The organism is Sphaerimonospora mesophila (assembly GCF_001417795.1).
Classification (GTDB): Bacteria; Actinomycetota; Actinomycetes; order Streptosporangiales; family Streptosporangiaceae; genus Sphaerimonospora; species Sphaerimonospora mesophila.
The window spans coordinates 1-57,671 of the sequence record NZ_BCBX01000042.1 but is presented as its reverse complement, the minus strand read 5'-3'; the positions used below and the strand labels follow the sequence as shown (position 1 = coordinate 57,671).

At 70.7% G+C, this 57,671-nt stretch carries 52 protein-coding genes and 1 rRNA gene (1 of these 53 running past the window's edge); 48 read left to right on the top strand and 5 right to left on the bottom strand.

Translation table 11 applies throughout. The features are described 5' to 3' along the window. The 16 genes from AP234_RS23845 to AP234_RS23770 all read left to right on the top strand — a co-directional run. Positions 1–65, top strand: partial view of a glycosyltransferase family 4 protein gene (locus tag AP234_RS23845; protein WP_055481952.1) — the 3' end only. 1,066 nt of this gene lie to the left of the window's left edge; only the last 65 of its 1,131 coding nucleotides appear in the window; the start codon falls outside the window, past its left edge; the stop codon is at positions 63–65. Next, on the top strand, positions 62–604 hold the full coding sequence (locus AP234_RS23840) for a hypothetical protein (protein WP_152990585.1): 543 nt from the start codon (positions 62–64) through the stop codon (positions 602–604). The genes AP234_RS23845 and AP234_RS23840 overlap by 4 nt, the downstream gene beginning before the upstream one ends. A 109-nt stretch (positions 605–713) precedes the next feature. Then, the gene (locus tag AP234_RS23835; RefSeq protein WP_063843073.1) at positions 714–1,715 is read left to right on the top strand and encodes a DUF3048 domain-containing protein; all 1,002 of its coding nucleotides are present in this window, start codon (positions 714–716) and stop codon (positions 1,713–1,715) included. 158 nt (positions 1,716–1,873) lie between these two features. Beyond that, positions 1,874–2,788 carry a pyridoxal 5'-phosphate synthase lyase subunit PdxS gene (gene pdxS / locus AP234_RS23830; RefSeq protein ID WP_083502378.1) on the top strand — a complete coding sequence of 305 codons (915 nt, stop codon included), beginning with the start codon at positions 1,874–1,876 and terminating at the stop codon, positions 2,786–2,788. Further along, positions 2,785–3,393: a pyridoxal 5'-phosphate synthase glutaminase subunit PdxT gene (gene pdxT, locus AP234_RS23825; protein WP_431999052.1), complete on the top strand. Its 609-nt coding sequence runs from the start codon at positions 2,785–2,787 to the stop codon at positions 3,391–3,393. Before pdxS ends, pdxT begins: the two co-directional genes overlap by 4 nt. Positions 3,394–3,397: 4 nt before the next feature. Next, positions 3,398–4,150: a YebC/PmpR family DNA-binding transcriptional regulator gene (locus AP234_RS23820; protein ID WP_055481949.1), complete on the top strand. Its 753-nt coding sequence runs from the start codon at positions 3,398–3,400 to the stop codon at positions 4,148–4,150. Between the two features lie 117 nt (positions 4,151–4,267). Continuing rightward, positions 4,268–6,580 carry a lantibiotic dehydratase gene (locus AP234_RS23815; RefSeq protein WP_055481948.1) on the top strand — a complete coding sequence of 771 codons (2,313 nt, stop codon included), beginning with the start codon at positions 4,268–4,270 and terminating at the stop codon, positions 6,578–6,580. Between the two features lie 60 nt (positions 6,581–6,640). After that, positions 6,641–7,804 carry a GNAT family N-acetyltransferase gene (locus tag AP234_RS23810; RefSeq protein ID WP_055481947.1) on the top strand — a complete coding sequence of 388 codons (1,164 nt, stop codon included), beginning with the start codon at positions 6,641–6,643 and terminating at the stop codon, positions 7,802–7,804. Positions 7,805–7,897: 93 nt separating this feature from the next. After that, a complete protein-coding gene (ruvC, locus tag AP234_RS23805) occupies positions 7,898–8,506 on the top strand; it encodes a crossover junction endodeoxyribonuclease RuvC (protein WP_083502389.1) in 609 nt (202 codons plus the stop codon). Then, complete coding sequence (ruvA, locus tag AP234_RS23800) at positions 8,503–9,129, top strand: Holliday junction branch migration protein RuvA (RefSeq protein ID WP_055481945.1); 627 nt, start codon at positions 8,503–8,505, stop codon at positions 9,127–9,129. Before ruvC ends, ruvA begins: the two co-directional genes overlap by 4 nt. Before the next feature lie 7 nt (positions 9,130–9,136). Beyond that, positions 9,137–10,186 (top strand): Holliday junction branch migration DNA helicase RuvB, encoded by a 1,050-nt coding sequence (gene ruvB, locus AP234_RS23795; protein ID WP_055481944.1) that lies wholly within the window; start codon positions 9,137–9,139, stop codon positions 10,184–10,186. A gap of 292 nt (positions 10,187–10,478) precedes the next feature. Then, positions 10,479–10,835 carry a preprotein translocase subunit YajC gene (yajC, locus tag AP234_RS23790; RefSeq protein WP_200926677.1) on the top strand — a complete coding sequence of 119 codons (357 nt, stop codon included), beginning with the start codon at positions 10,479–10,481 and terminating at the stop codon, positions 10,833–10,835. A 43-nt stretch (positions 10,836–10,878) separates the two neighbouring features. After that, entirely contained in the window at positions 10,879–12,711 is a 1,833-nt protein-coding gene (gene secD, locus AP234_RS23785; RefSeq protein ID WP_431999048.1) for a protein translocase subunit SecD, read from the top strand. Beyond that, a complete protein-coding gene (gene secF, locus AP234_RS23780) occupies positions 12,711–13,772 on the top strand; it encodes a protein translocase subunit SecF (protein WP_055481941.1) in 1,062 nt (353 codons plus the stop codon). The genes secD and secF overlap by 1 nt, the downstream gene beginning before the upstream one ends. A gap of 80 nt (positions 13,773–13,852) precedes the next feature. After that, entirely contained in the window at positions 13,853–14,359 is a 507-nt protein-coding gene (locus AP234_RS23775; protein ID WP_055481940.1) for an adenine phosphoribosyltransferase, read from the top strand. A 55-nt stretch (positions 14,360–14,414) separates the two neighbouring features. Further along, entirely contained in the window at positions 14,415–16,835 is a 2,421-nt protein-coding gene (locus AP234_RS23770; RefSeq protein WP_431999046.1) for a RelA/SpoT family protein, read from the top strand. 276 nt (positions 16,836–17,111) lie between these two features. On the opposite strand, the gene AP234_RS23765 is transcribed toward AP234_RS23770, so the two are convergent. Both AP234_RS23765 and AP234_RS23760 read right to left on the bottom strand, forming a co-directional pair. Next, positions 17,112–18,341, bottom strand: a complete 1,230-nt coding sequence (locus AP234_RS23765; protein ID WP_055482051.1) for a DUF349 domain-containing protein — start codon at positions 18,339–18,341, stop codon at positions 17,112–17,114. A gap of 62 nt (positions 18,342–18,403) precedes the next feature. Then, entirely contained in the window at positions 18,404–19,234 is an 831-nt protein-coding gene (locus tag AP234_RS23760) for a peptidylprolyl isomerase (RefSeq protein WP_083502377.1), read from the bottom strand. 226 nt (positions 19,235–19,460) lie between these two features. Between AP234_RS23760 and AP234_RS23755 the strand changes: the two genes are divergently transcribed. The 3 genes from AP234_RS23755 to aspS are packed head-to-tail and all read left to right on the top strand — an operon-like array spanning position 19,461 to position 23,181. Continuing rightward, on the top strand, positions 19,461–20,153 hold the full coding sequence (locus AP234_RS23755) for an MBL fold metallo-hydrolase (RefSeq protein WP_055481938.1): 693 nt from the start codon (positions 19,461–19,463) through the stop codon (positions 20,151–20,153). After that, positions 20,153–21,409: a histidine--tRNA ligase gene (hisS, locus tag AP234_RS23750; protein ID WP_055481937.1), complete on the top strand. Its 1,257-nt coding sequence runs from the start codon at positions 20,153–20,155 to the stop codon at positions 21,407–21,409. The genes AP234_RS23755 and hisS overlap by 1 nt, the downstream gene beginning before the upstream one ends. After that, positions 21,406–23,181: an aspartate--tRNA ligase gene (aspS, locus tag AP234_RS23745; protein ID WP_055481936.1), complete on the top strand. Its 1,776-nt coding sequence runs from the start codon at positions 21,406–21,408 to the stop codon at positions 23,179–23,181. Before hisS ends, aspS begins: the two co-directional genes overlap by 4 nt. Positions 23,182–23,440: 259 nt before the next feature. Here the strand turns inward: aspS and AP234_RS23740 are convergent, their stop codons facing one another. After that, positions 23,441–24,334, bottom strand: coding sequence for a peptidylprolyl isomerase (locus AP234_RS23740; RefSeq protein ID WP_055481935.1), 894 nt, complete (start codon positions 24,332–24,334; stop codon positions 23,441–23,443). A 316-nt stretch (positions 24,335–24,650) separates the two neighbouring features. On the opposite strand from AP234_RS23740, the gene AP234_RS23735 reads away from it, so the two are divergent. From AP234_RS23735 to AP234_RS23650, 18 genes are all read left to right on the top strand, one after another. Then, a complete protein-coding gene (locus AP234_RS23735) occupies positions 24,651–25,127 on the top strand; it encodes a DUF2231 domain-containing protein (RefSeq protein WP_055481934.1) in 477 nt (158 codons plus the stop codon). Between the two features lie 192 nt (positions 25,128–25,319). After that, a complete protein-coding gene (locus AP234_RS23730; RefSeq protein WP_055481933.1) occupies positions 25,320–26,627 on the top strand; it encodes a replication-associated recombination protein A in 1,308 nt (435 codons plus the stop codon). A 109-nt stretch (positions 26,628–26,736) separates the two neighbouring features. Beyond that, positions 26,737–27,153 carry a DUF948 domain-containing protein gene (locus AP234_RS23725; RefSeq protein ID WP_055481932.1) on the top strand — a complete coding sequence of 139 codons (417 nt, stop codon included), beginning with the start codon at positions 26,737–26,739 and terminating at the stop codon, positions 27,151–27,153. Next, on the top strand, positions 27,150–27,449 hold the full coding sequence (locus AP234_RS23720; protein ID WP_063843067.1) for a hypothetical protein: 300 nt from the start codon (positions 27,150–27,152) through the stop codon (positions 27,447–27,449). The genes AP234_RS23725 and AP234_RS23720 overlap by 4 nt, the downstream gene beginning before the upstream one ends. 1 nt (position 27,450) lies before the next feature. Further along, complete coding sequence (alaS, locus tag AP234_RS23715) at positions 27,451–30,123, top strand: alanine--tRNA ligase (RefSeq protein WP_055481931.1); 2,673 nt, start codon at positions 27,451–27,453, stop codon at positions 30,121–30,123. 13 nt (positions 30,124–30,136) lie between these two features. Then, complete coding sequence (gene ruvX / locus AP234_RS23710) at positions 30,137–30,625, top strand: Holliday junction resolvase RuvX (protein WP_055481930.1); 489 nt, start codon at positions 30,137–30,139, stop codon at positions 30,623–30,625. Continuing rightward, positions 30,622–31,656, top strand: a complete 1,035-nt coding sequence (gene mltG / locus AP234_RS23705; RefSeq protein WP_055481929.1) for an endolytic transglycosylase MltG — start codon at positions 30,622–30,624, stop codon at positions 31,654–31,656. Before ruvX ends, mltG (AP234_RS23705) begins: the two co-directional genes overlap by 4 nt. A 238-nt stretch (positions 31,657–31,894) precedes the next feature. Next, positions 31,895–33,034, top strand: coding sequence for an endolytic transglycosylase MltG (gene mltG / locus AP234_RS23700; RefSeq protein ID WP_235558340.1), 1,140 nt, complete (start codon positions 31,895–31,897; stop codon positions 33,032–33,034). Continuing rightward, entirely contained in the window at positions 33,031–33,909 is an 879-nt protein-coding gene (locus AP234_RS23695; protein ID WP_055481927.1) for a shikimate dehydrogenase, read from the top strand. Before mltG (AP234_RS23700) ends, AP234_RS23695 begins: the two co-directional genes overlap by 4 nt. 213 nt (positions 33,910–34,122) lie before the next feature. Next, positions 34,123–34,782 carry a translation initiation factor IF-3 gene (gene infC / locus AP234_RS23690; protein ID WP_083502376.1) on the top strand — a complete coding sequence of 220 codons (660 nt, stop codon included), beginning with the start codon at positions 34,123–34,125 and terminating at the stop codon, positions 34,780–34,782. Positions 34,783–34,960: 178 nt separating this feature from the next. Beyond that, positions 34,961–35,155, top strand: coding sequence for a 50S ribosomal protein L35 (rpmI, locus tag AP234_RS23685; protein ID WP_055481925.1), 195 nt, complete (start codon positions 34,961–34,963; stop codon positions 35,153–35,155). Between the two features lie 23 nt (positions 35,156–35,178). Next, the gene (gene rplT / locus AP234_RS23680; RefSeq protein WP_055481924.1) at positions 35,179–35,559 is read left to right on the top strand and encodes a 50S ribosomal protein L20; all 381 of its coding nucleotides are present in this window, start codon (positions 35,179–35,181) and stop codon (positions 35,557–35,559) included. Between the two features lie 68 nt (positions 35,560–35,627). Beyond that, a complete protein-coding gene (locus AP234_RS23675; protein WP_055481923.1) occupies positions 35,628–36,464 on the top strand; it encodes a TrmH family RNA methyltransferase in 837 nt (278 codons plus the stop codon). 73 nt (positions 36,465–36,537) lie between these two features. Next, positions 36,538–37,632: an ATP-binding protein gene (locus AP234_RS23670; protein WP_055481922.1), complete on the top strand. Its 1,095-nt coding sequence runs from the start codon at positions 36,538–36,540 to the stop codon at positions 37,630–37,632. Positions 37,633–37,710: 78 nt separating this feature from the next. Beyond that, positions 37,711–38,811: a phenylalanine--tRNA ligase subunit alpha gene (pheS, locus tag AP234_RS23665; RefSeq protein WP_055481921.1), complete on the top strand. Its 1,101-nt coding sequence runs from the start codon at positions 37,711–37,713 to the stop codon at positions 38,809–38,811. Next, positions 38,811–41,387, top strand: a complete 2,577-nt coding sequence (locus AP234_RS23660; protein ID WP_055481920.1) for a phenylalanine--tRNA ligase subunit beta — start codon at positions 38,811–38,813, stop codon at positions 41,385–41,387. The genes pheS and AP234_RS23660 overlap by 1 nt, the downstream gene beginning before the upstream one ends. Before the next feature lie 78 nt (positions 41,388–41,465). Beyond that, on the top strand, positions 41,466–41,951 hold the full coding sequence (locus AP234_RS23655; protein WP_055481919.1) for a GNAT family N-acetyltransferase: 486 nt from the start codon (positions 41,466–41,468) through the stop codon (positions 41,949–41,951). An 88-nt stretch (positions 41,952–42,039) separates the two neighbouring features. Beyond that, positions 42,040–42,618, top strand: coding sequence for a hypothetical protein (locus tag AP234_RS23650; RefSeq protein ID WP_055481918.1), 579 nt, complete (start codon positions 42,040–42,042; stop codon positions 42,616–42,618). Between the two features lie 82 nt (positions 42,619–42,700). Here the strand turns inward: AP234_RS23650 and AP234_RS23645 are convergent, their stop codons facing one another. Both AP234_RS23645 and AP234_RS23640 read right to left on the bottom strand, forming a co-directional pair. After that, on the bottom strand, positions 42,701–43,717 hold the full coding sequence (locus AP234_RS23645) for a polysaccharide deacetylase family protein (protein ID WP_152990583.1): 1,017 nt from the start codon (positions 43,715–43,717) through the stop codon (positions 42,701–42,703). A 354-nt stretch (positions 43,718–44,071) separates the two neighbouring features. Then, on the bottom strand, positions 44,072–45,745 hold the full coding sequence (locus tag AP234_RS23640; protein ID WP_055481916.1) for a class I adenylate-forming enzyme family protein: 1,674 nt from the start codon (positions 45,743–45,745) through the stop codon (positions 44,072–44,074). 190 nt (positions 45,746–45,935) lie between these two features. On the opposite strand from AP234_RS23640, the gene argC reads away from it, so the two are divergent. The 11 genes from argC to AP234_RS23585 all read left to right on the top strand — a co-directional run. Next, positions 45,936–46,958, top strand: a complete 1,023-nt coding sequence (gene argC / locus AP234_RS23635) for an N-acetyl-gamma-glutamyl-phosphate reductase (protein WP_055481915.1) — start codon at positions 45,936–45,938, stop codon at positions 46,956–46,958. A 52-nt stretch (positions 46,959–47,010) separates the two neighbouring features. Further along, positions 47,011–48,165, top strand: a complete 1,155-nt coding sequence (argJ, locus tag AP234_RS23630) for a bifunctional glutamate N-acetyltransferase/amino-acid acetyltransferase ArgJ (RefSeq protein WP_055481914.1) — start codon at positions 47,011–47,013, stop codon at positions 48,163–48,165. Next, positions 48,162–49,115 carry an acetylglutamate kinase gene (gene argB / locus AP234_RS23625; protein WP_055481913.1) on the top strand — a complete coding sequence of 318 codons (954 nt, stop codon included), beginning with the start codon at positions 48,162–48,164 and terminating at the stop codon, positions 49,113–49,115. The genes argJ and argB overlap by 4 nt, the downstream gene beginning before the upstream one ends. 44 nt (positions 49,116–49,159) lie before the next feature. Next, positions 49,160–50,305, top strand: coding sequence for an acetylornithine transaminase (locus AP234_RS23620; protein ID WP_055482050.1), 1,146 nt, complete (start codon positions 49,160–49,162; stop codon positions 50,303–50,305). After that, positions 50,298–51,317: an ornithine carbamoyltransferase gene (argF, locus tag AP234_RS23615; RefSeq protein WP_083502375.1), complete on the top strand. Its 1,020-nt coding sequence runs from the start codon at positions 50,298–50,300 to the stop codon at positions 51,315–51,317. The genes AP234_RS23620 and argF overlap by 8 nt, the downstream gene beginning before the upstream one ends. After that, complete coding sequence (locus AP234_RS23610) at positions 51,314–51,850, top strand: arginine repressor (RefSeq protein WP_055481912.1); 537 nt, start codon at positions 51,314–51,316, stop codon at positions 51,848–51,850. The genes argF and AP234_RS23610 overlap by 4 nt, the downstream gene beginning before the upstream one ends. A 136-nt stretch (positions 51,851–51,986) precedes the next feature. Beyond that, entirely contained in the window at positions 51,987–53,180 is a 1,194-nt protein-coding gene (locus tag AP234_RS23605) for an argininosuccinate synthase (RefSeq protein ID WP_055481911.1), read from the top strand. A gap of 187 nt (positions 53,181–53,367) precedes the next feature. Then, complete coding sequence (gene argH / locus AP234_RS23600) at positions 53,368–54,777, top strand: argininosuccinate lyase (RefSeq protein ID WP_055482048.1); 1,410 nt, start codon at positions 53,368–53,370, stop codon at positions 54,775–54,777. A gap of 63 nt (positions 54,778–54,840) precedes the next feature. Continuing rightward, entirely contained in the window at positions 54,841–55,518 is a 678-nt protein-coding gene (locus AP234_RS23595) for a DNA-3-methyladenine glycosylase (protein ID WP_055481910.1), read from the top strand. A 111-nt stretch (positions 55,519–55,629) separates the two neighbouring features. After that, positions 55,630–56,895 (top strand): tyrosine--tRNA ligase, encoded by a 1,266-nt coding sequence (gene tyrS / locus AP234_RS23590; RefSeq protein ID WP_055481909.1) that lies wholly within the window; start codon positions 55,630–55,632, stop codon positions 56,893–56,895. Between the two features lie 584 nt (positions 56,896–57,479). Then, positions 57,480–57,671: ribosomal RNA gene (locus tag AP234_RS23585) — 16S ribosomal RNA — on the top strand; the annotation flags it as partial.

Sequence of the window (57,671 nt, the reverse complement as noted above, 5' to 3'; positions counted from 1 at the left end):
ACGTCGTGCGCGTGTACGAGACCGTCACGCACTCGGCGGCCGGTGTCGAGGAGGACGTCTCGTGACCACGCTGACCGTGGTGATCGTGCTCGTCGGGCTGGCCGTGCTCATCGGCGTCTACATCTCCTGGCGCGCCGGGCGGCTGGACCGCCTGCACATCCGGCTGGAGACCGCGCAGGCGGCGCTCGACGCCGCCCTGCTCCGCCGCGCCGCCGTCTGTCTCGAACTCGCCGGCTCGCGCATCCTCGACCCGGCGACCTCGCTCGTGCTCGCCGCGGCCGCCCATGAGGCCCGTACGGCGGGGCCGGACGAGCGGGAGCACGCCGAGAGCGACCTGTCGAAGACGCTGCGCGCCATGGTCGACCAGGAGCGGTTCCGCGAGAAGCTGGCCGAGCATCCGATGGGCGCCGCACTGCTGACCGAACTGGACACCGCCGTCGCCAAGGTGGTCTACTCCCGCCGGTTCTACAACGACGCGGTCTCGATCACGCGTACGGCTCAGCGCCGCTGGCTGGCCCGCACGCTGCGGCTCGCCGGGCACACCGACTACCCCGGCTTCTTCGAGATCGACGACGCCCCGCCGGAGTCGCTGTCGGCCGAGTAGATCGACGATGGTCGTTTTTACCCGGCCGATGGGAGAGATGTGACGATTCGCCGGTAAGCTCATGGCCCCTGTCATAATCACACGGTCCGGTGATCGGGAGGAGCTCACGGTGCGGGCAGTGATCCGCTTCACGCTGGCCACGGCGGTAGTGCTCACCGGGGCCGCGTGCTCCTCCGACGACACGGCCGGAAAGCAGGCCCAGGCGGAGGCGCCGCAGCCGGCTCCGTCACCGACGCCGCCCCCGGAGCATCCGTTCACCGGCAGGCCCGTCGAGCAGCGCCGACCGGTGCTGGCCGTGAAGATCGAGAACACCTCCGCGGGCAAACCGCAGATGGGCGTGCGCAGCGCCGACATCGTCTACGTCGAGCAGGTCGAGGGCGGCCTGACCCGGCTCATGGCGATCTTCTCCTCGAAGCTGCCCGCCAAGGTCGGCCCGGTCCGCAGCGCCCGCATCTCCGACCTGCACATCGTCCCGATGTTCGGCAAGCCGGCCTTCGCCTACTCCGGCGTGCAGACCAAGATGATCCCGTTCGTCCAGCAGGCCCCGTTGTTCGACGCCTCCGACAGCAGCATGCCCGGGGCGTACTTCCGGGAACCCGGCCGCTACGCCCCGTACAACCTGTTCGCGACCCCGAAGAAGCTGCTGGCGCAGGCGCCGAAGGCGAGCAAGGCCGCGGACATCGGCTTCACGTTCTCCGACGAGCCGCCCCCCGGGGGCACGCCGCAGAAGAAGGTGTCGGTCAGGTACCCGGCCGCCCAGTTCACCTTCAACTGGTCGGCGCGGCACAAGCGCTGGCTGATCACCCAGGACGGCAAGAAGGACATGGCGGCGGAGGGCGGCCAGCAGGGCGCGCCCACCATCGTCATCCAGTGGGTCAAGACCGAGCGCTCCCAGTTCCACGACTTCACCGGCAGCTACACCCCGCTCGTCCACACGGTGGGCAAGGGCACCGGGGTGGTCCTGCGGGACGGCCAGGCGTACCGTGTGCGCTGGTCGCGGCCCTCGGAGAAGGACGGCACGACCTACACGACGGCCGACGGCAGCCCCATGCCGTTCGCCCGGGGGCAGGTCTGGGTGGTGCTCGCCAGCAAGAAGCCCGTCGCGCCGTGATCCCCGGGTCGTACGGAGCGATCGTGCGAGCGGTTGTACGGAGCGGACCAAAGACCTGATCGGATTCGCCGGGGTGGAGCAGCCGGGCGGGGGGCGAACAGCTGACGGACAAGACCTAACATGGAGGGGAATCCGTAGCCCCATCGTGAGGTAGGACCGTGTCCAGCAGCGCCCCCGAAGTCAACGAGACCACCGCCGTCGGCACCGCGCGCGTAAAGCGCGGGATGGCCGAGATGCTCAAGGGCGGGGTGATCATGGACGTCGTCACCCCGGATCAGGCAAAGATCGCCGAGGACGCCGGAGCCGTCGCCGTCATGGCGCTGGAGCGCGTCCCCGCCGACATCCGCGCCCAGGGCGGGGTCTCCCGGATGAGCGACCCCGACATGATCGAGGGCATCATCGCCGCCGTGTCGATCCCCGTCATGGCCAAGGCCAGGATCGGGCACTTCGTCGAGGCCCAGGTGCTGCAGTCGCTCGGCGTCGACTACATCGACGAGTCCGAGGTGCTCACGCCCGCCGACTACGCGAACCACATCGACAAGTGGCGCTTCACCGTCCCGTTCGTGTGCGGGGCCACCAACCTCGGTGAGGCGCTGCGCCGCATCACCGAGGGCGCCGCGATGATCCGTTCCAAGGGCGAGGCCGGGACCGGTGACGTGTCCAACGCCGTCACCCACATGCGGACCATCCGGGCCGAGATCAAGCGCCTGTCCTCGCTGCCCGAGGACGAGCTGTACGTCGCGGCCAAGGAGCTGCAGGCGCCGTACGACCTGGTCGCCGAGGTCGCGAAGAACGGGAAGCTGCCGGTGGTGCTGTTCACCGCGGGCGGCATCGCCACCCCGGCCGACGCCGCCATGATGATGCAGCTCGGCGCCGAGGGCGTGTTCGTCGGCTCGGGCATCTTCAAGTCGGGCGACCCGGCCAAGCGCGCCGCCGCCATCGTCAAGGCCACGACCTTCCACGACGACCCCGACGTGATCGCCAAGGTGTCGCGCGGCCTGGGCGAGGCCATGGTGGGCATCAACGTGGACGAGATCCCCGTCCCGCACCGCCTCGCCGAGCGTGGCTGGTGACCACGGCGATCGCTGAGATCGCACCCGACGCCCCGAAGATCGGTGTGCTCGCCCTCCAGGGTGACGTCCGCGAGCACATCCGCGCCCTGGCGGCCTGCGGCGCCCGGGCGACCGCCGTGCGCCGCCAGGAGGAGCTCGACGCCGTCGACGCGCTGGTCATCCCCGGCGGGGAGTCCACCACGATGTGGAAGCTCGCCGTCGCGTTCGGGCTGCTCGAACCGCTCCGGCTGCGGATCAAGGAGGGCATGCCCGCGTACGGCTCCTGCGCCGGGATGATCATGCTGGCGGACCGCGTCGAGGGCGGCATCGAGGGCCAGCAGACGCTCGGCGGGATCGACATGGTGGTGCGCCGCAACGCGTTCGGCCGCCAGGTGGACTCCTTCGAGGCCGACCTCGACTTCGCCGGGCGCGGAACGGTCCGCGCGGTGTTCATCCGCGCGCCGTGGGTCGAGTCGGTGGGTGCGGATGTGAAGGTGCTCTGCCGGACGGGGAGTAGGATCGTCGCGGTCCGGCAGGGACCTCTGCTCGCGACGTCCTTCCATCCGGAGTTGACCGGTGACGCGCGAGTACATTCGTACTTTGTCGACATGGTGAGGGAGCTTTAACGCGATGGCCGGCCACTCCAAATGGGCGACGACCAAACACAAGAAGGCGGCACTCGATTCCAAGCGCGGCAAGCTGTTCGCCAAGCTCATCAAGAACGTCGAGGTCGCGGCCAGGACCGGCGGTCCCGATCCGGACGGCAACCCGACGCTGTTCGACGCGATCTTCAAGGCCAGGAAGAACTCGGTCCCGATCGACAACATCGAGCGGGCGCGCAAGCGCGGCGGCGGCCTGGAGGCCGGCGGCGCCGACTGGCAGACCATCATGTACGAGGGGTACGGCCCCGGCGGCGTCGCGATCCTGATCGAGTGTCTGACCGACAACCGCAACCGTGCGGCCTCGGAGGTCCGCGTCGCGCTCACCCGCAACGGCGGCTCCCTGGCCGACCCCGGGTCCGTGTCGTACATGTTCAACCGCAAGGGCGTGGTGATCGTCCCGAAGGGCACGCTGAACGAGGACGACGTGCTCATGGCGGTCCTGGACGCGGGCGCCGAGGAGGTCAACGACCTCGGTGAGAGCTTCGAGGTCGTGTCGGAGGCGGCCGACCTGGTCCCGGTGCGCAAGGCGCTGCAGGAGGCCGGCATCGACTACGAGTCGGCCGAGGCGAGCTTCCTGCCGACGATGAACGTGCCGCTCGACGAGGAGGGCGCCCGCAAGGTCTTCCGCCTCATCGACGCGCTGGAGGACAGCGACGACGTGCAGAACGTCTGGGCCAACTTCGATGTCAGCGACGACATCATGGAGAAGCTCGAGCTCTAGCCGCCCGGCCGTCCGGCCGCCGGAACGGCCGTCGCTCCCGCGCGCCGTACTCGTATCTAGACACTCGGTTTGATCCGAGTATCTTGATTCTCGGGTATCTCGCGGGCGGGAGGCCATATGACCCTGACCGACGGCACACCAGTGGCCGGGGAAGCGGAACTCCTCGCGCTGCCGGGCGGCCCGCTGCGCGTCTGGCCGGTCGCCGTGCTGCGCGGCGCCGGCTTTCCGATCGCCGACCTCGTCGCGCTCGGCGACCCGGAGTACGCCGCGGCGGCCGACCCCGACGAGGCGACCGTCGCCGAGGCCGAGGCACGCCAGCACCGGCGCCTGGCGGCCGTGGCGGCGCGGCCCGACCTGCAGACCGCGATCGCCTGGCAGAATCCCGCGGTGCTGCGCGACTCGATCCGCCCGCTGGCGCTATCGGCGGACGCGCGACGCAACCAGTCGCTGCGCCGCAAGGAACGCGTCCTCGCCCGCTACTGGGCGCGCTACTGCGCCAAGAACGACACCATCGGCTTCTTCGGGCCGGTGTGCTGGGTGCGGCTGCGCCCGGACGGGCCGTTCGCCACCGTCGAGACCGGCCCAGAACTGGTGAACGGGCGCGCCGTCCACCTGGAGCCGTGGGCGGTGGACGAGCTGGCCGCCGTCTTCTCCGCCGACCCGGCGGTGCGGCCCTGGCTGGCCCCCCGACCCAATCCCGCCACGTGCCTGCACGAGCGGCAGGTGCTGCGCACCGACGGGCCGCCGGTGCCGCTCTCGCCGGACGAGTGGCGGGTGCTGCGCCGCTGCGACGGCACCCGCACCGCCCGTGACCTGGCCGCCGAGCTGATCGCCGAGGACCCGGGCGCGTTCCCCCGCGCCGAGGCGGTCTACGGGCTGCTCGACGAGTTCGTGGCCGCCGGGCACATCCGCTGGGACATGGAGCCGCCCCTCGTGATGCGGCCGGAGAAGATGCTGCGCGCGGCCGTGACCGCCATCGGCGACCCGCGGGTGCGGGCCCGGCTCCACACGGCCATGGACGCGCTCGACGCCGGGGTCGCCGGGGTCGCCCGGGCGGAGACCGCCGACGAGCTGGACGGCGCGATGAGGGCCCTCGACGAGACGTTCACCGGGCTGACCGGCCAGGCCCCGAGCCGCAGGCCCGGCGAGACCTACGGCGGCCGCGGGCTCGTCCATCTGGACACGAGCCGGGACGCGCGGATCGACTTCGGTCCGGGGCTCCTCCGGCGGCTCGGGCCGCCGCTGTCCCTGCTCGCCTACAGCCTGCGCGGGTACACCGCCGAGCTCGCCACGCGCTACGGCGAGGTCTTCCTCCGCGCGTACGACATGATCCGGGCCTCCGGGCCCGGGCCGGTGCGGCTGGCGCACCTGCTCGGCCTGTGCGCCCACGAGGTCTACATCCCGGGCCATCGGCTGCTGGAGTCGATCGAGGACTCCTTCGCCAAGCGCTGGGACGATCTGCTGGACGTGGACCGGGACGCCGCCGAGGTGCGGCACACCTCCGCGGGACTGTGGCCGGCGGTGCGGGAGGCGTTCCATTCCGGCCCACCCGGCTGGATCCAGGCGTACCAGCACAGCGCCGACATCCAGCTCGCGGCGCCGGACCCGGCCGCGATCGCCCGGGGCGAGTGCCTGCTCGTCCTCGGCGAGCTGCACGCCGCCTGGAACACCATCGAGGCGGGGGTCTTCGTCGACCGGCATCCCGACCCCGCCCGGCTGTCCCGGCTGCTGGCCGCGAGCCTGCCCGGCGAGCGGGTCGTGCTCGTGCCGGTCAAGCACTACCCCCGGGTGCTCGCCCGGACCATGCCGGCGATCCCCGACGAGCGGCAGTGGTGGCTCGCCATGACCCACTATCCTGGCGGCGACCCGGACCGCCGGGTCAACCTGGCCGAGCTGTGCGTCGAGCGGGCGCCGGACGGCCTGCGCTGCGCGACGCCGGACGGCCGCGCCGAGTTCCGGGTGATCGACGTGGTGGGCATGCTGCTGGCCGCCGACGTCATGGACGCGTTCAAGCTGCTGGGCCGCGACCGCCCGCACGTGCCCCGGATCCTCGTCGACGATCTCGTGGTCGCCCGAGAGTCCTGGTCGGTGCCGCTGGCGGACCTCGCCCTGCCCCCGGCCTCCGCCACCGAGTCGCGGGTCTTCCGGGCCGTACGCGCGCTCGCCGCCCGGCTGGGGCTGCCCCGCTTCGTCTTCGTCAAGCTGCCCGGCGAGCTCAAGCCGTTCTACCTCGACCTCACCAGCTCTGTGCAGGCCGCGACGCTGGTGACCGGGCTGCGCCGGGCCCGGCAGAGCGGGGATCTCACCGCCTGGGTGCGGTTCACCGAGATGCTTCCCGGCCCCGGCCAGGCGTGGCTGCCCGGCCCGGACGGCGCGCGCTACACGAGCGAGCTGCGGCTGCAACTGGTGGACCCCGGCACCCCCTGGTGAGGCGAGGGCGCGGTAATGCGGTGGCGGGCGACGGCTCGGGCGGCATAGCATCTGCCGCTTGTGGAGATTCGTGAGCTGACCCCCGACCACCTGGACGCGGTGCTCGACAACCGCACCCGCGCATTCGGCCCCCTCTCGGCGAGCGATGCCGAAGCCTGGCGTGTGATGGTCACGCCGATGCTGCCGGAGGGGCGCTACCTCGGCGCATTCGACGGGGCGAGGCTCATGGGCACCGCCCGGGTCAACCCCTACACCCAGTGGTGGCACGGACGGCCGGTCTCGATGGGCGGCGTCGCGAGCGTGACCGTGTCCCCGGAGGACCGGGGCCGCGGCGTGGGCGGCCGGCTCATGCACGCGGTCATCGACCGCGCCGCCGAGCTGGGGCACGCCGTCTCGGCGCTGTACCCGGCCACCACGCCGATCTACCGGAGCCTGGGCTGGGAGCACGCCGGCGCGCAGTACATCGCCACCCTGCCGGCCGAGGCGCTGCGCACGCTGCGCGGCGGCGCCGACGTCAAGCTGCGCCGGATGGGCCCCGACGACGCGCCCGAGGTCATCGCGGTGCTGAATCGGGTCTACGCCGCCACGCGGGCCAGCGGCCCGCTGGTCGCCGACGAGCGCACCTGGCGGGGCTGGCTGTCCGAGGAGGACGACTTCTGCTACCTGGCCGACGACGGCTACGTGACCTACCACTGGAGCGGGCGGGACATCCAGGTGGACAACCTCGTGGCCGGATCCGAGGCCACGGCGCGGGCCCTGTGGTCGCTCGTCGGTACCGCGTCCTCGATCGTCACGTCGGTCAGGGCGTGCGTCGAACCGTACGACCCGGTCCTGTGGCTGCTGCGGGAGCGGTCGAAGGACGAGGTCGCCCAGACCCGCTGGATGTTCCGCGTGATCGACCTTCCGGCCGCCGTCGCGGCGCGGGGCTACCCGGCCGGCGCCTCGATCGACGCCGTCGTCGAGGTCGAGGACCCGCAGCGCCCCGCCAACTCCGGGCTCTGGCGGCTGCGGGTCGAGGCAGGATCGGGGTCGGCCGCCCGGCTGCGTAGCGCGGCCCAGCACGCCGCTCCGCGGTTCACGATCGGGGGCCTGTCCGCGCTGTTCGCCGGGGTCCCGACGGCCACGCTCCGCCGCACCGGCCGGCTCTGCGGCGGTTCGCCCGATTCCGACGCCGCGCTCGACACCGCCTTCAACTGCGATCCGTACATGATCGACTACTTCTGATCCGCGCGCCGGGCCGGTGATCGGGGTAGAGTTCGACGCCGAACACGTGTTCGGCGGTGATGCGAGGAGGCGGCGGGCGTGCGGTTGTCTGCGCTGCGGGTGCTCGGTGTGGACCCCGGGCTCACCAGATGCGGCCTCGGCGCCGTCGAGGGTCGCCCCGGCGCGCCGCTGAGTCTCGTGGCCGTGGGCGTGGTGCGCACTCCCCCCGACGACGACATCGGGCCGCGCCTCGTCGCGATCGAGGCCGGGATCGAGCGGTGGCTCGACGAGGTCCGGCCCGACGCCGTGGCGGTGGAGCGGGTGTTCGCCCAGCACAACGTGCGGACCGTGATGGGGACGGCGCAGGCGGCGGCGGTGGCGATCGTCTGCGCGGCCCGGCGGGGCCTGCCGGTCGCCCTGCACACCCCGAGCGAGGTCAAGGCGGCGATCACCGGCAACGGCAACGCCGACAAGAAGCAGGTCGGCGCGATGGTCACCCGGCTGCTGCGGCTCGACGCCATGCCCCGGCCGGCCGACGCCGCCGACGCGCTCGCGCTGGCGATCTGTCACGTCTGGCGGGGCGGGGTGCAGAACCGCCTGACCGAGGCGCTCGCCCAGGCGCGCTCTGGTAGGACTGTGCAACCTGGGACCGGGCAATCTGGAGCCGGGCAACTTGGAGCCGGGCGACCTGGGGCCGGGAGATCGAGGGGAGCACAGCGATGATCGCATCCGTGGCGGGACCGGTGGCGTCGATCGGGCCGGACCACGCGGTGATCGAGGTGGGCGGTGTCGGCGTGCTCGTGCACTGCACCCCGGGGACGCTGGCCGGTCTGCGCGCCGGCGAGCCGGTCCGGCTGTCCACCACGCTGGTCGTACGCGAGGATTCGCTCACCTTGTACGGCTTCGCCACTGACGACGAGCGGAGGGTCTTCGAGCTGCTGCAGACCGCGAGCGGCGTCGGGCCGCGGCTCGCCCTGGCCATGCTCGCGGTGCACACCCCCGACGCGCTACGGGTGGCGGTGGCGAGCGCCGACCTCAAGGCGCTGACCATGGTGCCGGGCATCGGGCAGAAGGGGGCGCAGCGCATCGTGCTCGAACTCAAGGGCAAACTCGGCGCTCCCGACGGGGTGGTGCCCGCCGCCGCCGGCGCCCGCGTCGGGGCCGGCGCCGCCGCCTGGCGGGAGCAGGTCCACTCGGGGCTGGTCGGGCTCGGCTACCCGGCCAGGGACGCAGACGAGGCGCTGGCCGTCGTGGCGCCCGAGGCCGAGGCCGCCACGGCCGCCGGGCGCGCACCCGACGTCGCCGCGCTGCTCAAGTCCGCCCTCCGTGCCCTGAGCGTCAGGTGAGGCGCCGATGAGCATCGAGCGGGATCTCGTGTCGCCGGAGCCCGAGGGCGACGAGCGGATGATCGAGGCGGCGCTGCGGCCCAAGCGCCTCGACGAGTTCATCGGGCAGGGCCGGGTGCGCGAGCAGCTGTCGCTGGTGCTGGAGAGCGCGCTGCGCCGCGACCGGCCGCCGGACCACGTGCTGATGAGCGGGGGGCCCGGGCTCGGGAAGACCACCCTCGCCATGATCATCGCGGCCGAGCTCGGGGCGCCGCTGCGGATGACCTCGGGACCGGCGCTGGAACGCGCCGGCGACCTCGCCGCCATCCTCTCGACGCTGTCGGAGGGCGAGGTGCTGTTCGTCGACGAGATCCACCGCATGGCCCGGCCGGCCGAGGAGATGCTCTATCTCGCGATGGAGGACTTCCGGGTCGACATCGTCGTCGGCAAGGGCCCGGGGGCGACCTCGATCCCGCTGGACATCGCGCCGTTCACGCTGGTCGGGGCGACGACCCGGGCCGGTCTGCTGCCCGCGCCGCTGCGCGACCGGTTCGGCTTCACCGCGCACATGGACTTCTACGAGGTGGCCGAGCTCGAACGGGTGCTGCACCGCTCCGCCCGGCTGCTGTCCGTCGAGCTGCCCCCGGAAAGCGCGCACGAGATCGCGCGCCGGTCGCGCGGCACGCCCCGGATCGCCAACCGGCTGCTGCGGCGGGTGCGCGACTTCGCCGAGGTGCGGGCGGAAGGCGTGATCACACGGGATGTCGCCGCGGCCGCGCTCAACCTGTACGAGGTGGACGCGGAGGGCCTCGACCGGCTCGACCGCGCGGTGCTCGACGCGCTCCTGCGCAAGTTCGGCGGCGGCCCGGTGGGGCTGTCCACGCTGGCCGTCGCGGTGGGGGAGGAGCCCGAGACCGTGGAGGTCGTCGCCGAACCGTTCCTCGTCCGGCAGGGCCTGCTGGCCCGCACGCCGAGAGGCCGGGTGGCCACCGCGTCCGCCTGGGCGCATCTCGGCCTGACTCCGCCTCCTGACGCCTTCGGCGCCGGAGCGATCCCGGGACTGCTCGGCGAAGGCTGAGCCGTACGGGTGCCAAACCACGCATCCGGGGAACGAAAAAGGGACGGCGTACGCCCAGACTCGCGAAGCGACACCGGGTTGGGATCACAGAACGATTGCAAACCGCCCGAAAGCGGAACTTTCCCGTGTGCCGGATCGTGAGTTCGTTGCCGGGCTTTGAACGGCTCGAATACACTGCGTGGCTTGACTGGCCGCTTACGCCGACGCCGTCGGCGTATCGCCGGCCGCGCGTAACGCGCTCAGAACCTCCGGCGTCATGCCGGCTCTATCACCTAATGGAAGGGTGGCCCCCGTGGATAGCGGCTCGCTTGGGACGTTCTTGCCACTGATCTTGCTGGTAGTGGTCTTCTACTTCCTGCTGATCCGCCCGCAGCGCAAGCGGCAGCAGGAGATGGTCCGGATGCAGAACTCGCTCGCGCCCGGTGCCCAGGTCATGACCACCACCGGTCTGTTCGGCACCGTCGTCCGGCTCGAGGAGGAGGATGTCGTCCTGGAAGTGGCGCCGGGCGTGGAGACCCGCTGGGTCAAGGCGGCGATCGGCCGGGTCGTCACTCCGGTCGAGGAGGCGCGACAGGACGGCGCCACCGATTCGACGGCCGACATCACCGACACGGGGAAGGATGACAATACGAGCAGTAACCAGTCCTGAGTACGCTGATCTCAGACCCTTTGACGGAAAGAACTGACCACCAGTGGCCCCACCGACAAGTAGCCAGAGCAAGCCGGGACGAACACTCCTGGCGCTGCTGGCGCTCATTCTCGCCATGGGGGCGACGGTCGCGCTTCAGAAGGCGTTCGTCCCCAAGTTCGGCCTCGACCTAGCGGGCGGCACCACGGTGACGCTCACGCCGGTCACCCTGGACGGGAAGGCTCCCCCGCCGGAGTCCCTCGATCGGGCCGTGAACATCATTCGCGCCAGGGTGAACGGCACCGGCATCTCCGACGCCGAGGTCGCCAAGGCCAACGACAACATCGTGATCCAGATCCCGGGGGTGGGTCAGTCCGAGGCGCTGAAGCTCGTCTCGACCACCGCCGAACTGCGGATGCGCCAGGTGCTCGCGGTGGCCCCGGCGAAGATGCAGCCACAGCAGATGCCCACAGAGGCGCCGACGCCCGACCCGGGCAAGAGCCCGAGCACGATGCCGAGCGCCGTACGCACACCGAGTGGGGCCCCGAGCGGCGGTCCGGGCGCCGCCGCGACCACGACGCCGGCGGGACGCGCGCTGTCCTCGGCGCTGCTGGCCGCGCCCACCCCGTCTCCCGCCACCAGAACCGGGCACAGAAGCGGCGCCAAGACGGGAGCGAAGAGCGGCGCGAGGAGCGGAGCCGGTTCCGACAGCGGATCGGAGGGCGGATCAGCGGACGGTGCGGGGGCCGGGACGTCGCCCTCACCGACGCCCAGCCCCCAACCGAACGACGACGACCCTCTGGCCGGACAGGACACCAGCGGCATCGATCCCGCCCTGCTGACGGAGTTCCGTGAGATCGACTGCACCGCCAAGAACCGCGGCCAGGGCGCGCAGGACGACCCGAGCAAGCAGATCGTGGCCTGCAGCGACGACGGCACGGCGCGATACATCCTCGACAAGGCCGCGGTGCAGGGCACCGAAATCAGCGGAGCCTCGGCCGGCACCGACCCGACCACCGGCGAGTGGATCGTCCAGGTCAACTTCAAATCCAAGGGCGCCACACTCTTCGCCGACATCACCCGGCGGATCACCAGCCTCCCGGCGCCGCGCAACCAGCTCGCGAACGTGCTCGACGGCGTCGTCATCGTCGCGCCGACGATCGAGGAGGCCATCCCGGGCGGCAGCGCCCGCATCTCCGGCAGCTTCAACCAGGTCAGCGCCACCGAGCTGGCCGACCAGCTCAAGTACGGCGCGCTGCCGCTGAAGTTCAAGCAGGGGTCGGTGGAGTCCGTCTCCTCGACGCTGGGCCAGGACCAGCTGCGCGGCGGCCTGATCTCGGGCGCGCTGGGCCTGCTCGTGGTCGTGTTCTACCTGCTGCTCTACTACCGGGGCCTCGGCCTGATCGGTATGGCCAGCCTCGGCTGCGCGACGATCGTCACCTATCTGACCGTGGCGGTCCTCAGCCACAACGCCGGCTTCCGGCTCTCGCTGCCCCACATCATCGGTCTGGTGGTGTCGATCGGCATCACCGCGGACTCGTTCATCGTCTACTTCGAGCGCGTCCGTGACGAGATCAAGGAAGGCCACCGCACGCTGCGTTCCGCCGTGGAGGTCGCCTGGCGGCGGGCCCGGCGGACGATCCTGGTGGCCGACGCCGTCATGTTCATCGCCGCCGTGGTGCTGTACTTCCTCGCAGTGGGCGGTGTGGCCGGCTTCGCGTTCGCGATGGGCCTGACCACGCTGATCGACATCGTGGTGGTGTTCCTGTTCACCAAGCCGTTGATGACACTCGCGGCGCGCCTGCGGTTCTTCGCCAAGGGCCATCGGTTGTCCGGACTCGACGAGGGGCGCATGGGTCGCACCAGCCCCGCCGAGCAGACCCTGCAGGAGGCGTGATGCCGGGAGTGATCAGCCGCCTCTACCGCGGCGACATCGACATCGACTTCGTCGGCAAGCGCAGGCTCTGGTACGGCCTGTCGGCGGTCCTGATGGTCGTCTCCATCCTCGGCATCGTGATCCACGGGCTCACCCTCGGCGTGGAGTTCAAGGGCGGATCGGTCATCGACTTCGCCCGCACGCCGGGGTCCAGCCTGGAGCAGGTGCGCGAGAGCGTACGGGACATCGTCGGGCACGACCCGATCGTGCAGCAGGCGGGCCCCAACTGGCGGATCACCACCCAGAGCCTCGACGGCACTGAGGTGTCCGCGGTCCAGAAGGCCGTCACACAGCGGTTCGGCGTGCCGCAGGAGCAGGTGAGCACGCAGGTCATCGGCGCGAGCTGGGGCGGCGAGGTGTCCCAGAAGGCGTGGATCGGCCTGGCGGTCTTCATGATCGCGATCATGCTCTATCTGTCCGTGGCCTTCGAATGGCGGATGGCGCTGGCGGCCATCGTGGCGCTCGTCCACGACCTGGTCATCACCGCGGGCGTCTACGCCTGGACGGGCTTCGAGGTCACCCCGGCGACCATGCTCGGCTTCCTCACGATCCTCGGTTATTCGCTGTACGACGCCGTCGTCGTCTTCGACATGATCAAGGAAGTGACCGCGAAGCTCGGCACGAGCGCCAAGATGACCTACACGCAGGCGGCGAACGACGCGCTGAGCCACACGCTGATCCGGTCGCTGAACACCTCGCTGACCGCGATCCTGCCGGTGGCGGCCATCCTGTTCGTCGGCACCACGCTGCTCGGCGCCGGCACGCTGAAGGACCTGTCGCTGGCGCTGTTCGTCGGCATGGTCGTCGGCACCTACTCGTCCCTGTGCGTGGCCACGCCGATCCTGGTGACGCTCAAGGAACGCGAGCCCAAGTGGCGGGCCCTGGCCAAGCGGGTGGCCGCCAGGCAGGCCTCCGCGGCCAAGGCGGCGGCCGCGGCGGTCCGTGACGACCGTACGGCCACGGCGGCCGTCGCGGCGCCCCAGAACGTCACGATCACCGACACCAAGCGCAAGAAGCGCTGACCCTCCCGGGGGAGCGTTCGTGCGCCCCGCGGCCCGGACGGGTCGCGGGGCGCACGCGCACGTGCCCTAATGTTGGCGTCGTGACAGATTGGACGGCGCTCATCAGAGATGTTCCCGACTATCCGAAGCCGGGCATCCTCTTCAAGGACATCACCCCGTTGCTGGCCGACCACGCGGCGTTCACCAAGGTCGTGGACGAGCTCGCGGACGGTCTGGCCTTCGACAAGGTGGTGGGGATCGAGGCGCGGGGGTTCATCCTCGCCGCGCCGGTGGCCTACCGCAGCGGCGCCGGTTTCGTCCCGGTACGCAAGAAGGGCAAGCTCCCCGCCGACACGTTGGAGGCGTCCTACCAGCTCGAGTACGGCTCGGCCGTGATCGAGGTGCACGCCGACGCGTTCACCCCGGGCGAGCGGGTCCTGATCGTCGACGACGTGCTGGCCACCGGTGGCACGGCGGCCGCGACGGTGGAGCTGGTCACGCGGGCGGGGGCGCGGATCGTCGCCGTGTCGTTCCTGATGGAGCTGTCCTTCCTCGCGGGCAGGGACCGGCTGCCCGGGCTGGACGTCCGTACGCTGGTCAGCGTCTGAGCGCGGAGGCGGCACGGATACACTGAGGAATCTGGACTCGACGTGAGGAGTCTGTGTGCCTCGTGATGTGGTCGTGCCCGACGGCGCGAGGGCTGAGCGCGACGCGGTCCCGCGCGACGCCGCCGAGTCCGCTGCCCCAGACCCTGTCGCCGCCGTGCCCGCCGCCGGTGCGGAGCCCCCGGCCGAGCCGGAGACGGCGTGGACGCAGAGCCCGGGGCGCGACCCGGCCCGGGAGGAGAGACCGGCGCCGGCCGCGCGACGCAGGCTCGCCCGGTTCGGTGGGCAGTGGGGGGCGGTGAATCCGGTGCTCGAGCCGCTCTTCAAGACGGTCCGCGCGACCCATCCCAAGGCCGACCTGCGCCTCATCGAACGCGCCTACGACATCGCCGCCTACCACCACCGTGATCAGAAGCGCAAGAGCGGCGACCCGTACATCACGCATCCGCTCGCCGTGGCGACGATCCTCGCCGAGCTGGGCACCGACGACGAGACGCTGTGCGCGGCGCTGCTGCACGACACGGTGGAGGACACCGCCTACAGCCTCGACGAGTTACGAGCCGATTTCGGCGAGAACATCGCGCTGCTCGTCGACGGCGTCACCAAGCTCGACAAGGTGAAGTTCGGCGACGCGGCGCAGGCCGAGACCGTGCGCAAGATGGTCGTCGCGATGTCGCGCGACATCCGGGTGCTGGTCATCAAGCTCGCCGACCGGCTGCACAACATGCGCACGATGCGCTACATGCCCGAGCACAAGCGGCAGCAGAAGTCCCGGGAGACGCTGGAGATCTTCGCGCCGCTCGCCCACCGGCTCGGCATGAACACCATCAAGTGGGAGCTGGAGGACCTCGCGTTCGCCATGCTCTACCCCAAGCGGTACGACGAGATCGCCCGGATGGTGTCCGAGCGCGCGCCGCGGCGCGACCTGTTCCTGCAGGACGTCATCGAGAAGGTGTCCGACGACCTGCGCGAGGCCAAGATCAAGGCGACCGTGCGTGGCCGGCCCAAGCACTACTACTCGATCTACCAGAAGATGATCGCGAAGGGGCTCGCCTTCGACGACATCTACGACCTGGTGGGCATCCGCATCCTGGTCGACACGGTCCGGGACTGCTATGCCGTGCTCGGAACGATCCACGCGCAGTGGCGGCCCGTGCCGGGGCGGTTCAAGGACTACATCGCCATGCCCAAGTTCAACATGTACCAGTCGCTGCACACGACGGTCATGGGCCCCGAGGGCAAGCCGATCGAGCTGCAGATCCGCACCCACGCCATGCACAACCGGGCCGAGTACGGCGTGGCCGCGCACTGGAAGTACAAGGAGGAGATGGCGGCCTCGGGTCCGGCCAAGGTCAAGCAGGTCAACGACATGGCCTGGCTGCGGCAGCTCCTCGACTGGCAGAAGGAGACCGCCGACCCGGGGGAGTTCCTGGAGTCGCTGCGGTTCGACCTGTCGGTCTCGGAGGTGTTCGTCTTCACCCCGCGCGGCCAGGTGATCTCGCTGCCGGAGGGCGCCACCCCGGTCGACTTCGCGTACGCGGTGCACACCGAGGTGGGCCACCGCTGCATCGGGGCCAGGGTGAACGGCCGGCTGGTCCCGCTGGAATCCCGCCTCGGCAACGGCGACACCGTTGAAATTTTCACGTCGAAGTCGCAGGACGCCGGGCCGTCCCGCGACTGGCTGAAGTTCGTCAAGAGCGGCCGGGCCCGCAACAAGATCCGTCAGTGGTTCTCCAAGGAGCGCCGCGAGACCGCGATCGAGGCGGGCAAGGAGGCCATCGGCCGGGCGATGCGCAAGCAGGGCCTGCCGCTCCAGCGGCTGATGTCGGGAGAGGCGCTGCTGGCGCTGGCCCGGGATCTGCGCTACCCCGATGTGTCGGCGCTGTACGCCGCGGTGGGGGAGGGCCACGTGGGGGCCCAGTCCGTCGTCGAGAAGCTCGTACAGGCCGTGGGCGGCGTCGAGGGGGCAGAGGAGGACATCGCCGAGGTCGCGCTCCCCACGAGGCTCACAGGGCGCGCCGGGGCCCATGCCAACGCCGGCGTCATCGTGGCCGGCGACCCGGACGTGTGGGTACGGCTGTCGCGGTGCTGCACCCCGGTTCCCGGCGACGAGATCATCGGTTTCGTCACCCGCGGGCACGGGGTCTCGGTGCACCGGACCAACTGTCCGAACGTCGCCCAGCTGCACGCGCAGCCCGACCGTCTGGTGGAGGTGTCCTGGTCGCCGGGGGGCGACTCGGTCTTCCTCGTCGCGATCCAGGTGGAGGCGCTGGACCGGCCCCGGCTGCTGTCGGACGTCACCCGGACGCTGTCCGACCACCACGTGAACATCCTGTCCGCGTCGGTGGCGACCAGCCGGGACCGGGTGGCCATCAGCAAGTTCACCTTCGAGATGGGCGACCCCAAGCATCTGGGCCACGTGCTCAAGGCCGTACGCGGCGTACACGGCGTCTACGACGTCTACCGCGTCACCAACTGATCACCCCCCAGGGCGTGATCTTGCGGTTTCTCGCACGGATGGCCGGTTACCTGCCCTGATGCAATTCGTGATCTTGCAGAAACTTGCTCCGATGCGGCTTCACCTGCGAGAACGCCTGTCGTGATCTTGCAATTGCAAGATCACGACAGGCGTTCTCGCTGGTCAACGACCCTAGATGCGAGTTTCTGCAAGATCACGCACTGGGAGCGCGCAGGTCAGCCACCCTCCGTGCGAGAAACCGCAAGATCACGGGGGTGGGTGGGCGGGCGGTCAGGGCTAGGAGAACTCGGCGAGCGTGCGCTCGGCCTCCAGCAGCCAGGAGCGGCGGGCGGCCAGGGACTCCTCGGTCTCCTTGGCCTCCTTGTCCCGCCCGGCCGCCTGGGCCTTCGCGAGCCGCGTCTCAAGCTGGTCGATGGACCTGCGCAGCTGGTTGACGGTGTCCTGGGCGCGAGCCCTGGCCTCGGGGTTGGTGCGCTTCCACTCCTGCTCCTCGGCCCGGCGGACGGCGTCGTCGACCTTGCGCAGGCCGCCCTCCAGCCGGTCGCGCATGTCGCGCGGCACCGGACCGGCGGCCTCCCAGCGCTCCAGGATGCCGCGCAGCGCGGCCCTGGCGGAACGGGCGTCGGCGACCGGCAGCAGGCGCTCGGCCTCGGCCAGCAGCCCCTCCTTGACCTCGGCGTTGGCCGCGAACGAGGCGTCCCGCTCGGCGTACACCGCCGACCGGGCCTGGAAGAACTGGTCCTGGGCGCCCTTGAAGCGGGCCCACAGCTCGTCCTCGACCTCACGAGACGCCCGCCCGGCGGCCTTCCACTGCCGCATCAGCTCGCGGTAGGCCGCCGCCGTGCCGGTCCAGTCGGTCGAGGCCGCCAGCGCCTCGGCCTCGCCCACGATCCGCTCCTTGGCCGTGCGCACCGCGTCGCGCTGCTCGTCCAGCGAGGAGAAGTAGGCCTTGCGCCGCTTCGCGAACGCCGTACGCGCCGCGGACATGCGCTTCCACAGCGCCGCCTCGGTGGCACGGTCGATCCGCTCGGCCGCCTTCCACTCCTCGACGAGCTGACGCAGCCGCTCCCCGCCGGACTTCCAGTGGGTCGCCTCCTCGGCGATCCGCTCGGCCTCGGCGACGATCCGCTCCTTGGTCTCCCGCGCCTGGGCGCGGGCCTGCTCGCGCGCGGCCCGCAGCTCCTCGCGACGCCGGCCGACCAGCTCGCTCAGCGCCGTCAGGCGCGTCTCCAGGGATGCCAGGTCCCCGACGGCGTTCGCCCCGGCCACCGCCTCCCGCAGTTTGGCGATGCTCGCCTCGGCCTGGGCCGGTGCCAGGTCGGTCTCGCGCACCCGCTGCTCGAGAAGCTGGACCTGTCCGGCCAGCTCCTCGAACTTGCGGTGGAAGTAGGCCAACGCCTCCTCCGGCTCACCGGCCTGCCAGGACCCGACGGCCCGTTCTCCCTCAGCCGTACGCACGTAGACGGTGCCGTCATCGTCTACCCGGCCCCACGGGTCGGTGCTCACCGTGTCCTCCCGCACTTGAATCAGCCTCCAGGGCCCGATATCCCCTTGGTGTAGTAATTACGTCAGCTCTTGCCGGTGATTGTCACGTCTTTGATTTGGACGGTCTGCTTGGGGGCGCCCGTACCGTCGCCGGGCCCGCCGGCGAGGACGCCCTTCTTGGCCACCTTGTCCACGATTTCGAGTCCTTTGGTCACCGTACCGAAGGGTGTGTAGCTCGGGGGCAGCGTGGTGTCCCCGAACACGATGAAGAACTGGCTGCCGTTGGTGTTGGGGCCGCTGTTGGCCATGGCGAGCACCCCCCGCGTGTACTTGGCGCCCGCCAGGTTCTCGTCGGCGAACCGGTAGCCGGGGCCGCCCTGGCCGTCGGTCGGGTTCTTGCCGTCGGCCTTGGCCAGCGGGTCGCCGCACTGCAGGATCGGGAAGTCCGTGCCCATCCGGTGACACTTGGTGTCGTCGAAGTAGTCCTTCGACGCCAGATACCGGAAGGAGTTGACCGTGCAGGGCGCCTTCTCGGTCTCCAGCTTGACGTCGATGGCGCCGAGATTGGTCGTGATCCGCATCGTCGCCGGCGCGGTGCTGACCTTCGACGGCGGCATGCCGACGTCCTTCACCTGACCGCTGCCCTCGGCGGCGACGTAGCCGCACAGGCCGGTCGCCGGGTCGTACGGCTTGGGCTCCTCGACCGCGGCCGCCGGGCTCTGCTTCGGCGTGGGGTCCTCGTGGTCGATCAGCGTCGCGGCGGCCACGACGCCGCCCACCACGACCACGACCGCGGTGCTGGTGCCGATGACGGCGTTGCGCCGGGCCCTGCGCTGCCGTTCGGCCCGTACCTTCATCTGCCGCTCGTAGTGCTCCCTGGCGAGCTGCCTGCGCCGGTCCTTGCCGGTGGCCACTTCGACCTCCCTGTTTCCCATTGTCGTGAGCTCGGTGCCGCCTCGCCGGAGCCGCCATGGTTGTATAGCATCCGGCTCGACTGCTCCAAGAATGACTATTGAGGTGGGCGAATCGTATCGGCTGACGGGCGTTGGTTCGCAGCCTGCCGACCCGCACCGGTACCCTTCGGTTACATTCGCTCGCGTAATCCTTGATACATCCTCACGAGACGCAGAGGCCGCTTCCGTGCTCGTCGCCGGGTTTCCCGCAGGGTCGTTCCAGACCAACTGCTACGTCGTCGCTCCCGCTCCGGGCGAGGAGTGCGTGATCGTCGATCCAGGTCAGGACGCCGTCGAGGGTGTCGACGACCTCCTGCGCGAGCATCGGCTGAAGCCCGTCGCGGTGCTGCTGACCCACGGTCACATCGACCATATGTGGTCCGTCGTGCCCGTGTGCGGCGCCCGTGACGTCCCCGCCTGGATCCACCCCGACGATCGCGAACTGCTGTCGGATCCGGCCAAGGGGTTCCCGGGCCCGGCACGGCAGATGTTCGGGGGGCTGGAGTTCGGCGAGCCCGACGACGTCAGGGAGCTGTCGGACGGGGCGGTGCTCGAGCTCGCCGGTCTGGAGCTCACGGTCGACCATCGGCCCGGCCATACCAGGGGGTCGGTGACGTTCCGGACGCCCGTACGGGACTCGCAGGGGCGTGACACCCACGTCCTGTTCTCGGGCGACCTGCTGTTCGCCGGCTCCATCGGCAGAACCGACCTCCCGGGCGGGGACCACGCCGTGATGCTCCGCAGTCTCGCGAAGACGATGACGCTGCCGGACGACACCGTGGTCCTGCCCGGTCACGGACCACAGACGACCATTGGGCGCGAGCGCGCGACCAACCCCTTCCTCGGGAACGTCGCGGCAGGCCCTAGCAGGGGATTGTGATGACTTTTCAAGCGCCAAAGGGCACCTTCGACTGGATGCCGCCGCGTTCTGAGACCGTGCTCGCCGTGCGCGACGCGCTGGCCGCGCCCGCCCGCCGCGCGGGGTACGGATACGTCGAGACGCCGGCGTTCGAGGACACCGGGCTGTTCTCGCGCGGTGTCGGCGAGTCGACCGACATCGTCACCAAGGAGATGTACACGTTCACCAGCAGGGGCGGCCAGTCGCTGACGCTGCGCCCCGAGGGCACGGCCAGCGTGGTGCGCGCCGTGATCGAGCACGGCCTGTACGGCGGACCGCTGCCGATCAAGCTCTGGTACTCGGGCAGCTTCTTCCGCTACGAGCGCGCGCAGGCGGGCCGCTACCGCCACTTCTCCCAGGTCGGCGCTGAGGCGCTGGGAGCCGAGGACCCGGCGCTCGACGCCGAGCTGATCGTGCTGGCCATGGACGGCTACGCCTCGCTCGGCCTGCGCCGCGTGCGCCTGCTGCTGAACTCGCTGGGCTGCAAGGAGTGCCGTCCCGCCTACCGCGCCGCGCTGCAGGACTTCCTGCGCGCGCTCGACCTCGACGAGGCGACCCGGCAGCGAATCGAGATCAATCCGTTGCGTGTGCTCGACGACAAGCGCCCGGAGGTGCGCGCGCAGCTCGCCGATGCGCCGCTGGTGACCGATCACCTCTGCGGGGCCTGCAAGGCCTACCACGAGGAGGTCCGCGGTCTGCTGACCGCGGCCGGCGTGCCGTACGAGGACGATCCCCGGCTGGTCCGCGGCCTCGACTACTACACCCGGACGACCTTCGAGTTCGTCCACGACGGGCTCGGCGCCCAGTCGGCGGTCGGCGGCGGCGGCCGCTACGACGGGCTGAGCGAGATGATCGGCGGCCCGCAGCTGCCCGGCGTCGGCTGGGCGCTCGGGGTGGACCGCACCGTGCTCGCGCTCGAGGCGGAGGGGCTGCTCGCCGAGCGGGCCGGCCGCGTCGACGTGTTCGCCGTGCCGCTCGGCGAGGAGGCCAGGCGGCGGATCTTCCCGCTGGTCGCGGCCCTGCGCCGGGCCGGTCTCGCCGTCGACATGTCCTTCGGCGGCCGCGGCGTCAAGGGCGCCATGAAGGCCGCCGACCGCAGCGGCGCCCGCTACGCCGTCATCCTCGGTGACCGCGACATCGAGGCGGGAGCCGTACAAGTGAAGGACCTGACCACAGCCGACCAGACCGCGGTGCCGTTCGCCGAGGTCGTCGACGTCCTGAAGGGAAGACTCTCGTGATCCGCACCCACGAAGCAGGGACGCTTCGTAAGGAGGATGCCGGCCGGCGGGTGACGCTGGCCGGATGGGTGGCGCGCCGGCGCGACCACGGCGGCGTCGTGTTCATCGACCTGCGCGACGCCTCCGGCTCGGCGCAGGTGGTCTTCCGCGAGGAGGATCACGCCCACGACCTGCGCTCCGAGTACTGCGTGAAGGTGACCGGCGAGGTACGGCTCCGCCCGGCGGGCAACGAGAACCCCGACCTGCCCACCGGCGACGTCGAGGTCGTCGCCACCGAGGTGGAGGTGCTGAGCGAGTCGGCTCCGCTGCCGTTCCCGATCGAGGGCACGACCGGCGTGTCGGAGGAGGCGCGGCTGAAGTACCGCTACCTCGACATCCGGCGGCAGCGGATCGCCGACGCGCTGAAGATCCGCTCCCAGGCCACCTACCTCGCCCACGAGGTCATGCGCGAGCGCGGCTTCGTGTACGTCGAGACGCCCAGCCTGACCCGCTCCACCCCCGAGGGCGCGCGCGACTTCCTGGTGCCCGTACGGCTCCAGCCGGGCAACTGGTACGCCCTGCCGCAGTCGCCGCAGCTGTTCAAGCAGCTCCTCATGGTCTCCGGCCTGGAGCGCTACTACCAGCTCGCCCGCTGCTTCCGCGACGAGGACCTGCGCGCCGACCGGCAGCCCGAGTTCACCCAGATCGACATCGAGATGTCCTTCGTCGACCAGGACGACGTGATCGAGCTGGGCGAGGCGCTGATCGGGCGCATCTGGAAGGAGACCCTCGGCTACGAGCTGCCCACGCCGCTGCCCAGGATCTCCTACGCCGAGGCGATGTCGAGGTACGGCTCGGACAAGCCGGACCTGCGTTTCGGGGTCGAGCTGACCGACCTGACGGAGTATTTCGCCGACACCTCCTTCCGGGTGTTCCAGCAGCCGTACGTGGGCGCGGTCGTCATGCCCGGCGGCGCCGCGCAGTCCCGCAGGGAGCTGGACGGCTGGCAGGAGTGGGCCAAGTCGCGCGGCGCCCGCGGCCTGGCGTACGTGCTGGTGCAGGAGGACGGCCTCGGCGGCCCGGTGGCCAGGAACCTGTCCGAGGCGGAGCTCGGCGGGCTCGCCAAGGCGACGGGCGCGCAGCCCGGGGATGCGATCTTCTTCGCCGCCGGCCTGCCCGGTCCCTCGCGTGAGCTGCTGGGCGCGGCCCGGCTGGAGATCGGCCGCCGGTGCGGCCTGATCGACGAGTCCCAGTGGTCGTTCCTGTGGGTCGTCGACGCCCCGATGTTCGAGCCCGTCGTCGACGAGGTCGGCAGGCAGACCGGCTGGACCGCGGTGCACCACCCGTTCACCGGGCCGAAGCCCGAGTGGGCGGAGAACTTCCAGGACACCCCGGGCGAGGCCCTGGCGTACGCCTACGACATGGTCTGCAACGGCATGGAGATCGGCGGCGGCTCGATCCGTATCCACCGGGCCGAGATGCAGCAGCGGGTGTTCGACGTGCTCGGCATCTCCAAGGAGGAGGCGGAGAGCAAGTTCGGCTTCCTGCTGGAGGCGTTCAAGTACGGCCCGCCGCCGCACGGCGGCATCGCCTACGGCTGGGACCGGGTGTGCATGCTGCTGGCGGGCGGCGAGTCGATCCGTGACGTCATCGCGTTCCCGAAGACGGCCTCCGGCTTCGACCCGCTGACCGGGGCGCCCACGCCGATCACCGGCGAGCAGCGCAAGGAGGCCGGAGTGGACGCCAAGCCCAAGGCGGAGACCCCCGCACCGCCCCCCGCCCCAGGCGCGTGATCTTGCGAATTCACGCACCGGGGCCCGCTCATCTGGGCCTTCGCATGGCGTGATCTTGCAGAAACTCGCACTCGTGCGGCTCTACCAGGGAAAACAACGTTCGTGATCTTGCAGTTCGGATGCGACTGCAAGATCACGAACGTTGGCGGCCCGGGTCATGTGGGTCGTATGCGAGTTTCTGCAAGATCGCGAATGGTGTTCGCGCAGTTCGGCGACCCCGTCTGCGAGAATTCGCAAGATCACCACGGGGGTGAGGGGGTCAGGAGATCGTGACGTCCTTGATCACGATGCGGGTCTTGGGGGCGTTGGAGCCGCCATCGTCGTTGGTGATGTCGCCGCCGTCGGGAAACACGATGACGCCGCCCTTGGCGATCTTGTCGACGATGTCGAGGCCCTTGCTCACCATGCCGAACGGCGTGTACGCCTGCGGGAGCTGAGCGTTCTCATCGGTGAATGAGATGGCGAACTGGCTGCCGTTGGAGTTGGCGTCCTCCCCGCCCTGGGCCATGAAGACGACGCCACGGACGTAGTGCGGGCCGAGGTTCTCGTCGTCGAACAGATAGCCGGGGCCGCCGGTGCCGTCGGTCGGGTTCTTGCCGTCGCCCTTGGCCTGGGGGTCGCCGCACTGCAGCAGCCCGACGCCGTTGGTCTCCAGCGTGGCCAGCCGGTGGCAGACGGTGTTGTCGAAGAAGTTCTTCTGGGCCAGGAACGCGAACGAGTTCACCGTGCACGGCGCGTCCCCGGTGGCCAGTTCGATCACGATGTCGCCGAGGTTCGTCTTCATCGTCATCTTGGATGCCTTGATGACCTTCGCGCTGAGCCTCTTCGGCGGGTAGCCGACGAACTTGGCCGGGCTGCCGCTGTCGTCCTTGCGGTACTGGCAGGTGATCTTCCGAAGGTCGGTGGGGCGCGCGGTCGGCGTCGGATCCGCTATCTCCGAGGGGATGGCGGAGGGGCCGGCGGACGGCGCGGCGCTCGGGCTCTCCTCTCCGGAGTTGGCGCCGGCGGCGTCGTTCGTGCCGCCGCATGCGGCCAGGCCGCCTATGAGCGCGAGCACGCTGAGGCCCACGCCGAGACCCAGGCCGACACGGGGGGTGGTAGTACGCTTGGCCGTGCGCGAAGCCGGCTGCTTCTGCCGATCAGTGTCGGTCACCGCTTTGCCTTCCCTTTTACCTTCTATGACGATTTCGAACCGTCACTCTAGTCGTGATCGCGTTCGCTTCGTGTAAAGCACTCTCATTGTGGGTATTACTACGCCTTTGCCGTAAAATACCTGCCTCCCCGCCCTGATCCGTCAACGAACCGATCCGCGGGCGAACCGATCCGCGGGCGAACCGATCGCGGGTGAGCCGATCTGCGTGGGAGCCGGTCTGTCGGCGAACCTTCAGCGACCCGGGGGTGTATGGGGGATGAGGCGCCGGGACACTCCCGCCCCGGGCTCACGCGACCCCCGCACAGGAGCGACCTCGATGTTCGACCAGATCTTCGGTCTCCCCGCCCACCCCCTGATCGTCCACGTGGCGGTGGTGCTGACACCGCTGCTCGCGGTGCTGGTGATCGCATATGCCGCGCTGCCGCTGCTCCGCCTGTCGCGCCTGCGTCACCGGCTGGACTGGGCCGTCGTGCTGAGCGCCCTGGCCGCGCCGGTCGCCGTGTTCGCGGCCAGGGAGAGCGGTGAGGCGTTCGGGGACCGGCTGTTCCAGGGGAACATGCCCGCACCCGTCGTCGAGCACGAGAGCCTCGCCGGTCCCCTGACGCTGCTCACGGTGGGGCTCGCCGTGGCCGCCCTGCTGCTCGTCCGGTTCACCCGGCCCCGGCCAGACGGCCCCGCGGCGGGCCCCGCCGTCGTGGCCGTCTCGGCCGTCGCCGTCGTGTTCGCCCTGGCCGTCGGCTACTACGTCGTACGGCTCGGGCACAGCGGAGCGACCGCGGTCTGGGGAGGCTAGGTCGTGTTGCAAAAGTCATGTCCTGCTACGCGCGGCCCAGATGGCGCTTCGCGGCGTTGGACTCGTCGCCCGTAGCCTCCGGCTACGAGCTCCTCCTCCGCCTTGCGATGCATCCATCTGGAGCCACGCTCGCGACGGACAGCACTTTTGCAACACTCCCTAGTGCCCCTTCCTGACGGTAGGGTCGGCGATGTGGAGAGCCTGTTCGATTCGGCGGCGGAGGAGGCACACCGCGGCCAGGAGCCCCTGGCGGTGCGGATGCGCCCGCGCGGCCTGGACGAGGTGATCGGGCAGCGGCACCTGCTGGGTCCGGGCACCCCGCTGCGGCGGCTCGTCGAGAGCGACGCGCCGATGTCGCTGTTCCTGTGGGGGCCTCCGGGGACCGGCAAGACCACGCTCGCCTACGTGGTGTCGAACGTCACCAAGCGCAGGTTCGTGGAGATCTCCGCGGTGTCCGCCGGCGTGAAGGACGTGCGCGCCGCGATCGACCAGGCCCGCCGCGAGCTGGGCATGACGGGCAGGCAGACCGTGCTGTTCGTCGACGAGGTCCACAGGTTCAACAAGGCCCAGCAGGACGCGCTGCTGCCGGCGGTGGAGAACCGGTGGGTCACGTTCATCGGCGCGACCACGGAGAATCCGTACTTCTCGGTCATCTCCCCGCTGCTGTCCCGCTCGCTGCTGCTCACGCTGGAGTCGCTGACCGAAGACGACATCCGTCTCGTCCTGGAGCGCGCGGTCGCCGACCCACGTGGTCTGGACGGGCGGGTCACCCTGCGGCCCGACGCGCTCGACCAGCTCGTCCGGCTCGCCGGGGGCGACGCCCGGCGCTCGCTCACCTACCTGGAGGCCGCCGCGCTGCTCGCCGACGACGTCACGGTGGAGGTCGTGGAACGGGCGGTCGACAAGGCGGCCGTACGGTACGACCGCCAGGGCGATCAGCACTACGACGTGGTGAGCGCGTTCATCAAGAGCATGCGCGGATCGGACGCCGACGCCGCGCTGCACTACCTGGCCAGGATGGTGGAGGCGGGGGAGGACCCGCGGTTCATCGCCCGCCGGATCGTGATCTTCGCGTCGGAGGACGTCGGCATGGCCGACCCCACGTGCCTGCAGACCGCGGTCGCCGCCGCCCAGGCCGTGGACTTCATCGGCCTGCCCGAGGGCCGGATCAACCTCGCCCAGGCGGTCATCCACTGTGCGCTTGCGCCCAAGTCCAACGCGGTCGTGACGGCCATCGGGGCCGCCTGCGACGACGTACGGCGTGGCCTGCTCGGGCCGATCCCCGCCCACCTGCGCGACGCGCACTACCCCGGAGCGAAGAAGCTCGGCCACGGGAAGGGCTACCAGTACCCGCACGACTTCGAGCATGGCCTGGTGAGGCAGGACTACGTCCCCGAGGAGCTGCGGGAACGCCGCTACTACCGGCCGACCGCCCACGGGACCGAGTCGCGGTACGGTGAACGCTGGGCGAAGATCAGGTCCTTCCTCCGCGGGGAGTGATAAACCTCCCAAGTGTGCGGTGAGGATCGGCGGGCAGCGCGTTCGCGGTAGGGTCTGGTGCCCTGACCGACCTCGGCTGATCGAGGGAACAATTTAGGGAGATCGGCACATGCTGAGCGCGGGAGAGCTGGCGGGTCTGCTCGTCGCCGTCTTCTGGGCGATTCTGGTCTGCTTCATGGCCGTCATGCTGGTGAAGCTGACCAGGCTGCTGAACGAGACGACCAGGTCGGTGGCCGAGCTGAGCGACCGTCTGGCGCCGCTGCTCGACGACATGGGCCGTACGGTCTCCGAGGCCAACCGCAGGCTGGCCGACACCGAGGCCATCACCGACAACGTCCGCGCGGCCAGCGGCGACCTGGTGAAGATCACCGGCGTCGCCTCCGCGCTGTTCGCCACCCCGCTCATCAAGATCTCCGCGCTCGGGCACGGGCTGCGTGCCGCGATCGCGGCACGCCGCGCCGGTCCGGTGGCCGTACCGGCCCCTCGGCGAGGTGAGCGGTCGCCGGCCCGGAGGGGGCACGGGTGATCCGGCGCCTCTTCTACATGGCCCTGGGAGCGTGCCTGGCGGTCTGGGTCATGCGTAAGCTTCAGGCATTGCGGCCCGACCACGTCGCCCGGCGCGCGGCCGACCGCGCGGTCACGCTCGCCGGCGGGTTCAGGGAGTTCGCCGGGGAGGTACGACGGCACGCGGCGAGCAGGGAAAGCGAGTTGCGGGCCGAACTCGGGCTCGGCAGTGTTAACCGAATCAGCAGTGTTGACAGGAGCGGCGCCGTCGACGCAGGCGGCGCCCACGGATACGACGACGTAAAGGATGGCCGCTGAAATGGAGTCGGCAGAGATCGCCCGCCGCTTCCTGCGCTTCTTCGAGGAGCGCGGGCACACCGTCGTGCCCTCGGCCAGCCTGGTCGCCGAGGACCCGACGCTGCTCCTGGTCAACGCGGGCATGGTCCCGTTCAAGCCCTACTTCCTCGCGCAGCAGAAGCCGCCCTACCCGCGGGCGACCAGCGTGCAGAAGGTCGTGCGTACGCTCGACATCGACGAGGTCGGCAAGACGACGAGGCACGCCAGCTTCTTCCAGATGCTGGGCAACTTCTCCTTCGGCGACTACTTCAAGGAGCAGGCGATCCCGTTCGCTTGGGACCTGCTCACCCGGCCGGAATCCGAGGGCGGCTTCGGCTTCGCCGAGGACCGGCTCTGGGCGACCGTCTACCTGGACGACGACGAGGCCCAGAACATCTGGCACCGCGAGGTCGGCCTGCCGCTCGACCGCATCCAGCGGCGCGGCCTCGCCGACAACTACTGGCACATGGGCGTGCCCGGCCCCGGCGGCCCGTGCTCGGAGATCTACTACGACCGCGGTCCCGAGTACGGTCGCGAGGGCGGCCCGATCGCCGACGAGAACCGCTACCTCGAGGTGTGGAACCTCGTCTTCATGCAGGAGCAGCTCGCCACCGTCCGCAGCAAGGTCGACTTCGACATCGCGGGCGAGCTGCCGGCCAAGAACATCGACACCGGCATGGGCCTGGAGCGCATGGCGGCGATCCTGCAGGGCGTCGACAACATCTACGAGATCGACACCACCTACAAGATCCTCGACCGCGCCGCCCAGCTCACCAGGTCCCGGTACGGCAGGGACAAGCGCGGCGACGTGTCGCTGCGGGTCGTGGCCGACCACATGCGGGCCGGCGTGATGCTCGTCGGCGACGGCGTGCTGCCGTCCAACGAGGGCCGCGGCTACGTGCTGCGTCGCATGCTCCGCCGCGCCATCCGCAACCTCCGCCTGCTCGGCGCGGGCGAGGAGCGGTACATGCACGAGCTGACCGCCGTGACCATCGACGCCCTGGGCGAGCAGTACCCCGAGCTCAAGGCGGACGCGGCGAACATCCACACGGTCATCGACGCCGAGGAGGCGTCCTTCCTCGGCACGCTCCGCACCGGCACCGCGATCTTCGAAGCGGCGGTGGAGGAGACCAAGCGCAAGGGCACGGCCACGCTCGGCGGAGACCAGGCGTTCCAGCTGCACGACACGTACGGCTTCCCGATCGACCTCACGCTGGAGATGGCGGCGGAGCAGGGCCTCCAGGTCGACGAGGAGGGTTTCCGCCGGCTCATGCAGGAGCAGCGGGACCGGGCCAAGGCCGACGCCGCGGCGAAGAAGACCGGCAACGCCGACATCTCGGTCTTCACGAACATTCTGGAGAAGTCCGGCCGGGTCGACTTCCTGGGCTACGACCACACCGTGGCCGAGGCCCGCGTCATCGGCCTGCTCGTCGACGGCCTCGCCGTACCGGCCGCCGGGGCGGGCACGACGCTCGAGGTGGTCCTCGACCGTACGCCGTTCTACGCCGAGGGCGGCGGCCAGCTCTCCGACCAGGGTGTGATCCGCACCGACGGCGCCGAGATCGAGATCAACGACGTCCAGTCGCCGCTCGCCGGTCTGATCGTGCACCGCGGTAAGGTGCGCGCCGGCGAGGTCCGCGTCGGCGACCAGGCACAGGCCGAGATCGACCTCGAGCGGCGGCGCGCGATCTCCCGCAGCCACACCGCGACCCACCTGGTCCACCGGGGCTTCCGCAACGCGCTCGGCGAGTCGGCCGCGCAGGCGGGATCGGAGAACTCGCCGGGCCGCTTCCGGTTCGACTTCACCGCGGCCGGCGCCGTCCCGGCCAGCGTGCTGCGCGACGTCGAGGACGAGGTCAACGCGGTCCTGATCGACGACCTGAAGGTGAACGCCTTCTACACCAGCCAGGCGCAGGCCCGTGCGATGGGCGCGCTCGCGCTGTTCGGCGAGAAGTACGGCGACGAGGTCCGGGTCGTCGAGGTCGGCGACTACTCCCGTGAGCTGTGCGGCGGCACCCATGTCGCCACCTCCGGCCAGCTCGGGCTGGTCAAGGTGCTCGGCGAGGCGTCGATCGGCGCGGGCGTGCGCCGGGTCGAGGCGCTGGTCGGCCTCGACGCGTTCCGGTTCCTCGCCCGGGAGAGCGTGCTGGTCGCCCAGCTCAGCGAGCAGCTCAAGACCCGCCGCGAGGAGCTGCCCGAGCGGATCGAGGGCATCGTCACCCGGCTGCGCACCGCGGAGAAGGAGCTGGAGCGGCTGCGCTCGGCGCAGGTGCTCGCCGCCGCCGGCGAGCTGGCGGCCGGCGCCCGCGACGTCCACGGGGTCTCGGTGGTCACGCACCGCGCGCCTGATGGCACCTCCCCGGACGACCTGCGTAAACTCGCTCTCGATGTGCGCGGGCGGTTCCCGGGCGACCGCGCCGCGGTCGTCGTCGTGTCCGGCATCCCCTCTGACCGGCCGGTCGTCGTGGCCGCGGTCAACGAGGCGGGACGCGAGCGCGGCCTGAAGGCCGGTCGGCTGGTCGGCGTCGCCGCCAAGACACTTGGGGGTGGCGGTGGCGGCAAGGACGACGTGGCGCAGGGCGGGGGAACCCGTCCGGAGGCGATCGACGACGCGCTGCGTGCGGTCGAGGAGGCCATCTCCTCGTCGGTCGGCTGACGGCGGTCGTGTCATGAGGCACGGCGTGCGGATCGGCGTGGACGTCGGCTCGGTCCGGATCGGGGTGGCACGCAGCGACCCGTCCGGCCTGCTGGCCACGCCGGTGGAGACCGTACGGCGCGGCCGGGGCGACCTGGACCGGATCGCGCAGATCGCGGCGGAGCACGAGGCGATCGAGGTCCTCGTGGGGCTGCCCACCTCGCTGTCGGGCCGGGAGAGCCACGCGGCCAAGGCCGCCCGGGAGTTCGCGACACGGCTCGCCGCCCGGCTCACCGCTTCCGTCGAGAAGGTGCCCGTCCGCCTGGTCGACGAGCGGCTGAGCACGGTCACCGCCCAGCGGGGGCTGCGCTCGAGCGGTGTGCGGTCCCGCGACCAGCGTGCGGTGATCGATCAGGCCGCCGCCGTCGTGCTGCTGCAGGCCGCTCTCGACGGCGAACGCGCCACGGGCAGGCCACCGGGCATCGCTCCCGGGGAGGAAGCGAGCGGCGGGGCCGGCGCGTGAGACGCGGTCCGGTCATCGTGGCCGGGGGCGCCGTGCTGTTCACGGTGGCCGCCGTGTTCGGGGTGCGTTCGGTCCTGCGGACCACCCCCGAAGCCGGGGACTTCGCCGGCTCGGGCTCGGGCTCGGTCATCGTGGAGATCACCCCGGGCGCGAGCGCCGGTGAGATCGGCGAGACCCTGCGGCGCGCCGGCGTCGTGGCCAGCACCCAGTCGTTCGTGCAGGCGGTCGTGGCGCGATCCAAGGAGGGCAGCCTGCAGCCCGGGCGCTACCGCCTGCGCCGCGGGATGGCGGCCGCCTCGGCGCTCGAGCTCCTGCTGGCCCCCACGTCACGGGTGACGCGTACGGTCACCGTGCCCGAGGGGCTGCGCCTGTTGGAGGTGCTCGCGCTGCTGTCGGCCAAGTCGGGCATTCCCGCCGAGGAGTTCACCAAGGCCGTCGCCCGGCCCGACAGGCTGCGCCTTCCGCCGTACGCCAAGGGCGTGGTCGAGGGGTTCCTCTTCCCGGCGACCTACGAGCTCCATCCGGGCACGACCGCGCGCGGCCTGCTCGCCACCATGATCGACCGGTTCCGTCAGGCGGCCAGGGACGTCCGCCTGGAGCGGCTGGCCCCCGGGCATGGGCTGTCCCCGCTCCAGGCCGTGACCGTGGCCAGCATCGTGCAGGCCGAGGGCGGCCGGGACTCCGACTACCCCAAGATCGCGCAAGTCGTGTACAACAGGCTGCGGCGGGGCGCGAAGCTGGAGATGGACAGCACCGTCAACTACGCGCTGCGCAGGCACACGTTGAAGGTCTCCGTGCAGGACACCAAGGTCGAGTCGCCGTACAACACCTACGCGCACCCGGGGCTGCCGCCCGCGCCGATCGGCAACCCGGGGGAGAGCGCCCTGCGGGCGGCCCTCCAACCTGCCAAGGGTGACTGGTACTGGTTCGTCACGACCGATCCACGACGCAAAATCACCAAATTCACTGACAAAGAGACGGAGTTCCGGAAATATCGGGAGGAGCTGAACAGGTACCTCGGGACCAACTAGGAAGTGCGAAACACGACCTAGGGAGTGTGAAGCACGACCCAGTGCTCTGACTGACAGGATTCGCCAAGGAGGAGCGGTGCCAGGCGGCGTACCGCGAGGCCGGCGAAGATCGGAGGGAGGAGCGCGAGGCGGACGGGACCCGGAGGAGAAGGCCCCGACCCCCGGTTCGGTCCACTCACTTGACGTGGGACCGTTCGGACCGGGAGATTGGCCAGCGCACACTATGAATGATCTGGACATGGACTTCTTGCTAGGCGCCGAGAACGACGAGGCGCCATCCCGCCGCCGGCCCGCCGGCAGCCGGAGTCAGCAGCGCCGCAGCCGCAGGCGGCGCAAGCGGCAGCGCCGCAAGGGCTACGTCGCGACCCTGTTCGCGGTCGTGATCATCGTCGGCGTCCTGGGCGGCGCCGGATACTACGGCTTCAACTGGGTCAGCGGGGTGATGATCCCGAAGGACTACACGGGCGAGGGCACCGGCGAGGTCGTGGTCGAGATCGACGAGGGGGCCACCGCCTCCGACGTCGCCCAGATGCTGGAGGACGAGGGCGTGGTGGCCAGCGCGCGGGCGTTCGTCAACGCGATCGGCGCGGCCGGGAAGAGCTCCTCGCTCCAGCCGGGGCAGTACACGATGCGCAAGGGCATGTCGGCGGAGTCCGCCGTCGTCCTGCTGGACCCGAGCAAGCGGGTGCTCAACCGCCTCACGATCCGCGAGGGCCTGCGCCTCAGCAAGATCTACACAGAGCTGTCCACGGCCACCGGAAAGCCCGTCTCCGAGTTCCGCAAGGCCGCTCGCCAGGACATCGGTCTGCCCTCCTACGCCAAGGGCAAGCTCGAGGGGTTCGCGTTCCCCGCGACCTATGAGATCAGTGCGAAGCAGACGCCGAAGCAGATTCTGTCCAAGATGGTCGAGCGGTTCACCCAGGCGGCGGAGAAGCTCGACCTGGAGGAGCGGGCCAAGCAGATGAGCTTCACGCCCCGCCAGATCATGATCATCGCCAGCATCGTGCAGGCCGAGTCCGGCAGCGCCGAGGACATGCCGAAGGTGGCGCGGGTCATCTACAACCGGCTCGGCCGCAACCCGCAGATGCCGCTCGCGATGGACAGCACCGTCATGTACGGCCTGGGCAAGTACGGCATCTCCGCCACGCACGCCGACCTGGAGAGCACCTCGCGGTACAACACGTACAAGTACCTCGGCCTGCCGCCCGGCCCGATCAGCAACCCCGGTGACCACGCCATCGAGGCGGCGCTGAACCCGGCGGACGGCAACTGGCTGTTCTTCGTGACCGTCGACCCCAAGCGCGGCATCACGAAGTTCACCGACAGCGACACCGAGCACCAGAAGTTCGTCGAAGAGTTCAACAGGAACAACCGATGACCGGAACCGTCTCGCGGGCCGCCGTCCTCGGCTCTCCGATCGCCCACTCGCTGTCCCCGATCCTGCATCGGGCCGCGTACGCGGAGCTGGGCCTGCGTGACTGGCGCTATGACGCGATCGAGTGCGACGAGGACGGCCTGGCCGGGCTGCTCGGCACGATGGGGCCGGAGTGGGCCGGCCTGTCGCTCACGATGCCGCTCAAGCGCGCCGTGCTCCCCCTGCTCGACACGGTCTCCGACCTGGCCGTGGCGGTCGGGGGCGCGAACACCGTGGTCTTCGGGGACGGCGGCGCGCGGCACGGCGAGAACACCGACGTGTACGGCATCGTGGCCGCGCTCACCGAGGCCGGGGTGTCGGCACCGAGGGGGGCGACGATCCTGGGCGGCGGCGCGACCGCGGCCTCGGCGATCGCCGCCCTGCATGAGCTGGGACTGGGCGAGCCGGGGCTCGGCGAGGTCACTCTCGTGGTCCGCGACCCGGCGCGCGCCGGGGACACCCTCCGGGTGGCCGAGCGGCTCGGGGTGGCGGTGGCCGCCGTGCCGTTCGACAGGGGGTTCGGCCGGGGTTCGGCCGGCCGGATCGAGACGGGGGAGCTGGTGATCTCCACGCTGCCCTCCGGGGCGGCCGACCACCTCGCCGGGGAGGTGGCCGCGGCGCTGCCGGACAAGGGCGCGCTGTTCGACGTGGTGTACTCACCCTGGCCGACTCCGCTGGCGGCGGCCGTGCGGGACCGGGGGCTGACGGTGATCGGCGGCTTCGCGATGCTGCTGCACCAGGCGGTCAGGCAGGTGGAGCTCATGACGGGCCGGAGCGAGGCGCCGGTCGAGGCGATGCGGGCCGCAGGCGAGGCCGAGATCGCCCGGCGGGCCGGGTGACCCGCCGGGGCCGGGAGCACGGGAGGAATGGTTCGTGCGCCGGCGACGTTGTGCTATTGTGAGTCATCGATCGGTCCGGCGTGGCGCCGGACGCGCAAGCGGAGGTCCTCCTCCCACCTGATTCGCCGAAAGGCGGACGGGTCAAGGATCACACCGGAGTTTCCGGCAGGGCTGGGACTCCGGCAAAGAGTTCGGCTCAGTGACCCCGCATGCGTGACGTGCGGGGTTTTCGTGTTTCCCGCACGGTCGAGTAGCAAGCGGAAGTCTTTTGGAGGTCCCATCAGCACCGAGCCCCGCATCAACGACCGCATTCGTGTGCCAGAGGTCCGCCTCGTCGGCCCGAACGGCGAGCAGGTCGGCATCGTCTCCATCGGCGACGCACTGAAGCTGGCCCAGGAGAGCGACCTCGACCTCGTGGAGGTCGCGGCGACGGCCCGGCCGCCTGTCTGCAAGCTCATGGACTACGGCAAGTTCAAGTACGAGTCGGCCATGAAGGCGCGCGAGGCCCGCCGCAACCAGGCGCACACGATCATAAAGGAGATCAAGCTCCGGCCGAAGATCGATCCGCACGACTACGAGACCAAGAAGGGTCACGTCGTGCGCTTTCTCAAGGCGGGAGACAAGGTCAAGGTCACGATCATGTTCCGGGGCCGCGAGCAGTCCCGTCCGGAGCTGGGGTTCCGGCTGCTGCAGCGGCTCGCCGAGGACGTCACGGAGCTGGGCTTCGTCGAGTCGCAGCCCAAGCAGGACGGCCGAAACATGATCATGGTCATCGGGCCGCACAAGAAGAAGGCCGAGGCCAAGGCCGAGAAGGCCGCGGCCAAGGTGCAGCGTGAAGCGGACCCGACGACGGGGGATTCCGCCGCGGAGTGATCCGCGGGATCCGGGTGACGGCGCGTCCGGCCTGAGGGCCGGACCGACCACCCGGAAACAGACCACATATTGGATGAGCCAGGGCTGCCATGGTCCCGGCGTGGTAGGTCACGCCGTCGGCCCGGAGGGCACCAGACCCGGACCGGCGGCACGGATGAAGTAGGGAGAGACGGCTGACATGCCGAAGATGAAGACGCACAGCGGTGCGAAGAAGCGGTTCCGGCTGACCGGCACCGGCAAGGTCATGCGCCGCCGTGCCAACCGGCAGCACCTTTTCGAGCACAAGCCGTCCACCCGCACCCGCCGTCTCGACGGTTTGGCTGTCATGTCGGACGCCGACACCAAGAAGATCAAGAAGCTGCTCGCCAAGTAACCGACCCGGGGAGATAGAACGAAATGGCACGCGTGAAGCGGGCGCTCAACGCCAAGAAGAAGCGCCGGGTCGTCCTCGAGCGGGCGAGTGGTTACCGGGGACAGCGGTCGAGGCTGTACCGCAAGGCCAAGGAGCAGATGCTCCACTCGATGACCTATGCGTACCGGGACCGCAAGGACAAGAAGGGCGCGTTCCGGCGCCTGTGGATCCAGCGGATCAACGCAGCGGCGCGCCTCAACGGGATGACCTACAACCGGTTCATCCAGGGCCTGCGGCTCGCCGGCATCGAGGTGGACCGCAAGATCCTGGCCGACCTCGCGGTGAACGACGCCCAGACCTTCGCCACGCTGGTCGAGTCCGCCAAGAAGGCGCTCCCGGCCGACGTGAACGCGCCGGTCGCCTGAACTGAATCCGCTGAGGGCTCACCGTCGTCCGGTGGGCCCTCAGTCACGTTTGAGGGATCGGGAAGGTAATGGCGGAGATCACGAACATCAGGTCGCCACGCGTGAAGGCGGCACGCAGGCTGGCCAAGCGGGCCTTCCGCGACCGTGACCGCGCGTTCCTCGCCGAGGGGCCGCAGGCGGTCCGCGAGGCCCTGGCGATCGAGGACGCGACGGTCGAGCTGTTCGCGACCGCCGAGGCGCAGCTGCGGCACGGCGACATCGTCGCCGCCGCCACCGCGGCCGGCGTCCCGGTCCACTGGGCCAGCGGCGAGGTCATGGCCGAGCTGACCCAGACCGTCACCCCGCAGGGCATCGTCGCGGTGTGCCGGTTCGTCCACGTTCCGCTGGCCGAGGCCGTGCCACCGTCCGGGGCCCGGCTGGTCGCCGTGCTCGCCCACGTCCGCGACCCCGGCAACGCGGGCACGGTCCTGCGTACGGCGGACGCCGCCGGAGCCGACGCCGTGGTGTTCAGCGGCGCCTCGGTGGATCCGTACAACGGCAAGTGCGTGCGGGCCAGCGCCGGGAGCCTGTTCCATCTCCCGGTCGCGACCGGAGCCCCGGTGGCGGAGGCCGTACGGCACGCACGCGAGTCGGGGCTGCGCGTGCTCGCCGCCGACGGCGCGGGAACCCGGACGCTCGACGAGATCGACCTGGGCCGGCCGACCGCGTGGATGTTCGGGAACGAGGCCTGGGGGCTGCCCGCCGAACTGCTCGAACTCGCCGACGAGGTGGTGCGGGTGCCCATTTACGGCCGGGCGGAGAGCCTCAATCTCGCCACCGCTGCCGGCATCTGCCTCTACGCTTCCGCGCGCGTTCAACGGAAGACTTTACACTCCGTAGAAGAACCCACTACCCCGCGCAGTTGACCCTGCCGACATTCCCTGGAAACCCGCTATTGTCGGCGGTCAGGGCACAGGGCGAAGTCGAGGAGGCGTTCTCGTGCGATGTGACGACACCCCCGGCGGCACCCAGGAGCGGGCCGACTGCGGGAGTGCGTACATCGATGTGGACGAGCTCCCCGACGGGCTCATCGTCCTCGACGGCGACGGCGTCGTCCTCAGCGTGAACCGGGCCGCCGAGCGGTTGACCGGGGTGACGCGCCGGGCGGCGCTCGGCAGGCACATCGGCGACGGCCTCCCGTTCCGCGACGCCGACGGCCGTGACTGGTGGAAGAGCCTCGACCCGCACGGCGGCCTGGCCATTCGCAGCCGTCAGCCGGAGCGTCCGCTGCATCTGCCCGGCCGTCCCGAGCTGTTGGTCGCCACGCGCCTCGTCCGCAGGCCCGAGCGGGGCGGCCCGGTCGTCCGGATCGTGATCACGCTCAGGGACGCCTCGGCCAGGGCCAGACTCGAGCGCAGCCGGGCCGATCTCGTGTCCACCGTCGCGCATGAGCTCAGATCACCGCTGACCAGCGTGAAGGGGTTCACCGCGACGCTCCTCGCGAAGTGGGAGCGGTTCAGCGACGCGCAGAAGCTCGTCATGCTGGAGACGGTCAACGCCGACGCCGACCGGGTCACCCGGCTGATAACCGAGCTGCTCGACGTCTCCCGGATCGAGTCCGGCCGGCTGCAGATCCACCGCCAGGTCGTGGACATCCCCGCGCGCGCCCGCCGGATCGTCGCCGGTCGCGTCGCGGCGGGGGAGCGGGAGGACCGCTTCCACGTCGAGGTGCGCGGCGAGCTGCCGGAGACCTGGCTCGACCAGGACAAGATCGACCAGATTCTCGCCAACCTGGTGGAAAACGGGCTGCGGCACGGACGCGGTACGGTGACCATAGTGGTGGAGCCGGTCGAGTGGGGAGTGGCGGTGTCGGTACGCGACCAGGGTGAGGGCGTGGCGCCCGAGCTGGTCGGCCGTGTCTTCCGCCAGTTCTGGCGCGGCAACGGGCGCCGCCGGGGGGGCACCGGGCTCGGCCTGTTCATCGTCAAGGGCCTCGTGGAGGCCCACGGCGGCACGATCAGCGTGCAGCGCGCGCCCGGCGGCGGCGCCGAGTTCCGATTTATCCTGCCCACCGGCGCCCCCGACTTCGGGTGACGGTCCCGGTGGGCTGATCGGACTAAACTGACTCCGCCGAGCGCCCGGCGCTCGCTGCCCTGGATACGGAGCTTTCTCTTGTCGAACACCTATGACCCGGTCGAGGTGACGCCGTTGCACGCGGACGAGGTCGCGCGGGCGCAGGCCGACGCGCTCGCCGCCATCGCCGCGGCGAAAGACCTCGACGAACTCAAGCAGGCGCGGCTCGCGCACGCCGGAGACCGATCGCCCATCGCACTGGCCAACCGTGAGATCGGCGCGCTTCCGCCCGCCGCACGGGCCGAGGCGGGCAAGCGGATCGGCACCGCGCGCAGGGCCGTCGCCGAGGCGCTGACCGCCCGCCAGGCCGAGCTGGAGGCCGAGCGCGACGCCCGCGTGCTCATCGAGGAGACCGTCGACGTCACGCTGCCCTGGGACCGCAGGTCCCGCGGCGCCCGGCACCCGCTCACCACGCTGCAGGAGCACATCGCTGACGCGTTCATCGCGATGGGCTACGAGATGGCGGAGGGCCCCGAGCTCGAGGGCGAGTGGTTCAACTTCGACGCGTTGAACATCGCCCCCGACCACCCGGCCCGCTCCGAGCACGACACGTTCTTCGTGGAGAGCACCGAGTCGGGCAAGGTGCTGCGCACCCAGACCTCACCGGTGCAGGTGCGCGCACTGCTGTCACGCCCGCTGCCGGTGTACGTGATCTCGCCGGGCAAGACCTTCCGCACCGACGAGCTCGACGCCACCCACACGCCGGTCTTCCACCAGGTGGAGGGCCTGGCGGTCGACAAGGGGCTGACGATGGCCCACCTGAAGGGCACGCTCGACCGGTTCGCCGAGGTGATGTTCGGGCCGGGCATACACACGCGGTTCCGGCCGAACTACTTCCCCTTCACCGAGCCGTCGGCCGAGATGGACCTGCGCTGCTTCGTCTGCCGCGGTTCCTCGGCGCTGCCGGGCAACCCGCTCTGCCGTACGTGCAAGGGCGAGGGCTGGATCGAGTGGGGCGGCTGCGGCATGGTCAACCCGCGGGTGCTGGTCGCCTGCGGCGTCGACCCGTCCGTCTACTCCGGGTTCGCCTTCGGCATGGGCATCGAGCGCACGTTGATGTTCCGGCACAACGCCGAGGACATGCGCGACATGGTCGAGGGCGACGTCCGGTTCACCCAGCCGTTCGGAATGGAGGTCTGATGAAGGTCCCGCTCTCCTGGCTGCGGGAGTACGTCGATCTCCCCGCGGTCACCGCCCACGAGGTGGCGGACAGGCTCACCGCCGCCGGCCTCAAGCTGGAGGCCATCACCTCGCACGGCCACGAGATCAAGAACGTGGTCGTCGGCCGGGTCCTCGAGATCGAGGAGCTGACCGGGTTCAAGAAGCCGGTCAGGCACTGCAAGGTCGAGGTCGGGGAGGCCGCGCCGCGCGAGATCGTGTGCGGTGCGACCAACTTCTCCGTCGGCGCCGTCGTGCCGGTCGCGCTGCCCGGCGCCGTCCTGCCCGGCGGATTCGAGATCGGCTCACGCAAGACCTACGGGCGGATGTCGGACGGCATGATCTGCTCGGAGGCCGAGCTCGGCGTCGCCGAGTCCTCGCCGGGGATCCTGCTGCTGCCGGACGACACCCCGATCGGCGCCGACGTGGTCGAGCTGCTCGGCCTGCGCGACGACGTGCTGGAGCTGGAGATCACGCCGGACCGCGGGTACGCGCTGTCGATCCGGGGCGTCGCGCGTGAGGCGGCCATCGCGTTCGGCGTGCCGTTCCGCGACCCCGCCCAGATCGAGCTGCCCGCCGCCGACGGCGAGTCGTGGCCGGCGTCGATCGGCGACCCCACCGCCTGCGACCGGTTCGTGCTGCGTGCCGTGTCCGGGTTCGACCCCTCGGTCGAGAGCCCGCTGTGGATGCGGGTGCGGCTGGCCCGCGCCGGCATGCGGTCGGTCTCGCTCGCCGTCGACGTGACGAACTACGTGATGCTGGAACTGGGCCAGCCGCTGCACGCCTTCGACCGCGCCCGCCTGACGGGCGAGATCGTCGTGCGGCGCGCCAGGCCGGGCGAGAGCCTCGAGACGCTCGACCACGTGGTGCGGAGGCTTCACGAGGACGACATCCTGATCACGGACGCCTCGGGGGCGCTCTCGATCGCCGGCACGATGGGCGGTCTGCACTCCGAGATATCGGACGACTCCACCGAGATCGTGATCGAGGCCGCCCACTTCTCCGCCACCGGCATCGCGCGGAACTCGCGCAGGCACAACCTGGTGAGCGAGGCGTCCAAGCGCTTCGAACGCGGCGTGGACCGTGAGCTGCCGCTGGCCGCCTCCTGGCGTGCCGTACGGCTCCTCGTCGAGCTGGGCGGGGCCACGGCCGAGCCCGGCGTGACCCACGCCGAGGTCGAGCCCGCCCCGGTGCGGGTCACGATCCCGGCCGGCTATCCCGGCCGCGTCGCCGGCCTGCCGTACGCACGGGAGACCGTGATCCGCAGGCTGGAGCAGATCGGCTGCGTGGTGACCGAGGGCTCGGCCGGGCAGGCCGTCGCCGTCACGGGCGGTGTGGCCGCCACCGGTGTGGTCTCCTCGAGCGGCGGCATGGCCGGCAAGCTCGCCATCCCCGGCGACGACCTGATCACGGTCACCCCGCCGAGCTGGCGGCCCGACCTTTCCGATCCGAACGACCTCGCCGAAGAGGTCATCCGGCTGGAGGGCTACGAGCACCTGCCGTCGGTCCTGCCCGTCGCGCCGGCGGGCGCCGGGCTGACCGAGGAGCAGCGGCTGCGCCGCAGGGTGGGCCGGGCGCTCGCGATGTCGGGGTACGTCGAGGTGCTGTCGTACCCGTTCATGGGCGGCCGCGACCTCGACAACCTGCTGCTCGCCGAGGACGACCCGCGCCGGCGGGTCACCCGCTTGGTGAACCCGCTGAGCGAGGACGAGCCGTTCATGCGGACCACGCTGCTGCCGGGCCTGCTGAAGACCCTGGTGCGCAACGTGGGCCGCGGCTTCAGCGACGTCGCGCTGTTCGAGACCGGCCTGGTCTACCGGCCGGAGCCGTACGCGCCGGCCACCGCGCCGGTGCTCGCGGTCGACAGAAGGCCGTCGGCCGAGGAACTCGCCGAGGTCGAAAGGGCGCTGCCGAGGCAGCCCTACCGCGTCGCCGTCGTCCTCACGGGCGAGTTCGAGCGCTCCGGCTGGTGGGGCGAGGGCCGCCGGGCGTCCTGGGCCGACGCCATCGAGGCCGCCCGGGCCGTCGCCCGCGAGGCGGGGACGGAGCTCGAGGCCCGGTCGGACCGGCACGAGCCGTGGCATCCCGGACGGTGCGCGGAGCTGAGCATCACCGATCCGGGCACCGGTGAGCGGGTCGTGGTCGGGCACGCGGGTGAGCTGCACCCGCGCGTCGTCGAGGTGTACGGCCTGCCGCCCCGCACGGCCGCGATGGAGCTGGAGCTGTCGCTGCTGCGGCCGGCGGGACCGGTGCAGGCGCCGGCGGTGTCCACCTATCCGGTGGCCACGCAGGACGTCGCGTTGATCGTCCCGGCCGAGACGCCGGTCGCCGAGGTGGCGGCCGCGCTCACCGAGGGCGCGGGCGAACTGCTGGAGTCGGTCCGGCTGTTCGACGTGTACGAGGGTCCGCAGGCGGGTGAGGGCAACAAGTCGCTGGCCTACGCGCTGCGTTTCCGGGCGGCCGACCGGACGCTCACGGCCGAGGAGACCACCGCGGCCAGGGACGCCGCGGTCGCGCTGGCCGCCGACCGCACCGGAGCCCGCCTCCGCGGGGCCTGAGCGCACGGCGAGAAGGACAGGGGACGGGCGCCGGAAAATGCTTCGGCGCCCGTCCGCGTCTGTGGGTACGCTCGGCCGATGGAGATCAGAACCGCCGGAGACGAGGACTGGCCGAAGATCTATCCCTTCTACGCCGCGATCATCGATGAGGGGAGGACCTACGCCTTTCCGGAAGGTCAGACCCTGGAAGAGGCCCGGCCATGGTGGATGGAGTCCCCGCCGGGGCGGACGGTGGTAGCGGTCGAGGACGGGGTGATCGTCGGCTCGGCGAAGATGGGACCCAACCGGCCCGGCCGCGGCTCACACGTCGCCACCGCCTCGTTCCTCGTCGATCCGGCCCGGCAGGGCAGGGGCGTGGGGCGCGCTCTCGGCCGCCATGTCGTCGACTGGGCCCGGGCCGAGGGCTACCGGGGCATTCAGTTCAACGCGGTCGTCGAGGTCAACGCCCCGGCCGTGCACCTGTGGAAGTCCCTCGGGTTCGAGGTCGTCGGCACGGTCCCGGAGGCCTTCGATCACCCCGAGCACGGCCTCGTCGGATTGCACGTGATGTACCTGCGCTTCTGAGTTCCGGCGGCGCTGAGTTCCGGAAATTTCCGTACCTTTGTGTGACTGTGATGTTACGCTCGGTTGGGTCGGAACCTCTGGAGGGACCATGAGCGTTGCCACGGTTGTTCATTACCTGCTTCCGGACCCCGAGACCGTCGTGGCGCCGCGGCCGCCCGTCGACCACGGCGAAATGGTCAGAGACGTGGAGAAGGCGTTCTTCGCTGCCGGGCTCGACAGGGCCGATTTCGCCTGGGAGGCCCTCCGCCCGCCCGATCTCGACACGGCCGACATCGAGGACGGGCGTACGTCCGATCTGGTCGTGGTCGATCGTGCGGTGCTCGCGCGGGCCAGAAGACAGCGCGCGCGGCGGCTGTCCCCGGCGCAGGTGGCGTTGGTGATGGAGGTCACCTCGCGGGGGAACACGACTGTCGACCTGCCTCCCCCGGCGACGCTGTGTTCCCCGCTGACCGGGTCGTGCGGCCAGGCCCGCGCCGGGATCGGGCACTACCTGCTGGTGGACCGCGATCCCCGGGTGGCGAAGGTGCTGCTCTACACCGATCCCGACCCTGAGCCGGGGACGTACGGCACGCTCGCCGGAATGTGGGACTTCGGCCGGACGGTCGAGCTGCCCGAGCCGTTCGGCCTACGGATTCCGACGAGGCTCTGGGAACCCTGGGAGAGCTGACGACGGCCGCGCAGGGACAGGCTGCCCTGCACGGCCGTCCAGACGCCCTCTCGGGATCAGGAGGTCGTCATCGTGGTGGGCGTCACGCCGTGCCGCAGCTCGGCGTGGGCGTGGCGGCGGTCCCGTTGGCCGTGAATCCGAAGGTGGTGGAGGCGCCTGCGCCCAGGCTGCCGTTGTAGGTCGCGTTCCGCACCGTGACGGAGGAGCCGGAGCCGGACAGGGCGCCTCCCCACAGCTGCGTGATGCTCTGCCCGCTCGGCCAGCTCCAGGTCACCGTCCAGCGGCTGATCGCGGAGCTGCCCGCCTTCACCGTGACGTTGGACTGGAAACCACCGGGCCAGGAGTTCACCGTCTGGATCGTCGCGGTGCACCCGCCCTGTCCGGACGGCGGCGGCGAGGGCGTCGTCGTCGGAGTCGGAGAGGGAGAGGTGGGCGGCGGGGTGGTGCCGCCGTCGGGCGCGACGGCCCGTCCGGTCGACGGGGAGATCATGCCGGGGCACAGGTTGCGGCTTCTCAGGTTCGCGACGATCTGCGGGATCGCGGCGACCGTGGTCGCGTACTGGTCGTGCATGAGGATGATCTGACCGTTCTGCAGCCGGCTCGCGGCCTGCACGATCTGGGCCGTGCTCGCGCCGTTCCAGTCCTGGGAGTCGACGTCCCAGATGATCTCCCTGAGGCCGAGTTGCTGCTCGATCGACTTGAGCGTGGTGTTGGTCTCACCGTACGGCGGGCGGAACAACCTGGGCGCGCTGCCGGTGATCTGCTGGATCGCCTGCTGGGTCTGCTGAAGCTCCGACTGGATCTGCGAGCCGCTCATCTGGGTCAGGTGCGGATGAGTCCAGCTGTGGTTGCCGATCCACATGCCGGCGTCCACTTGGGCCCTGACCAGAGACGGGTTGTTCCTAGCGTTCTGCCCGATGTTGAACATCGTCGCCCGTACGCCGTTGGCCTTCAGCGTGTTGAGCAGCGTGGTGGTGTTGCTCGGGTTGGGGCCGTCGTCGAAGGTCAGGCCGACGTATCCGGCGCTGCAGTCCGCGGCCGCGGCCGTGGACGGCAGAGCCACGGTCAGGGCCGCGCCGACGATGCCGACGGCGCTCATGACGAGTGCCTTTCTCAAACGTGCACGGCGGCTGCGGCCGCTGCCGGTGGAAACGGCGCTGTCGATCATGTCTGTTCCTCCACTGGAACACTGATCAAGACGGGGATGTGTGCGGTGCCGGCCACGCACGTCGGGGAAGAGCTCTGCCTGCCGCTCATTCTGTGGAGGGTCCTGAAACATGTCAACGATTAGCTGAAAACTTTCAGGAATCTGAACCGATTAACAGGGATCTGTGCTGCTGCAACGTCGAAGACCTCCATGGGAAACTTTCAGCGGGAAAACGAGACCGTCAGCGCCGGACATGCGAGCAGGCCGGTCATGACGTCCGCATGACCGGCCTGCGACGGGCGGGGATCAGAGGCCGAGCGTCTCCCGTCTGAGCCGGGTCTTCAGCACCTTGCCGCCGGGATTGCGCGGCAACTCGGCCTCCCGGAACCAGAATCGGACCGGCACCTTGAAGGCCGCCAGCCGCCCGCGGAGGAACTCCCGGAGCTCCTCGGCGGTGGCCGCCGAGCCCGGCCTGAGCCGTACGACGGCTCCGACCTGCTCGCCGAACTCGTCGTCGGGGATGCCGATGACGGCGGCGTCGTCCACCGCCGGGTGTTCGAACATGGCCGCCTCGACCTCGGCGCAGTACACGTTCTCGCCGCCGCGGATCACCATGTCCTTCGCCCGGTCGACGATGTAGACGAAACCCTCCTCGTCGATCCTGGCGAGGTCGCCGGTGTGCAGCCAGCCGTCCACGAACGTCTCGGCGGTCGCCTCCGGCCGGTTCCAGTACCCCTTGATCACGATGGGGCCGCGGACGCACAGCTCGCCGACCTGGCCCGGCGGCAGCTCGTTCCCGAGGGGGTCGCACACCTTGACGTCCACCACCGCCAGCGGATGGCCGATGCTGTCGGGCCTCGCGAGGTAGTCCGCGCCGCTGTTGTACACGGCCAGCGCGCTCGTCTCGGTCATGCCGTACCCGTTGGACGGGGTCCGGCCCGGGAGCAGCTCGGTGAGCCGCTCGAGCAGCTTGGGCGGGGCCGGCGCGCCGCCGTACGAAACGCCCCCGAGCGAGGAGACGTCGTGGTCGCCGAGGGAGGGGTGCGACAGGAGCTGCCAGGCGTTGGTCGGCACGCCGCTCAGCACCGTGACCTTCTCGCGCTCGATCAGTTCGAGCGCCGCTCCCGCGTCCCACCGGTACATCAGCACCAGCCCGCCGCCGTTGAACATCGTGGTCAGGAGTACGGCGAAGCAGCCGGTGGCATGGAAGAGCGGGACCGTGAGCAGGGTGTTGTGGCGCACGCGCGCGGCGGCCGCCGGGTCCTTTCCGGCGAGTGCGGCACCGCGCAACCTGGCGTAGGCCACGGTCATCGGGGCCTGGCCGAGGTTGCGGTTGCTGCCGAGCGCGCCCTTGGGCCTGCCGGTGGTGCCGGAGGTGTAGAAGATCGTGGCGGGGTCGTCCGGGGCCACCTCGACCGGCGGCAGCGTCACATCGGCCCGCACCTCGCCGAGCACCTCGGCCCAGTCGGCGTGATCAGAGGGGCCCGCGCCGTCGCCCCTGGCGACGATCATGGGCAGGCCGGCGCCGGACAGCGGTTCCGCACGCTCGCCGTCCGCGATCACGAGCTTGGCCCCGGAGTCGGTCAGGCCGTACGTCAGCTCCTGCTCCGTCCACCACGCGTTCAGTGGCACGGCCACGGCCCCGACGGCCAGGACGGCGGAGAAGGAGATGATCCACTCGGGGTAGTTCCGCATGGCGATGGCCACCCGGTCGCCTTTGCGCACGCCGTAGTCGTCGACCAGCCGGTGGGCCAGCGTCGCCGCGAGCCGGAAGTGCTGCTCGTACGTGTACCGTTCGCCGGAATAGACGACGAAGACCTTGTCGCCGTGGAAGCGGGTGATCTCCAGCAGCGCCCGGAAGGTCGAGGGGGCGTGCTTCCAGATGCGGATCTTGTGGCCGTCCGCCTCGGCCTCTTCCATCTCGAAGAGCTGGCCGGGGGCCGTGAGCCTGGCCTGGACCTGTTCCCTGGTGATCGCCATGTGGGTGCACGCTCCCGGGTCGTCACTTGCCGAGATTTCACGATACCGACCAGTTGGTACGCGGGCCAGCCGTCCACTGCGCGAGACAGTGCTTGCATGATCATGCCTCCGGTTGCATACTTTCCAAGGAAGCAATTTCATGAGACGTGCTGCATAATCATGCAGATCGGTCGACGGACAGGGGGACGACATGAGAGCGGCGATCGCCGGTGCGAGCGGGTACGCGGGAGGCGAGCTGCTCCGGCTGCTGCTCGGCCACCCCACGATCGGCATCGGTACGCTCACCGCCGGATCGAGCGCGGGGACCCGTCTCGGCGCGCATCAGCCCCACCTGCCCGAGCTGGCCGACCGGATCACCGAGGAGACCACGCCGGAGGCGTTGAGCGGCCACGACGTCGTCTTCCTCGCCCTCCCGCACGGCCAGTCAGCGGCGCTGGCCGCCCGGCTCGGCGAGGACACGCTGATCGTCGACTGCGGCGCCGACTTCCGCCTCACCGACCCGGCCGACTGGACGCACTTCTACGGCGGCGAGCACGCCGGCACCTGGCCGTACGGCCTGCCGGAGCTGCCCGGACAGCGTGAGCTGCTGCGGAGCGCCCGCAGGATCGCCGTCGCCGGGTGCTACCCGACCTCGGTGACGCTCGCGCTGTTCCCCGCGTTCGCGGCCGGCCTGGTGGAGCCCGACGTGGTCGTGGTCGCGGCCAGCGGCACCTCCGGCGCCGGCCGGTCCCTCAAACCGAATCTGCTGGGCAGTGAGGTCATGGGCTCGGTCAGCGCGTACGGCGTGGGCGGCGTGCACCGGCACACGCCGGAGATGGAGCAGAACCTGTCGGCGGTGGCCGGACGGCCGGTCCGGGTCTCCTTCACCCCGACGCTCGCGCCGATGAGCCGCGGCATCCTCGCCACCTGTTCGGCTCCGGCCGTGCCCGGCCTCACCGCGGCCGCGCTCCGGGAGGCGTACGAGACGGCGGTGAAGGACGAGCCGTTCCTGCGCCTGCTGCCGGAGGGCGTCTGGCCCGCCACCGCGATGACGATCGGCGCCAACACGGCCGCGCTGCAGGTCGCCCTCGACGAGCGGGCCGGCCGCGTCGTCGCAGTCGCCGCGATCGACAACCTCACCAAGGGCACGGCGGGCGGCGCGATCCAGAGCGCCAACCTCGCCCTCGGCCTTCCAGAAGAACTCGGCCTTCCCCTGAACGGAGTCGCCCCTTGATCACACCGAGCACGCCCGGCACACCAGCAACACGGTCAACCGAGGAGCAGCCATGAGCGTGACAGCACCGCAGGGGTTCCGGGCGGCCGGCGTGGCCGCCGGGATCAAGAGTGGCGGTGCCCGCGACCTCGCCATCGTCGTCAACGACGGCCCGTCGCGCGCCGCGGCGGGCGTCTTCACCCGCAACCGGGTCAAGGCGGCGCCCGTGGTGTGGTCGGAGCAGGTCCTGAGCGGCGGACGGGTGCGCGCGGTGGTGCTCAACTCGGGCGGAGCCAACGCCTGCACCGGACCGCTCGGCTTCCAGGACACCCACGCCACGGCGGAGAAGGCCGCCGAGGTCCTGGACGACAGCGCCGCCGAGATCGCGGTCTGCTCCACCGGCCTGATCGGCGAGCGGCTGCCGATCGACGCGCTGCTGGCCGGGATCGACACGGCCGCCGCACAGCTCTCGCGGGACGGCGCGCTGGCGGCCGCCGACGCGATCAGGACGACCGACACGGTCAGCAAGATCTCCTTCCGCCGGGGCGAGGGCGGATACATGGTCGGCGGCATGGCCAAGGGCGCGGGCATGCTCGCCCCCGCCCTCGCCACCATGCTCTGCGTGATCACCACGGACGCCGACGTCGGCGCAGAAGACCTGGACGCGGTGCTGCGCGGCGCCACCGCCGTGACGTTCGACCGGCTCGACACCGACGGTTGCATGTCGACGAACGACACCGTGCTGCTGCTGGCCAGCGGGGCCTCCGGGGTGCGGCCGGACCTCGCCGAGTTCGGGAAGGTCGTCACCGCCGTCTGCGCCGACCTCGCCCGCCAGTTGCTGGTCGACGCCGAGGGCGCCACCAAGGCCATCGCCATAGAGGTGGTCGGGGCGGCCTCGGAGGACGACGCCGTGACCGTGGGCCGGGCGGTGGCCCGCTCCAACCTGCTCAAGTGCGCGATCCACGGGGAGGACCCCAACTGGGGCCGGGTGCTCAGCGCGGTCGGCACCACCGACGCCGTCTTCGCGCCCGAGCGGCTCAACGTCGCGATCAACGGCATCTGGATCTGCCGTGGCGGCGCGGCCGGCGACGACCGCTCCAAGGTGGACCTGCGTCCCCGCGACGTGACCATCACCGTCGACCTGTCCGCCGGATCGCACTCCGCGACCGTCCACACGACGGATCTCACCGCGGCGTACGTCCACGAGAACTCGGCGTACTCGTCATGACGGCCGCACTCGACGGCGCAGGCGCACGGCTCGCCGGCGCGCTCGACAAGGCGTACACGCTGGTCGAGGCGCTGCCCTGGCTGGCGCGCTTCCACGGCGAGACCGTCGTCATCAAGTACGGCGGCAACGCCATGACCGAGGAGCACCTGCGCGCGAAGTTCGCCGCGGACGTGGTCTTCCTCAGGTACGCCGGGCTCAGGCCGGTGATCGTCCACGGCGGCGGTCCGCAGATCCAGGCCCACCTCGATCTGCTCGGGATCGACAGCCACTTCGTGTCGGGCCTGCGGGTCACCACGCCGGAGGCCATGCGGGTCGTCCGGATGGTCCTGGCCGGCCAGGTCAACCGGGACGTGGTCGGTCTGATCAACCGGCACGGGCCGTTCGCCGTCGGCATGTCCGGCGAGGACGCCCACCTGTTCACCGCCGAGCGCAAGCACGCCGTCGTCGACGGCGTCAAGGTCGACATCGGCCAGGTCGGCGAGATCGTCCGGGTGGACGCGGGAGCCGTACGGGCCCTGCTCGACGACGGCCGGATCCCGGTCGTCTCGTCGATCGCCCGGGCCGATCACGGCCCGGCGGAGGACGGGGAGGACGGCGCCGACATCTACAACGTCAACGCCGACACCGCAGCCGCCGCGCTCGCCGTGGCGCTCGGCGCGGCCAAGCTGATCATGCTGACCGATGTCGACGGCCTGTACGCCGACTGGCCCAGCAGCGACGAAGTGATCAGCAGGATCGGGGCGACGGAGCTGGCCGAGCTGCTGCCGTCGCTGTCCAGCGGCATGGTGCCGAAGATGGAGGCCTGCCTGACCGCCGTTCGCGGCGGCGTGCCGCAGGCGCACGTCCTCGACGGGCGGGTGGCCCATGCGCTGCTTCTGGAGATCTTCACAGACCAGGGCATCGGCACGATGGTGGTGCCCGACGACGAAAGCGAGGAGGGGGTCCGGTGAGTACGCGTACCGAGGCGCTGAGCGAACGCTTCGAAGCGGCGTTCATGCGCAACTACGGCGTGCCGCCCGTGGCGATCGCCCGGGGTGAGGGCAGCACGGTGTGGGACGTCGACGGCCGCCGCTACCTCGACTTCATCGGCGGCATCGCGGTCACCTCACTCGGCCACGGCCATCCGGCCCTGGTCGAGGCGGTCTCGCGCCAGGTCGCCGCCCTCGCCCACACCTCGAATCTGTTCCTGCACGAGCCCGAGGTGCTGCTCGCCGAGCGGCTGATCGGACTGCTGGGCGGGCCGGCCAGGGTGTTCCTCGCCAACTCCGGCACCGAGGCCAACGAGGCGGCGCTGAAGCTCGCCATCAAGTACGGCAAGGCGCACGGCAAGAGCTACTTCGTCGCCGCCGAGATGGGCTTCCACGGCCGGACCCTCGGCGCGCTCGCGCTCACCGGCAAGGCCTCGATCCGCGACCAGTTCGGGCCGTTCCCGATCGACGTGCGCTTCGTGCCGTACGGCGACGCGGACGCGCTGAAGAACGCGGTGACCGGCGACTGCGCCGCGGTGTTCCTGGAGCCGACCCAGGGCGAGGCCGGGGTCGTGCCGCCGCCGGAGGGATATCTCGCGGCGGCCCGGGAGATCTGTTCGGCGGCCGGTGCGCTGCTCGTGGCCGACGAGATCCAGTCGGCCATCGGACGCACCGGCAGATGGTTCGCCCACCAGGCGGAGGGCGTGCTGCCCGATGTGCTGACGCTGGCCAAGGGCCTCGGCGGCGGCATGCCGATCGGCGCCTGCATCGGCTTCGGCGAGGCGGGTACGGTCTTCGGACCGGGCGACCACGGGTCGACCTTCGGCGGCAACCCGGTGTCGTGCGCCGCCGCGCTCGCCGTGCTCGACACGATCGAGCGCGACGGGCTGCTGGAGCACGCCGAGGCGATGGGGCGGCGGCTCGCCGACGGGATCTCGGCCATCTCGCACCCGCTGCTGAAGGGGGTCAGGGGCCGCGGGCTGTGGCTGGCCGCGGTGCTGACCTCGGACCGGGCCGCCCGGGTGCAGGCGACGGCACAGGAGGCAGGTTTCCTGGTCAACGCGGTGCAGCCCGATGCCGTACGGCTCGCGCCTCCGCTGGTCGTCACCGACGCCGAGGTGTCGAGCTTCCTCGACGCCTTCCCCGCGATTCTGGAGGCCGCAGATGCCTGAGGTTCCGATCGGACAGGGCGCTGACCCGGCGCAGATCAGACAGGGCGCGGACTCGGCGCAAATCAGACACTTCCTGCGGGACGACGACCTGTCGCCGGCGGAGCAGGCGGCGGTGCTCGACCTCGCCGAGGAGATGAAGAGGGAGCGCGTGGCCACGGGGGGCCGGCGCAGCCGCTACCGGCCGTTCGAGGGTCCGCAGACGGTGGCCGTGCTGTTCGACAAGGCCTCCACGCGCACCCGGCTCTCGTTCGGCGTCGGCATCGCCGAGCTCGGCGGTCAGCCGCTGGTGATGGAGGTCGGCTCCTCGCAGATGGGACGCGGCGAGCCGATCGAGGACACCGCCCGTGTGCTGTCGCGCCAGGTGGCGGCGATCGTGTGGCGGACCGGGGGGCAGGAGCGCATCGAGGCGATGGCGTCGGCGTCCTCGGTTCCGGTGGTGAACGCGCTGACCGACGAGTTCCACCCCTGCCAGGTGCTGGCCGATCTGCTCACGATCCGCGAGCACCGGGGCGTCCTGCGCGGGGTGTCCCTGGCCTACCTGGGGGACGGGGCGAACAACATGGCCCACTCCTACCTGCTGGGCGGGGCCACGGCCGGCATGCACGTACGGATCGGCGCCCCGGCCGGATACCTCCCGGACGCCGTGGTGGTGCAGCGTGCCGCGCAGATCGCGGCGGAGACGGGCGGCTCGGTCAGCGTGATCAGCGACCCGGAGGCGGCGGTCGCCGACGCCCACGTCGTCGCGACCGACACCTGGGTGTCGATGGGCCAGGACGGCAAGGAGGAGCGGATCGCCGCCTTCGGCGCCTACCAGGTGAACGCGAAGCTGCTGGAGTTGGCCGCGCCGGACGCGATCGTGCTGCACTGCCTGCCCGCCTACCGGGAGATGGAGATCACCGCCGAGGTGATCGACGGCCCGCGCAGCGTGGTGTGGGACGAGGCGGAGAACCGGCTGCACGCGCAGAAGGCCCTGCTCCACTGGCTCGTCACGGGCGGTGCGGAGGCGACATGACCATCCCGCTCACCAAGGCGGCGCGGCACGCGCGCATCGTCGAGCTGCTGACCAGGCACAAGGTCCGTTCCCAGCCCGAGCTGGCCCGGCTGCTCGCCGAGGGGGGCGTGGAGGTCACGCAGGCCACGCTCTCCCGGGATCTCGACGAGCTCGGCGCGTTGAAGCTGCGGGCGGACGACGGCACGCTGGTCTACGCGCTGCCCGGCGAGGGCGGCGGGCGGATCCCGCGCTACCGGACCGGTGAGCCCGACGGGTCGGCGGAGAATCCGGACGCCCGGCTGCGCAGGATCGCCGAGGAGCTTCTGGTGTCGGCGGAGGCCTCGGCCAACCTGGTGATCCTCCGTACGCCTCCGGGGGCGGCGCAGTTCCTCGCCTCGGCCATCGACCACGCCGGCTGGGGGTCTATCCTCGGCACGGTGGCCGGCGACGACACGATCCTCGTGATCAGCCGGGATCCCGTGGGGGGCGAGGCCCTGGCCAGGTCGCTGCTCAAGCTGGCCGACCCCGCCACCCCCCGCCACCCCCCGCCGTGATCTTGCGAATACTCGCAGCGGGCCCCGCCGACCTGCGGATCGGCTGTCCGTGATCTTGCAGTTTTTTCGCGGCAGCCCGCGTTACCTGCGCGAACACAGTTCGTGATCTTGCAATTGCAATGGGAAAGAGAAACTCATGAGCGACAGGGTCGTACTCGCCTACTCCGGTGGCCTCGACACCAGCGTGGCCATCCCGTTTCTGGCCGAGAAGACCGGCGCCGAGGTCGTCGCCGTCGCCGTCGACGTGGGCCAGGGTGGCGAGAACATGGACGTCATCCGGCAGCGTGCGCTCGACTGCGGCGCCGTCGAGTCGGTCGTCGTGGACGCCCGTGAGGAGTTCGCGCGGGACTACTGCGTGCCGGCCCTGCAGGCGAACGCGCTCTACATGGACCGCTATCCGCTGGTCAGCGCACTGTCGCGGCCGCTGATCGTCAAGCATCTCGCCGCGGCCGCCGGAGAGTTCGGCGGCACGCACGTGTCGCACGGCTGCACCGGCAAGGGCAACGACCAGGTGCGGTTCGAGGCCGGTCTGGCCGCGCTCAACCCCGACCTGAAGGTCATCGCCCCGGCCCGCGACTACGCCTGGACCCGCGACAAGGCCATCGCCTTCGCCGAGGAGAAGGGCCTGCCGATCGACGTCACCAAGAGATCTCCGTACTCGATCGACCAGAACCTCTGGGGCCGCGCCGTCGAGACCGGCTTCCTCGAGGACATCTGGAACGGCCCGATCGAGGACGTCTACGACTACACCTCCGACCCCGCGGTGCCGCGCGAGCCCGACGAGGTCGTGATCACCTTCGCGCGGGGCGTCCCGGTGGCGCTCGACGGGCGGGCACTGTCGCCGTACGAGATCATCGCCGAGCTCAACCGGCGGGCCGGGGCACAGGGCGTGGGGCGGCTCGACATGGTCGAGGACCGGCTCGTCGGCATCAAGTCCCGCGAGGTGTACGAGGCGCCCGCGGCGATCGCGCTGATCACGGCCCACATGGAGCTGGAGAACGTCACGGTCGAACGCGACCTCGCCCGGTTCAAGCGGTCGGTCGACCAGCGGTGGGGCGAGCTCGTCTACGACGGCCTGTGGTTCTCGCCGCTCAAGCGCGCTCTGGACGCCTTCATCGCCGACGCCCAGCGCCACGTGTCCGGCGAGATCAGGCTCGTGCTGCACGGCGGCCGCGCGGTGGTCACCGGCCGCAGGTCCGACGACTCGCTGTACGACTTCTCGCTCGCCACCTACGACACCGGCGACGCCTTCGACCAGTCGTTGGCCAAGGGCTTCGTCGAGCTCTGGTCGCTGCCCAGTAAGATCGCCGCCGCGAGGGACGCGCGCTAGCCGGACCACTCGCGGATCACCCGTACGCCCCGGTTCCAGGTGCGGAGCTGGGGCGTACGCGCGGAGCCGGGGCGTACCTCGGCTAAGGTCGCGGATTAGTTCCTCGGGAAAGGGACATGAGGGGCGAGCTGGTCCGGGGCTTTTTTATCGATATCGGAGGGAGAAGACGGTGGCGGACAACAAGCCGATGCGGCTGTGGGGCGGCAGGTTCGAGGGGGGCCCCTCGGACGCGCTCACACGCCTGTCGGTGAGCGTGCAGTTCGACTGGCGGCTCGCGCCGTACGACCTGCTCGCCTCGCGCGCGCACGCCCGGGTGCTGCACCGCGCCGGGCTCCTCACGCAGGACGAGCTCGACCGCATGCTCGGCGCGCTCGACGACCTGGATCGGGCGTGCCGGACCGGGGAGTTCCGCCCCACGGTCGCCGACGAGGACGTGCACACCGCGCTCGAACGCGGTCTGCTCGAACGGCTCGGCACGCTCGGCGGCAAACTCCGCGCGGGGCGCAGCCGCAACGACCAGATCGCCACCGACCTGCGGCTCTACCTGCGTGATCACGTCCGTACGATCGTCTCCCGGCTGGTGGAGCTGGAGACCGCGCTGATCGGCCAGGCGGAGGAGAACGCCGAGACCGCCGCACCCGGCATGACCCACCTGCAGCACGCGCAGCCGGTGTCGTTCGGCCACCAGCTGCTCGCCCACGCCCACGCGCTGACCAGGGACGTGGACCGCCTGCGCGACTGGGACCGGCGGGCCGCCGTGTCGCCGCTCGGCTCCGGCGCGCTCGCCGGGTCCTCGCTGCCGCTCGACCCCGCCGCGGTGGCGGCCGAGCTCGGCTTCGACTCCGCCGCGCCCAACTCGATGGACGCGGTCGCCGATCGCGACTTCGCCGCCGAGTTCCTGTTCTGCGCCGCCATGATCGGAGTGCACATCTCCCGGCTCGGCGAGGAGCTCGTCCTGTGGGCCTCGCAGGAGTTCCGCTGGATCGAGGTGGACGACGCCTACTCCACCGGCTCGTCGATCATGCCGCAGAAGAAGAACCCCGACGTGGCCGAGCTGGCCAGGGGCAAGAGCGGCCGGCTGATCGGGGCACTGATGTCCCTGCTGACCACGCTGAAGGGCCTTCCGCTGACCTACAACCGGGACCTCCAGGAGGACAAGGAGCCGGTTTTCGACGCCGTCGACACGCTGCTGCTCGTGCTGCCGGCGGTGGCCGGGATGGTGTCGACCATGCGGGTGAACAAGGCCAAGCTGGAGGCGAGCGCCCCCGACGGGTTCGCGCTCGCCACCGACCTCGCAGAGCTGCTGGTGCGCCGGGGCGTTCCCTTCCGGGACGCGCACGAGGCGGTCGGTCATCTCGTGGTGTGGTGCCAGGTCAACGACAAGGACCTCGGCGAGCTGACCGACGAGGAGCTGGCGAAGGTCTCCCCGCACTTCGCGCGGGGGCCGGACGGTAGTGTCCGGGATGTGCTGAACGTGCCGGGCGCTCTCGCCGCGCGTGCCGCCCGGGGCGGCACCGCGCCCGACCGCGTCCGGGACCAGATCGCCGCGCTGCGCGAGACGGTCGACGACCAGGCGGCCTGGGCGAACGAGAGCTGAGAAGAGGGAGAGTTGGACGGGCGAGGAACGGACACACACCGGCCGAGTGCGGACGAGCCGGAGGTGCGATGCGATGTCGGCGACCTCGGTGACCTCGCCGGCCGCCCGCTCGACCGGGACTTCTTCGACCGTCCCTCCCACGAGGTCGCGCCCGACCTGCTGGGCCGGGTGATCGCCCACGGGCCCGTGGCCGTACGGCTGACCGAGGTCGAGGCGTACGGCGGACCCGGGCAGGACCCGGCGGCGCACACCTACCGGGGGCGCACGCCGCGTAACTCGGTCATGTTCGGCGAACCCGGCCATGTGTATGTGTACTTCACGTACGGCATGCACTTCTGCGCGAACCTCGTCTGTCTGCCCGAGGGCTCCGGCTCCGCCGTGCTGATGCGGGCCGGCGAGGTGATCGCGGGCGTCGACGCGGCTCGCTCCCGTCGCCTCGCCGGCGCGAACGGATCATCGTCCGGCCGTCCCGGGCGTACCATCCCCGACCGCGATCTGGCGAGGGGACCGGCGCGGCTCGGGGTGGCGCTGGGTCTGGTACGTGAGCACAACGGCCTCGACTGCTGCTCGCCGGGCGGACGGATCCGGGTGTACGAGGGCGTGCCGGTCGACCCGTCGCTGATCAGAACCGGACCCCGCACGGGGGTCGCGGCCGCGGCCGAGACCCCCTGGCGGTTCTGGATCGACGGCGACCCCACGGTGTCGCCCTACCGTCCGCACGTACGGCGGCGGCGGACGTAGCCGAGCCCGCGGCGGGCCCCGGCCGTAACCGAGTGGCGATAGGGTTTCCTGGTCAGGCAGGCTTGTACGGGGGCGAAAGCCGTACATCAACGATTAGCGAAAGCCAGGACAGTGACAGACATCCTCGATGAGCTCGAATGGCGCGACGTCACCGCGCAGACCACCGATGCCGACGCGCTGCGGAAGGCACTGGCCGAGGGTCCGATCACGGTCTATGCGGGCTTCGACCCCACCGCGCCGTCGCTCCACATGGGAAACCTGGCCACGCTGCTGATCCTCACCCGTTTCCAGCGGGCGGGCCACCGGCCGATCGGCCTCGTCGGCGGCGCGACCGGTCTCATCGGCGACCCCAGCGGACGCAGCACCGAGCGCGCGTTGAACTCCGAGGACGTCGTGGCCGAGTGGGTCGCGCGGATCCGGAGACAGGTCGAGAGGTTCCTGTCGTTCGAGGAGGGCCCGACGGCCGCCTCCCTGGTGAGCAACCTGGACTGGACCGCCGAGCTGTCGGCCATCGATTTCCTGCGTGACGTCGGCAAGCACTTCCCGGTCAACCGGATGCTGGCGAGGGAGTCGGTCGCGGCCAGGCTGGGCGGGGAGGGACTCAGCTACACCGAGTTCAGCTACCAGATCCTCCAGGCCAACGACTACCTGGAGCTGTACCGCCGGCACGGCTGCACGCTGCAGGTCGGCGGCAGCGACCAATGGGGGAACATCACCGCCGGGGTCGACCTGATCCGGCGTGTCGAGGGCGCACACGTCCACGCGTACACCGGAAAGCTGATCACCAAGGCGGACGGCACCAAGTTCGGCAAGACCGCCGGCGGCGCTGTCTGGCTCGACCCCGCCCTCACGTCGCCGTACGCGTTCTACCAGTACTGGCTGAACGCCGACGATCGGGACGTGGTCCGCCTCCTGAAGGTCTTCACCTTCCGGACGCGGGAGGAGATCGACGAGTTCGAGAAGGCGGTGGCCGACCGCCCCGCGGCCCGTCAGGCGCAGCGCGCCCTGGCCGAGGATCTGACCAGCCTGGTCCACGGCGAGGACGAGCTGGCCCGCGTCATCGCCGCCTCGCGGGCGCTGTTCGGCCAGGGTTCGCTCGCCGAGCTCGACGCCCGGACCATCGAGTCCGCGCTGGCCGAGGTCCCGAAGGCCGCAGTGCCGGCCCTGGGCGCGACGTACGTCGACCTGCTGACCGAGAGCGGCCTGGTCGAGTCGAAGTCGGCGGCGCGGCGTGCGGTCAAGGAGGGCGGCGCCTACCTCAACAACGTGAAGATCACGGATGAGGAGTACGTGCCGGTCGCCGACGACCTGCTCCACGGTCGCTACCTCGTGCTCCGGCGCGGCAAGAAGACCATCGGCGGCGTCGAGGTCGGCTGATCCCATCCGGTCCCGTCCTCGCCTTCGGACGCCGGCGGGGGCGGGACCGTGTTGTGTGCGCGGTTGGTGTCCAGCTCTGGTAATCTTGTCGAGCCGGGTGATCCGGCGGATCCCTCTCCCGGTCGTTTCGACGGGGTGTGGTTCGCCCGGGTATGGTCTCGGTGCCTCCTCTTCTTTCCGGATCTTGGATCCGCTGCGGTTTGCGTGGCGGGGTCGGGTTCGGTAAGTTAGAGGGGTTGCCCCGGAAGGGGTGGTCGGAATTCCCGCCGGGTGGCGGGGGTGATGTCAAGTGGCTGGGCCGGGTTGCCGGTGGGGCTGGTTTGACAGGAACCTCCGGGTCTGGCGAGAATAGATGACACAAAGTGAAGCTGATGTAACGCCCCGGATCCTTGGATCGGCTGCCGGCTGGTTCGGGTGGTGGTGTACGCGTCCGTTTCTTGAGAACTCAACAGTGTGCTAAAAGCCAGTGCATTTTGAATGCATGACCCCGTCCTCGCATGCCTCTGTGGGGTGTGCGGGACGGATTCCTTTGATCGACACCCTTGGTTCATCTGGGGTGTTGGCTGGGGTTTCTTTTCAGACATTGTTTGGAGAGTTTGATCCTGGCTCAGGACGAACGCTGGCGGCGTGCTTAACACATGCAAGTCGAGCGGAAAGGCCCTTCGGGGTACTCGAGCGGCGAACGGGTGAGTAACACGTGAGTAACCTGCCCCTGACTCTGGGATAAGCCTGGGAAACCGGGTCTAATACCGGATACGACCACTCCGGGCATCTGG

Bases quoted from the DNA above. Each gene is read 5' to 3' on its own strand.
- AP234_RS23820 (WP_055481949.1), top strand. From the start codon at position 3,398: ATGGCCGGCCACTCCAAATGGGCGACGACCAAACACAAGAAGGCGGCA.
- AP234_RS23815 (WP_055481948.1), top strand. From the start codon at position 4,268: ATGACCCTGACCGACGGCACACCAGTGGCCGGGGAAGCGGAACTCCTC.
- ruvA (WP_055481945.1), top strand. From the start codon at position 8,503: ATGATCGCATCCGTGGCGGGACCGGTGGCGTCGATCGGGCCGGACCAC.
- ruvB (WP_055481944.1), top strand. From the start codon at position 9,137: ATGAGCATCGAGCGGGATCTCGTGTCGCCGGAGCCCGAGGGCGACGAG.
- secF (WP_055481941.1), top strand. From the start codon at position 12,711: ATGCCGGGAGTGATCAGCCGCCTCTACCGCGGCGACATCGACATCGAC.
- hisS (WP_055481937.1), top strand. From the start codon at position 20,153: ATGACTTTTCAAGCGCCAAAGGGCACCTTCGACTGGATGCCGCCGCGT.
- AP234_RS23735 (WP_055481934.1), top strand. From the start codon at position 24,651: ATGTTCGACCAGATCTTCGGTCTCCCCGCCCACCCCCTGATCGTCCAC.
- AP234_RS23725 (WP_055481932.1), top strand. From the start codon at position 26,737: ATGCTGAGCGCGGGAGAGCTGGCGGGTCTGCTCGTCGCCGTCTTCTGG.
- alaS (WP_055481931.1), top strand. From the start codon at position 27,451: ATGGAGTCGGCAGAGATCGCCCGCCGCTTCCTGCGCTTCTTCGAGGAG.
- ruvX (WP_055481930.1), top strand. From the start codon at position 30,137: ATGAGGCACGGCGTGCGGATCGGCGTGGACGTCGGCTCGGTCCGGATC.
- mltG (WP_235558340.1), top strand. From the start codon at position 31,895: ATGGACTTCTTGCTAGGCGCCGAGAACGACGAGGCGCCATCCCGCCGC.
- AP234_RS23695 (WP_055481927.1), top strand. From the start codon at position 33,031: ATGACCGGAACCGTCTCGCGGGCCGCCGTCCTCGGCTCTCCGATCGCC.
- rpmI (WP_055481925.1), top strand. From the start codon at position 34,961: ATGCCGAAGATGAAGACGCACAGCGGTGCGAAGAAGCGGTTCCGGCTG.
- rplT (WP_055481924.1), top strand. From the start codon at position 35,179: ATGGCACGCGTGAAGCGGGCGCTCAACGCCAAGAAGAAGCGCCGGGTC.
- AP234_RS23675 (WP_055481923.1), top strand. From the start codon at position 35,628: ATGGCGGAGATCACGAACATCAGGTCGCCACGCGTGAAGGCGGCACGC.
- AP234_RS23660 (WP_055481920.1), top strand. From the start codon at position 38,811: ATGAAGGTCCCGCTCTCCTGGCTGCGGGAGTACGTCGATCTCCCCGCG.
- AP234_RS23655 (WP_055481919.1), top strand. From the start codon at position 41,466: ATGGAGATCAGAACCGCCGGAGACGAGGACTGGCCGAAGATCTATCCC.
- AP234_RS23650 (WP_055481918.1), top strand. From the start codon at position 42,040: ATGAGCGTTGCCACGGTTGTTCATTACCTGCTTCCGGACCCCGAGACC.
- AP234_RS23645 (WP_152990583.1), bottom strand. From the start codon at position 43,717: ATGAGCGCCGTCGGCATCGTCGGCGCGGCCCTGACCGTGGCTCTGCCG.
- AP234_RS23640 (WP_055481916.1), bottom strand. From the start codon at position 45,745: ATGGCGATCACCAGGGAACAGGTCCAGGCCAGGCTCACGGCCCCCGGC.
- argC (WP_055481915.1), top strand. From the start codon at position 45,936: ATGAGAGCGGCGATCGCCGGTGCGAGCGGGTACGCGGGAGGCGAGCTG.
- argJ (WP_055481914.1), top strand. From the start codon at position 47,011: ATGAGCGTGACAGCACCGCAGGGGTTCCGGGCGGCCGGCGTGGCCGCC.
- argB (WP_055481913.1), top strand. From the start codon at position 48,162: ATGACGGCCGCACTCGACGGCGCAGGCGCACGGCTCGCCGGCGCGCTC.
- AP234_RS23620 (WP_055482050.1), top strand. From the start codon at position 49,160: ATGCGCAACTACGGCGTGCCGCCCGTGGCGATCGCCCGGGGTGAGGGC.
- argF (WP_083502375.1), top strand. From the start codon at position 50,298: ATGCCTGAGGTTCCGATCGGACAGGGCGCTGACCCGGCGCAGATCAGA.
- AP234_RS23610 (WP_055481912.1), top strand. From the start codon at position 51,314: ATGACCATCCCGCTCACCAAGGCGGCGCGGCACGCGCGCATCGTCGAG.
- AP234_RS23605 (WP_055481911.1), top strand. From the start codon at position 51,987: ATGAGCGACAGGGTCGTACTCGCCTACTCCGGTGGCCTCGACACCAGC.
- argH (WP_055482048.1), top strand. From the start codon at position 53,368: ATGCGGCTGTGGGGCGGCAGGTTCGAGGGGGGCCCCTCGGACGCGCTC.